The following is a 57,671-nucleotide window of genomic DNA, read 5'->3' as shown; positions in this document are numbered from 1 at the left end:
CATAACATTCGACAACTTCTCGAAAGTACCGGAGACTGGTTCTGTCAATCTCAACGCCGATATCGCCAGTTTTTTTCCACACAAAAGGCCTGTTCGGCGGCATAGCTGTCGACTTTTAACTCAAAGACCCTGTTTGTCAAGTCGCAAGGGTTACCTAGAAGAAATAAAGGCCAGGTCATAAGTGGGTGGGCGTTCAAGTTTCATTACTATTTCTGTCAAGCGCCGCTCATTTTTCCATCGGGTCTTGAGACTTTTCGTTTCCTATTTTTTCGTTGTATTTGGCCTTGATATCTCCGCGAGTTACTTTCTTTAATGTAGCGACCATGGGACGGATATGCCTGATGGTCGCTGATTGCTTAAAAAGGTGGTTGTCCGGAGAGAGAAAGGTAGTGAGTATGATTACCAAAACGGAAACGACAATGCATCCTTTCAGAAAACCGAGGACCGCCCCCCCCGTTCTGTCAATGAACCCTAGGTTCGCATCGGAAACAAATTTTCCCATAACTCGCCCCATGAGAATGGCAACGATAACGCAGGTGAGGAAGATGGCGACGAAACTTATTGTTTTGGCAGGGCCCGAATGGATATTTGCCAAGAACTTCGAGGTCGGCTGGTAATACTTCATGGCCAGCATGAACCCCCCAATCATACCGGCGAGGCCGAAAAGCTGCTTTACCAGACCTTTCCACCATCCGATTATGGTGAGTATCCCAAAAGTTGCAAGGACGATAATGTCAAACATATCCGTGGCCACCTCCGGTTATGACTTTTCCGCTGTAAGTGCCTTTGGCACTTTGCGTCTAACTGGTAGTCTAACGCAGGCCATGGCAAGGATGCAAGAAATGAGGATGTCGTTTTTCCGCCTTTTCCTCGCAATCATCGACATGGGTAATCCGCAGATCGGGGGCCATATAATTCTTCGGCAGGTATTCCTCCGGGATGGCCACATGTTTACTGTCCCTCAAGCGGGTACCATGAGTAGATAATTTCCATCTCCGCTTCTTGAACCGACTATCCTGAATGTTCCCTCGCAGTCCCGCATATATGAGGGGCATCCGAGCGAGAGTCGGTATACATTATGTGCATTCAGCTCATAGATGACGGAAGACGCATCAGGCGCGTCTTGAACAAAAAAAGAGGAGAGTTTTTCAGTACCAAGAAAATCACCACTCTTAATCTTATAGCTCCTATATTTGAAAACACTCAGACAGAACGAGATCGAAAGATGAAGTAAACAGGGTGCCTCGGGAGAACAGGCAGTTGTCTATGGAGTAAGTTCCTGTTTGCACCGCAATAATACCAGCTGGTCGGTACTTACGCTCGCTGATCACCCACTCCTGGAATCTGTGTTACTTCCTTGGTCCCGCCATATTCCGTCGCCCTTTGATGGTATTGCTTATCGCAACTCATCTTTTTAGTTTGAACTCTTGTTGATGATTGTCAAGAGCGATGGCTATGTTATGTAAGGAAGAGATGTGTCAGGTTGGGCATGGGGAAGGGAGGTAAGGTATAGCAATCGGTCCGGAAAAAGTGGTAAAATAATGCGAATAGGCTCTATGCAAAATAAAATCTAAAAGAGGTTTCCATGAAGATCGACTTTACTAAGGAGCAGTTCGAACTTTTATTGAAGGCTGTATATCTTGGAAACTGGATGGTGAGATTCACGGAGGAGTCCACGGAGACAGATTTTGACACTATTGAGGGATATGTCTTTTCACTGGCAAAAAAGTTTGGCCTTGAGCATTACGTCAATTATTATGATGAGGAGGGGAAATGCTCTCCCTCTAAAAAATTTGAAGAGAGTCCAGAGATAGAAGGTCTGATTCAACGCTATGACGATTTTACCTTCTGGGAGAAACTCATCTACAACCTAGCCAGAAGGGATATGGACCATAAATACAGCGAGCGGGGTATCGCCCGCATGTCTCCCGAAGAGCATCTTGCCAAGGAACAACCCTTCATTGAAAAATATGAAAAGGAGTTTGAAACCCACGGCCTGAAAAACCTCGTAATCAAGCCACCAAAACAACCTCCCTACTCCCTAACCTAATCTATCATTCCCCCATACATACAATATATGAGGAATAATTATAGATAGCCATATGGGAAAAAGTGATCAGGAATTAATAAAGCAAGGGTTTTCACGATTGAGTATAAGAAGGCAGTTTCTTATTGAGGCGAACTGGGGCGATTGTAAGGATACAAGTCCCTTTGAAAAAGCCCGCTTGGGAGTCAACCCTGTAAGGTGTTTATTCCCAGTTCGTGGCTACACCATGTTCTTTCAAGATCCAAGAGTAAGGAAGGAAACACAAGATTGAAACTTAAGTGTATACGTTTTATATCGGTAATTTTACGGCCACGTTTTATGATAGAAAGAATAGCCTATTTTGGTCCATAGATTACAATGCTGTCCATTGCCTCACCTCCTTTCTATCATGCTGGACGAAATTCCTTGAAATGATGCTCGAAAGCGTCTATGGTATTATCCGTATGAACGGTATCAAGAGTTCAGACCATCACTCTTTCTTGGTCTTCGCTCTTTTCTGGATATACGAACTTGCCGACACGATGGGTTTCTGCTCCTTGAATTATGTGAACCTACCCTTCCATGAATTCAGCCACATTTTTTTCGGTCTCTTTGGTGGAACCTTGGGCGTGTGGGGTGGCGCTCTGGCGTAGCTTCTGATACTGGTAATTGTGTTTGTAAATTTTTGACGCAGAGACGAGACCTTGAGTATAGTTTTTACGGTTTTCTGGTTCGGGGAGAATTTTCTCAATGTAGGCGTCTATGCCGCCGGTGCGAAGGAGGTGACACTGTCCCTTGTCGGTGGTGGAGGACACGACTGGAATTATTCTCTCGCGCCCCTTATCGTCGATTATTGCAAGTCGGTAGGTATGGTGTTCAGGACTGCAGGATGACTTATTATGATGGCATCCACCCTCTAGCTTGCGGCATTGATTTTTTAAGGAACTGGAAAGAGAAGAAAAGGGTAGAGTATTAGGGTCGCCATTTTTCTTTCAAAAGAGTTAACTATAAGAATTGACAAGGAAAAGATAAAAATGGTAATAATATCTCCTGATTTAATTCCAAGGACCCGGTATCTCAATTGCTTGCGTAGTTCCGGGAGAAAGAGCTTATATGGAAAAAGACCTTCAAATATTGCGGCATAGCACTTCTCATCTCATGGCCCAGGCTGTGAGAGAACTGTTTCCTGAAACTAAGGTGGCGATCGGTCCGTCCATTGAGATGGGTTTTTATTATGATTTTGATTACGAACCGGGTTTTACCGAGGAAGACCTCCCCAGAATTGAAGAACGAATGAAGGAGATTGTGAAGAGAGATCTTCCTATAGTCCGGAAAGTCGTAAAGAAGGCAGAAGCGCGTGACATATTTAAAAAGATGGGCGAAGCCTTCAAGCTTGAGCTTCTTGATGCCATAGAAGATGAAGAAGTGAGTATTTATGAACAGGAGGGGTTTGTCGATCTTTGCAGAGGGCCTCACCTTTCCTCAACAGGGAAGATTAGGGCGTTCAAGCTTCTGAGCCTTGCCGGTGCATACTGGAGGGGTGATGAAAAGAACAAAATGCTCACAAGGATTTATGGGACTGCGTTTCATGACGAGATGGCCCTTAAGGAATACCTCAATTTCATAGAGGAAGTGAAGACGAGGGACCACAGGAGGCTTGGTAAGGAGCTGGAATTGTTCAGCTTATCAGATGAAGTGGGCGCAGGTCTCGTTATCTATCATCCAAACGGTGCCTTGCTGAGATACTTGCTTGAAGATTTCGAAAGGAAGGAGCATCTGAAACGAGGGTATCAGTTCGTCGTAGGACCCCAGATACTAAAAGTGGACCTGTGGAAGAAGTCGGGCCACTACGAGAACTATAGAGAGAACATGTATTTTACCAAGGTGGATGAGGTGGAATACGGCATCAAACCGATGAACTGTGTCTCCCACATCATGGTCTATAAATCGAAGATAAGGAGTTACCGCGACCTGCCGCTGAGATACTTTGAGCTTGGCACGGTATGCAGGCATGAAAAATCGGGTGTGCTCCACGGACTTCTCAGGGTGAGAGAGTTTACCCAAGACGATGCCCACATATTTTTAAGGCAGGACCAACTCCATTCCGAGATTGTGGCCATTATCGAATTTGTCCAGGACGTGATGAGGATCTTCAATTTTGAGTTCGAGATGGAGATATCGACGAGGCCGGAGGAAAAATTCATCGGAACAATTGAGGACTGGGATAAAGCCGAAAAAGTCCTCAAGGATGTCCTCGACGACCAGGGATTGCCTTATGACATTAATGCAGGCGACGGGGCATTTTATGGCCCGAAGATTGACATAAAACTGAAGGACGCCATAGGTAGGAAGTGGCAGTGTGCCACCATCCAGTGTGATTTTGCCCTTCCTGAGCGGTTTGATCTACATTACGTGGATAGTGACGGCAAACGCAAGAGGCCTGTGATGCTCCACAGGGTCATACTTGGAGCCCTAGAGAGGTTCATCGGGGTATTGATTGAGCATTACCGCGGCCGTTTTCCTGTTTGGCTTTCCCCTGTCCAAGTAATTATACTGAATATTACAGACGAGCAGGAGGAGTACGTAAAAGGTATCTATGGGCGTCTGATCGACGAAGGCATAAGGGCAGAGCTTGATATGCGCAACGAGAAGCTCGGTATGAAGATAAGGGAGAGCGCGGTACGGAAGATTCCGTATACCATAGTAGTCGGCAACAAGGAAAAAGAAGCCAACGTGGTTTCCGTCCGCATAAGAGACGGCGGCGAGCTTAAGAACATTGAACTAAAGGATTTCATAGCCAGAGTAAAAGAAGAAAATATATCCAGGAGGTGAGCTCCATAGCAAAGGACAGTAAAGAAGCTAACATTAACGAGAAGATCAGAGCAAGAGAAGTGAGATTGATTGATGCAGGCGGAACTCAGTTAGGGATTGTTGCTACGTCGGACGCATTTAGGATGGCGAGGGAACAGGAACTGGACCTTGTGGAGGTGTCACCGAATGCGGCACCGCCGGTATGCAAAATAATGGATTATGGGAAGTTCAAGTACCAGGTTGCCAAGAAGACGGCGGAGGCCAAGAAAAAACAGACTATAATCCAGCTCAAGGAAATGAAACTGGGCCTTAAGATAGAGGAACATGATCTCCAGTTCAAAATAAGGCACATACGGGATTTTCTTGAAGAGGGCGACAAGGTCAAGATAATTATAATGTTTAAGGGCAGGGAGGTCCTTCATGTCGATATGGGGGAAAAGATGGCCCAAAAGATAATAGAGTCTTTGAGAGATATAGGCGACCTGGAACAGAAACCAAAATTTGACGGAAGAAACATCGTTATGGTTTTCGCTCCGGTATAAGGAGGGAAAGATGCCTAAAGTAAAAACGCACCGGGGATTAGCGAAGCGGGTCAAAATGACCGCAAAGGGAAAGATTAAGAGGTCCAAAGCTTTTCACAGCCACCTCCTTTCTTCCAAATCACCAAAAGAGAAAGGGAGGCTGTCACGGTCCGACACCGTCCATCCGACCGATGCAAAAAGGATCAAATCGCTGATACCCTATTTATAACAATGTGAGGAGTTTAAGATGCCAAGGGCGAAAAGAGGAGTAAAGGCAAGAAGAAGAAGGAAAAAGATATTAAAGCTGGCAAGAGGTATGTATGAGAGCAGGAGAACTACATACAGTGTTGCCAAGCGCGCGGTCTTCAAAGCGCTGAAATATGCGTATGCCGGAAGAAAGCAGAGAAAGAGAGAATTCAGATCCTTATGGATCGTCAGGATAAATGCGGCATGTAGGTCCTACGGCATATCGTACAGCCGGTTCATAAACGGATTGAAGTCTGCCAATATAGAACTTAACCGCAAGTCTCTCGCCGATATGGCCGTGAACGATCCGACAGGATTTGAACACGTGATTAAGAAGATCAAAGACGTGGTGGTGGCGCAGTCATCAGCATAAGGAATCCGGAGGGCGGACCCTTTGCTTGGCGGATCCGATTGGTTTCCGGTATTTTTATCATGAGCAGGCAGGGCCCACCTGTTTATCCCATAGGTGCATTTTGAATATCGAAGAACTGAGACAGAAGGTAGAGACCGGAATATTGTCGATAAGGACTGCCGAGGACCTAAAAACCATGAAATTGTCACTCCTCGGGAGAAAAGGGTTCTTCGCCGAGTATCTTGAAGGCATGAGGTCTCTGGACAAGGAAGCGAGAAAGACCTTTGGTAAGGAGATAAACAACCTCAAAACGGCTGCCGAGGTGCGCCTTGGCGAGATTGAGGAAAAGTTTGCCCTGGAGGAGAAAGAGAGGGAACAGGCGCGATCATGGATAGATATTACCATGCCTGGAAAGCGACCTGTTATGGGCAGGAAGCACCCTATCACGCAGACCTTTGATGAAATAATAAGGATTTTTTCCTCCCTTGGCTTCTCCGTGGCCGAAGGACCGAATATTGAGACAGAGCATTACAACTTTGAGGCGCTCAACATCCCTTCCGACCATCCCGCGCGAGACATGCAGGACACATTTTATATCAAGCCGGGGGTCGTGCTTCGTACCCACACATCGCCTATGCAGGTGAGAGTGATGGAGTCTCAACCTCCGCCAGTGAGGATTATATCTCCCGGGTCAGTCTACCGATGCGATCAGGACGTGTCCCATACGCCTATGTTCCACCAGACGGAAGGACTTATGGTGGACAAGGGGGTCAGGTTTTCAGACCTGAAAGGAATGCTTACGGTTTTCATTCATGAGATGTTCGGGGGTAACATGCCCATCAGGTTCAGGCCGAGCTACTTTCCTTTTACCGAGCCATCAGCAGAAATAGACATCAGGTGTGTCATATGCATGGGGGAAGGTTGCCGGCTTTGCAAGGAGACGGGTTGGCTTGAGATCCTCGGATCTGGCATAGTGCATCCGGAGGTGTTGCGCGGCGTGGGATATGATCCAGAAGAGGTGAGTGGGTTTGCCTTCGGCATGGGTGTCGAAAGGATCGCCATGCTCAAATACGGAATAGATGATATAAGGCAGTTTTACTATAGCGATACAAGATTTCTTAGCCAGTTCTGAGGTACTATCGTGAGAATCCCATTTGAGTGGTTGAAAGAGTTCGTGGTAATTGAGATGGAACCCCACGAATTGGCGTCGAACCTTACCATGAGAGGGCTTGAAGTTGAATCAGTTGAGAACATTGAACCTTCCTTTGATGATGTGGTGATAGGCCGGATTGTCGAGATTGAGAAACACCCGAAAGCAGACAAACTCTCGTTGTGCAAAGTGGATACTGGATCCGAAGCGCTCCTTATCGTCTGTGGCGCTACGAATATTGCCGTAGGAGACAAGGTGCCCCTGGCAAAGGTGGGCGCGACGCTTGAAGGCGGTTTTGTGATTGAGAAAAGGCCTGTAAGAGGCGTCGAGTCTCTGGGGATGCTATGCTCTGAGAAGGAACTCGGAATATCGGACGACCATACCGGTATATTTATTCTTCCCGAAGAGTTTGTCGTGGGGACGATGCTTGCTGATGTACCGGGTATGAGGGATGTAGTCTATGACATCAACGTGCCACCGAACCGGGGCGATTGCCTTTCAATGTACGGAATTGCGAGGGAAGTGGGTAGCATACTGAAGCAGAAGGCGAAACTTCCCGACTTCAAACTTGCTCCGGGAGAGGGAAACGTAAAGGATTATATATCCCTCGAAATATTCGACACTGCCTCATGCCCCAGGTACGTGCTCCGCATGATTAACGGTATCTCCATTGTGCCCTCACCTTTCTGGATGAGGCACAGGATACTGAAGTCCGGGATGAGACCCATAAACTCCATTGTCGATGTGACCAATTACATCATGATGGAGCTCGGCCAACCACTCCATTCTTTTGACTATGAGAAAATACGAGGCAGGAAGATTGAGGTAAAGGTTGCGGACAGAGCGATGAAGTTCAGAACCCTTGACGGACAAGACCGCAGTCTTGCCACGGGGGATATTCTTATTTGCGACGGCGACGGCCCTGTTGCAGTGGCGGGTATTATGGGCGGAGAAAATTCCGAGATCAGCGAGGATACGAAAAATGTAGCGCTGGAAAGTGCTTTTTTTAATCCCATGCATATACGGAAGACGGCGAGACGATTGGGGATACGCTCGGAAGCGTCCCTCAGGTTCGAAAAGGGCATCGATATTGATAACACAGGCTTTGCCGCTGAGAGGGCGATCTATCTTATGAACACTATCTCGGGTGGCACGGTTGTAAGAGGGAAACAGGAGATATACGAGAGAGCGGAGAAAAGGACAATCTCCGTGAGCTTCTCCAAGATCAACGAGATTATAGGGATACCGATAAAACAGGAGGAAGTGGTCAGCTCCCTCCAATCCATCGATATCTTCGTCACTACAGAAGAGGACGGAAAGGCGACGCTTTCCATTCCGCCATTCAGACACGATATCGTCGAGTATATGGACCTCATTGAAGAAGTGGCGCGCATGCACGGTTATGATAACATACCGGCGACCATGCCAGTGATCACGGTGCAGCCTCAGAAGCGGACTGAACGGGATACTCCCGTGGCAGCGGCGAAGGATTACCTTATTTCGGCGGGTTTTTTCGAACTCCTGAATTTCAGTTTTTGCGGCGTCAACGATGTGGAGAGCTTACTCCTCCCGACCGAAGACGAAAGGTCCTCCTTTGTAACCATAATGAACCCCTTGGCAAAAGACTATGCGATCATGCGAACCATTATGACCCCGGGGATTTTGCGGGCCGTTTCATATAACATCAACAGAGGTCGGAAGAATTTGAGGTTCTTCGAAATGGGCAAGGTATTTATTCCGGACAACGAAAACGAACTACCCCATGAATACTCCTCGGTCGCCTTCCTGATGACGGGCAAGGAGCGGGAGTATTTCTGGAGGGAGCCGGTGCCGGAATATGATTTCTTCGATATTAAAGGTGTTCTGGAAGGTTTCATGGAGCGTTTCGGTGTTGTATTTTCCCTTGAGAGGAGCAATGAGCCCTTCCTCAACGTGAGCCGTGCAGGAGACGTGATCCTTGAAGGCGGCGTGAAAGCGGGTTGGATCGGGGAATTGCAAGACGACGTGCTCAAGTCTTACGACATCGAACAAAAAGTTTATTGCGCTGAACTGAGATTTGATATACTTCTTGAAAGAGGCGCACTGAAAGTACAATGCAAACCGATACCGCGCTATCCTCAGGCAACAAGGGATTTCTCGTTCTACGTGGAGGATGCTGTTCCGGTAACGAGTCTCATGGGGATCATCAGAGACGTATCGCCTCTCATCCGCGATGTGGGAGTATTTGATATGTTCAGGAAAGAGACGAGGAGCATCGCCCTCAGAGTAGTGTTCCAATCTTATGAAGATACGCTGAAGGATGAGACGGTAAACAATTTGCAGGAGACTATCATTAAGGAACTCACAAATATAAAAGGCGTAACGTTGAGAACCTAAGGAGGATGCATGACAAAACTGGAAATAGTGACGAATCTGTATGAAAAACTCGGCTTTTCAAGACGGGAATGTGCAAATATAGTCGATTCGTTCTTCGAGTCTATCAAAAAAACCCTTGCCCAAGGAGAAAATGTAAAAATTTCTGGTTTCGGCAATTTTATCGTAAAAGAGAAGAAGGCCCGTAGAGGGAGGAATCCGCAGACAGGGGAAGAGATTGAGATTTCCGAGCGCAAAGTGTTGAATTTCAGGCTGAGCCAAGTATTGAAGGATGAAATAAACCACAAAAACAGAAAATGACTGAGAATATCCATGACAGGATGTTTTATCGGATCAAGGAAGTCTGCGCCATAACTGGTTTGAAACCTCATGTGCTTCGATACTGGGAGCAAGAATTCAAGGATATAAAACCAGTAAAAAGCTCCGCTGGACAGCGGTTGTACAAAAGAAAAGATCTCGACACTATAATAGCTATCAAGAAACTTCTATATGAAAAACGGTTCACCATCGACGGAGCTAAAAAATATCTGACGGGGCACCGGAGTCTCATCGACGAGATCAGGGCTGAGCTAACCCAGATAGCGGAAATACTAAAGAAAGGAGAATGACTATGAGAAGATGCATTATTATTCTGGCTGTGCTTTTTCTTTTTTCGTGCGCCGTGGGACCCGTACATATGGCGAAAACCGAGCAGGAGAGTATAAAGACCTCCTACAACGAGTCACGGCTGAATGCCCTCTATGACAAAAACAAGATGTTGCTCCACGATATCTATCTGAGGCTGAAAGCCGACCATATGAACATTTACAAAGATGGGATAGGATTCACTACCCTCCGCGACGAGAAAGACAGCAAACACTACTATCTCATGGTGAATCTCAGGCCGCCGGAGATCGTGTTCGACGAGAACACGTCGAAAGGGGAACAAAGGTTTTCGAAGGTGATGGGTACATACTTCGAGAAGTACGTGAAAATGGTGAAGAGGAGTGACATAGAGGCAAGCAGAACGGAGGGACTCTCCTTAGGCGTCTACTGGCCGGTGAGAGATTATTCCCAGTGTAAGGAGAACGGGGGGTTCATAGAATACATCATAGTGTACATCTCGAAATATAACTTGGACCAGATGTATGCTGGTAACAAGACATTTGCTGAGATGGTGAGCGACACTGAGGTTATAGCGAGCCTTGATCTGAAGCCGCCTGTTCATATGAGACCTGTCTACCAGTGAGATAGGCGAGCGGAGGAGATGAAGGACTCGTGAGAATAATATATCTTCAGTCGGTCGCCTGCGATAGCCCGGTGGACCACGCCATGCTACGATCCAGCGCACCCGGTATCAACTATTGTGTTTATTTATTGTGTTTATTAAAACCGATGCTGGGAATGGTGCATCCGAACGCAATCCAAGTCTCAGTCCTAAGTGGCTAATATTGACTTTTACGATCGCTGTTCCATGGCTGACTTGATGGTATGCTGATAATCGGAATTTGGGCCGTGTAATACAGATCGTTGGTGAATCGTACCTCAGAGGCCAGATGGATTATCGTGCAGACGGGTTTTATTTTCAAGCGGTTTTTTGCTTCCCTTGCTTTATCGTGGCCCTCCTTCAGAGTGATGGGGTGTATCCACGAGGAACTTTACCGATACCAGGCCCGTAATGGAATATCGGGCATATCGGTCCGCCAAACCCCACCGGTGGCCCGTACTCAAAATCCTCTCTTTTGTGGCGCAGAATAGGTGCGCAATAACGATAAGCGGCAGACAGATGGTATGGCGGCTCGGGAGCGAGTCGTAAACTTGGATGGCCCATCAAAAAACTGTCTGACAATTTCACAGATTCGGTAAGGTGGGGGGAGGAACGCTGACGACCACAGAGTTTCTAACCTAGACAAACGTGAAGGAAGCCCCACGTTTTACAAGACAATCGAGATAACACAAGCCGATGAAAGCAAGATAAGAGACTGCCAAAAGTAGGCCTTTTGATAATAGTCCACCGGCAGAGAGTGGAACAGATTGACAGTTGGAGATGCCATGGCATTCGTAAATTCAAGGTTTGACTGGCCATACGAGAGCGTTTATTATATAGAGCATAGAAAATTGCACATGGACACATACCAGGTATTCACGGCGTGACAGTTGGGTTACCGCTTAAAAAGCGGACTAGACAGCACTTATGAGGGAATTCAGGTGAGCCGCCGTTATCTGTGACAGGAAGCCATAGTCCTCCTTGAGAGAATGCTCTTCAAGGATAAAAACCGTTCATATGCGTAACGAGCGCCAGTTCGCGCGGATGAAAACCAACCGGAACCGCTTTGGACTTCGCATTTGAATTCTAATTTGAAGCCGCCAAGCATGAAAGATTGGATCAGAATAAGCATGCTGAAGTGGCGATACGGGTTGCGGCTAATGGAGGATATACAGAAACTTCGGCATGCGCCGCAGAGGAGCGACGTTGTCCTTGAGTTCCTGAAGTTTTTCTCATTAGTGCATTTGGATATTGGCGTAAAGAGAGACTTTTTAACGGCGGTAGCGATAAGCTAGGCCTGCAAATCAGGATAAAACGATGAAATACGATTTTGACCGGATTGTTGAGAGAAAAAATACGGACAGTATTAAATGGCAAAGGTATGGCAATGACGTTATTCCTGCGTGGGTGGCCGACATGGATTTTGTTTCCCCTGAGCCGATTATCCGTGCCCTGCATGAACGAGTGGATCACAGGATCTTCGGATATTCGAAGCCTCGAGATGAACTTGTAAACGTTATCCTGGAACGCCTCAAAAGACTCTATGAGTGGGATGTGCTTGCGGAGCAGATCATATTTGTGCCCGGTGTGGTGACCGGTCTCAATTTCGTATTTCAGCTTTTCGCAGGTCCCGGGAATGGCGTATTGGTCCAGCCGCCAGTTTATTCACATTTTATTACCGATCCGGTGCTTCGGGGCCAGACACTGATTGACCCTCCGTTGATAAAAAAAGGGGATACGTACGAAATTGATTTTGATGCGTTTGAAAAGGCGATAACCTCCCGGACTAAAATTTATGTGCTCAGCAATCCGCACAACCCTGTGGGCCGTGTTTTTCTAAGGGATGAATTGGAGCGACTTGCTGAGATTTGCTTTCGCCACAATATTCTTATCTGCGCTGACGAGATCCACTGCGACCTTATTTATAAGGGCTTCCGGCACCTTCCAATCGCCACTCTAGGCCAGGAGGTGGCCGACAGGACCATTACCTTTATGTCGCCGAGCAAGACGTTCAACCTGGCCGGGTTGAGCTGCTCCTTTGCAATTATCGCGAATCCTTGTCTGCGTGAGGCTTGGGTCAGAGGCAGCCAGGGGCTAATGCCGTTTGTCAATGTCATGGGCCTCACCGCAGCCATGGCGGGTTACAAGGACGGACAGGAGTGGCTGGATCAGTGCCTCTCATACCTGCAGGGCAACAGGGATTTTTTGGCTGCCTATGTGCGCAAAAGACTTCCCTCTCTAAGTATGACACGCATGGAAGGTACCTATCTTGCATGGCTCGACTGTAGGCAATCAGGAATACCAGGTAATCCTTTTCATTTTTTTCTCAAAAACGCCGGTGTGGCGCTTAATAGCGGTGTTGAATGCGGCCGCGGCGGAGAAGGTTTCGTGAGGCTTAACTTTGCATGTCCCAGAAAGACCCTGGCCGATATCCTTGAGCGTATGGCCAGTGCATTAAATGGGTTGTAACCGCGAAATAATAGCGATAAAAGTGAAAAATGTACCGTGTATTCCTCATCCCTCAATAAAAATATAGACTCTTTTCCAGGAAGCTTTTTAAATTTTTCTTGCCTTTCAGCCCGATAATTGATAAAAAATGACAAAAGATAGCAAGGAAAACAATTTTAACAAAAAGGTGTCAAAAATGGCAAAATATGCGAAAGTTCCGGAGGCTACCATACGGAGGCTTTCGAGCTACCTGAAATGCTTGGAGGATCTTGAGTCGAGAAATGAAAAAGTCTCCTCAAGCGCACTTCTTGCAAGCATGTGTAACGTGAACGCCGCCCAGGTAAGGAAGGACTTTGCTTATTTCGGGGAATTCGGTGTCCGGGGTATGGGATATAACGTGAAGGAACTGAAGTTCAACATTAAGGAGGTATTGGGCGTAAACAGGGAATGGAAAATAGGTGTCATAGGTATCGGCAATATGGGTAGCGCCCTTCTCGTGTACAAGGACTTTCTGAAACAGAATTACAAGATAGTGGCAGCCTTTGATATCGACCCTGTAAAAGTGGTAGGCCATATTTCAGAGAGAATGGGGAGGCCTGTGGAGATACTGCATGTAGACAGGCTGAAAGAAGTAGTGAAGACGAGAGGTGTGGAGATAGGCATCATCACGACTCCTCCAGGCGAGGCCCAGAAAGTTGCGAATCTGCTTGTGGATGCCAATGTGAAAGGCATTCTCAACTTTTCACCTTCCTCTGTTACCGTCCCCAAGAATGTGAAGCTGAGAAATCTTTTTTTTACGTCGGCCCTCGACAATCTCGTCTATTATCTTTGCAACTGAGAGTTTGCTGCGTGGAGACGGTTTGCAATGTAATCGAGATGTTTGTATATTTTGCAGCCTACATGATTATCGTGTTTGTAGCGGTAAAGATGTGCGACTTCCTTTTTTACAGATTTTAAAAAAAAGATCGCAAACGAAAGCAATATCACTTTCTCTATCGTTTGCGGGTCAATCGTTATAGGTGTAATTGTTTTGACTTCCGTCATAAGGTAATCGAATATGAGAACTTTTTTTGTAACAGGAACGGACACCGGGACAGGCAAGACACTTGTATCCGCCAGTCTGGCCGCGTTTTTCTCACTCAGGACAGGCTTGCGCGTGGGTGTCATGAAGCCCTTTGAGACAGGGTTGCCTTCAGACCGGACAGAACTGTTCCCGTGCGACGCAAAATCTCTCAAGGATGCCTCGGGGAGTACCGATAACCTTGCCCTCATAAACCCCTGCACTTTCGAACTACCGCTTGCTCCGGAAACGGCCGCTCAACTTAACGGAAAGACCATAGACCTTGCGGTTATTGACCGGGCGTACGAGAAAATTGTCAGGACCCATGACATAACCATTGTTGAGGGGGCGGGAGGGATCCTCGTACCCATTCTGGAAGGGTTCTTCTTCGCAGACCTTATCGCGAGATGGGCATTAGCCACAGTTGTGGTCGGGAGGCTTGGCTTGGGATCAATAAACCATACGCTTTTGACGTGCCGTGTCCTTCAGGCCCGGGGGATCAGGATTATCGGGGTGATTCTGAATGATACAGAAGGAACGGATGATGTGGCCTCACGAACGAACCCGGACATAATAAGGAAATACCTGAATGTTCCAATCCTCGGGGTGGTTCCGTACTTCAAGACTTCGGAACGGGAGGGTCTAGACAGGGAAACGCTCGCTGCTATCCCGGCCTCCCATTTAGATACCAAAGCTATTTACGACGGAGCGACGCTCCAATCTCCTTAAAACATTTCCGGGAGCCCTCTATTACCTCCATATCCACACAGTAGGCCAATCTGAAGTAGCCGCCTTTACCGAAGCCTGTTCCCGGGACGCCTAACACGCGGTGCTTCTGCATGGTCTTCACAAACTCTATGTCATCGGGTATGGGAGACTTAGGGAAGGCGTAGAAGGCTCCCATTGGCTTTATTATTTCGAATCCCGCTTCTACGAGGATTTCATAAATTGCGTCACGCTTTTTCTGGTAGTCCATAATATCCACGCTGTTCTTCTGGAACCTGCCCACGAGACGCTGCATTATAGCGGGGGCGTTGATGAACCCGAGGATGCGATTGGAAAATATCGCTGCATCAATGAAGGTTTTTGCATTCCTCAGCAAGGGCGATATGGCGATGTAGCCGATCCTCTCTCCAGGCAGGGCGAGGTCTTTAGAATGGGATGTCACAGTGACGACGTCGTCATAGATTTTGAAGAAGTCGGGGAAGGTGATATTGTCATAAATGATCTTCCTGTACGCTTCGTCCGATATGACTGTAATGCGCTGTCCTTTGCGCCTTCTTTCCATCAGTAGGGCTGCCAGTTCTTTAAGCTCTTTCTCATCGTATACTACTCCCGTGGGATTGTGAGGGGAGTTTACTATGATTGCCTTTGTTTTATCGGTGATTGTTTCCCTGATCTTCTCTATGTCGAGGTGGAAATCATCCTTCACATCCACCAGTTTTACAATGCCGCCGTGGTTTGTTATATAGAACCTGAACTCTACAAAATAGGGGCACAGCACGATTACCTCGTCCCCTGGGTCAAGGAGGGTTTTAAAGGCAACATTGATTCCTCCAGCCGCGCCCATGGTCATAATAATATGACTTGCCGTGAAGTCGAGACCGGTCTTTTCGCGATGGAATTCCGCTATCTCCTCTCGTACCTCTTCGTATCCGCTGTTGGCCATGTACCGGTGCATGCCGATCGTGGCGGGTGAGCAGATCCTCGCAAGTTCTTCCTTGAGCGCTTTAGGAGGCTCGGCGATAGGGTTGCCGAGGGTAAAATCAAAAACATTCTCGGGGCCGAACTCTTTTTTTAATCTCTCGCTCTCCTCAAACATAGCCCTGATCCAAGAGGAGCTTTTCATTGATTCAGCGATGCTTTTTGATATAGCCGTATTTCACCTCTTTTTATAAATATCGTTTTCCAATCCGGGTGAATCCATTGATGGAACCAAGAATCTTTTCAAGCGGAACACAGTAGGCAATCCTGAAATAGCCAGCCCTGCCGAAACCCCTTCCGGGGACAACCATTATTCTTTCCTCCTGTTGGAGAGCCCTCACGAATTCAAGTTCATCTGGTATGGGCGACTTGGGAAACATGTAGAAGGCGCCGGTAGGTTTTACGCACTCGAAACCGGCTTCAACGAGGGTATTGTAGAGGACATCTCTCTTTTTCTCGTAATCAGCTATGCTTACGGAGTATTGTTGGAATTTGCCCACAATTCTCTGAAAGAGGGCTGGGGCGTTGACAAATCCGAGTGTGCGTATAGTGATCGTAAGGGCGGAGACGAAGAGCTGGAATTCCTCAATCTTCGGTGAGATCGCAATATATCCGATCCTTTCCCCTGGCAGGGCGAGGTCTTTGGAATGAGAGGTTACGGCCAATACGAGGTCGTATATCGCAAACAGGTTAGGGAGTTTGTTTCCGTCATAGACAATCTTCCTGTAAGCGTCGTCGCTGACGATGAATATGTCTTGACCCTGCTCTCTCTTCTCGTTGAGCAGAGCTGCCAGTTCTTTCAAGCTTTCCTCATTATATACGGCTCCCGTGGGGTTGTTCGGACTGTTAATTAGTATCGCCCTTGTCTTTGGGGTGATGGCCTCCTCAATCTTGCCAATATCAAGCTGAAAGTCTTCCTTGGTCTCGACGAACCGCGAAATGCCCTCTGCGTTTTTGATGTAGTTCTTGAATTCCCAGAAAAAAGGACTGGGTATGATCACCTCATCGCCCTGGTCCAATATACTCCTTAAAATCATGTTAAGACCACCGGCGCATCCTGCGGTCATGAAGACGTGGGCGGATGTGAAAGGAAGTCCACGCTCTTCGCGAAGGTAATTCGCTATATCCGTCCTCACTTCCTCATAGCCGCTGTTTGGCATATATCGGTGCATCCCTGCCGTGGGATGGGTGACGGCATCTATCAAGGCCTTGCTTAATACTTCCGGAGGCTCCGTATCGGGGTTGCCCAGAGAGAAATCATACACGCTGTCTTCCCCGTAGAGTTTCTTTATCCTGATACCCTCCTCAAACATCCTTCTGGTCCAACCCTCTTGGTCCTCTATCAGTCTTTGAATCTCTTTGGAAATGATCATCTGTCCTCCTTTAAATAACAAAAAAAGCCATGGGCCTTTGCACCCATGGCTTTTTGCTTATCAAAGCAAAAATATGCCTGGGTGCGAGTTCCTAAAGTAGTAATAAAAGCCAAAAACTACGATTTTTTTATTCATGGGTATCATAATAGAAGGAATTAAGATCATTGTCAAGGAAATAGCGAATAGCATTGAGCGAATCGGGAAAAACTCAAATTTAATGTATGCAGAGCGGATGGTGCAGAGGTGTAAAAATGGAGGGAAAAGCGAATGGTATAGGAAGTTTGACACAAGGCTGCCAAGACTGCAATGACCATCATGACGGGCAGTTAGCGCGAGGTTGGTATGCCTCTATACGGTATCATTCCGCGTTTGCCGCCAAGACATCGGATTTTTTCCGCCGCGCTCAATGCTCCCAAGTCAACCGTTTTGCGCTTCTTTCCCACAAAATGGTTGACAGAACTGCGGTTGATTGCTATACAGTGAGTGTCGGTTTTATATTGGCGAATCAAGTCAGATCTAAAGTAGCGGTATCTGGAAAGGGTGCATTAAAAAGAGGACTGGGGATGTTTATGATAAATTGGCAGGCGGTAGCGAATCATGGTGACGAAACTTCCTTACTATCCGGCGGAGGGAGGCAGGATGATTGAGATCTATATAGGGATCATGACCTTTGTTGTGGTGGTATTGGCGGTTATTGTGACCCTGGTCCTCTTGGAACTCCGTCGAGACCTCGGCATGATAATGCGTACGATTAAGCAAATAGAAGAATCTCTGCTGCCTGTGCTTCAGGAGTTACAGAAATCACTGGAGAGTGTACGGCATGTCACCGACAACGTAGGTATTGTAACGGAAGACATGAAAACTCTTTCGGGTTCCATGAAGCGGTTCGGAGAGAATGTAAGACAGATAAGCGATATCATGAAGGGTGTTACGGGATCTGGGGCGATAAGTGTGGCCGGACTCAAGATGGGTGTGAAAGCAGCTTTTATCTATTTCTTGAAAAATTTTCTCAAAGTCAGAAAAATTAATTAAGGAGGTTTCTCATGGCACAAAATGAAAATAATGGTTTCTCGGCAGGTTCAGTTCTCCTGTCATTTTTTGTGGGTGGTTTGCTTGGGGCAGGAGTTGCGCTCCTTCTGGCTCCAAAATCAGGAAAGGAGACGAGACAGCAGCTTAAAGACTTGGCGGAGGACGTAAAAACGAAAGCGGATTGTTATATGGAGCAGATGAAGGAACAAGCCTCTTCCGTGATGGAGAAGGGAAAGGACCTTCTAAAAGAACAGAAGTCCATTATTGCCTCCGCAGTTGAAGCAGGAAAAGAGGCCTATACAAAAGAAAAGGACAAGCTTACAAAAGAATAGACAACATATGCTACCGACCAATAGGAACAGGTTTCATAACCTCGCGCTCATCCTTGTGGCGGTTCTTCTCGGGTATCTGACCTATAAGATTATGAGACCCTTTATATTGCCCATCGTATGGGCAATAGTGCTGACGATAGTTTTTTACCCTCTCTACGTGCTTATCAGGAAGGTCGTGAAACTGAAGTCTGTGGCGGTGTTATGCTGTATAGTCGCCATTTTGGTTGTTCTCCTGGGGCCGTTTGCCTATTTTTCGTACGTTCTTACACAGGAGGTAATGACCCTCTCTGCCTATTTTCAAACCGACTCGACTAATCTCGTGAGCAGCATGTTCCATAATCCCTTGGTGAACAGGATCGCGCACAAGGTCCTTGCCATATTTCATATGACCGAGAAAGACTTCACGCGGACAATCGTCGACAATATATCGGAGATCGGGAAACAGTCAATGGGCATAATCAGCACCGGACTGGGCAATGCCGTCGTCACTCTCGCCAATTTTATATTTATGATGCTCTCCGTCTTCTTTTTCCTCATGGAGGGACCGGAACTGGTCGAACAGTTAAACAGGTTCATGCCGTTTTCCAAGAGGCAAAGGGAAAGGCTTATTGACCAGACTAGGGACATAGTTATATCCACGATTTACGGGGGTGTAACCATTGCGGTGATACAGGGCCTGATGGGGGGTGTAGCATTCTCTCTCCTGGGAATATCGTCTCCCGTTATGTGGGGGCTTGCCACGTGCATTTCCTCTTTTATACCTTTGGTCGGTACTTTTATTGTGTGGGGTCCGGCTGTTATATATCTCGCCTTTCAGGGATTTTACGGTAATGCGATAATTCTCTTTATCGTGGGTTTTGCCGGGATAAGCGCTGTGGACAGTTTTTTGAGACCCCTCCTTATTCGGGGGAGAATAAAACTGCCCACCCTTGTCATATTCTTCAGCATTCTGGGTGGTGTCAAATTGTTCGGATTTGTCGGTTTCATAATGGGCCCCCTGGTCTTCGCCCTCTTTATCTCCGTGATTGAAATGCTGCGGTACACTGAGAAAGATGTGTTCAAGATGAGGCAGCAGGCTGTGAGCGAGGAATAGGGCTTCCGGTAATGCGAAAGGAATTAGGCCAGTGACCGTTTTCCCGAGACAATGTCCTCCAGGGTGGGTCTGTCCAGTACCGTTATTTTTCTTCCTTGAACCGTTATGAGGTTTTCAGACGCCATTTTTGCAAGAATGCGGGAAAGTGTCTCGGGTATGGTACCAAGAAGACTGGCCAGTTGGCCTTTCGTGATGTTGAGCTGGATATGTGTCTTTTCAGTCTCCTCGTTTCCGTAAAGAAGATATGAAGCGAACCTCTGGGGTACTTCTTTTAAAGAGAGGTCTTCGATGAGGCGTGTAAAATACTTGAGCCTCTGGGAGAATACAGCAAGCATGTTCATGGCGAGGTACGGATCTTTCGTAATCAGCCTCACAAAGGCAGTCCTTGGAAAAAATACGGTTTTACTCTCTTCCAGGGCCTCCGCATATGCCGGGAAAGAGGCGCCTAAGAATACGGCTACCTCGCCGAAAGGCTCGCCGGGTCCGATAATATGAAGGATCTGTTCTTTTCCTTCCATGGAGAGTTTGTATACCTTTACCAGCCCGGTAAAAAGTATATAGAGGCCATCTGCCGAATCACCTTCCGAAAATATACCTTCTCCCTTTTTATAGGTACTGGTTTCCGCAATCTTGGACAGTTCGCCTATTTGTGACTCAGGCAATCCACTGAAGAGAGTAACGTTTGAAATGAAATGAGCTATCTTATCCATACATATGATCTGCCTTTATTTTAAAAGAAATTTTGTGGAAATGAAAGTATGGATTTGCATGGCGCCCTTAAATAACTTGCCTCTCATCACTTTGGCAAATTCAATGACAGGGAACGGAGTGAGCCCTATGTATTGAGTTTGTAGAAATAATGGACTTTTTCATGTATTATAAAGGACAATTAGCGTATCTTATGCCAAGGAGCTCATATGACGATACCCAAAGTCCTCATCCTCATAGGCAGCGAAAGCGACCTCTCTGTCGTTGAAGAAGCAGCGAAACTGCTGAAAGAGGTTGGGGTGGACGTGAAACTCGATATATCTTCCGCTCACAGAAATCCGGAAAAGACCGTCGATTATGCAAAGAATGCGCGTTCCGACGGCTTTGAAGTGATTATCGCCGCAGCTGGCTTGGCGGCCCACCTGCCGGGTGTAGTTGCCTCCCACACCACGTTGCCCGTTATCGGAATTCCCATGGCTGGAGGCGCCTTAAACGGCGTGGACGCAGTTCTCTCCATTCTGCAGATGCCCAAAGGCGTACCTGTGGCTACCGTGGGTATCAATGCGGCGCGAAATGCGGCAATTCTTGCATCCGAGATACTCTCCATAAAATATGAGGCGGTGCGTCACAATCTTGAAAAACTCAGAGTGGCGATGAGGAAAGAAAGTGACGAAAAATCCGCCCAGCTCAGGAATTACCTGAAAGATTGACAACCTTTTGGGTATCTGGTAAGGTCATAGCATGTTGAATGCCATTACAGATATACCGGGCATAAAGGTGGGGCATGCCTCCGATTTTGCAGGTTACACGGGATGTTCCGTAATCCTTTTGGGTTCGGGCGCTGTATGCGGGATTGACATCCGGGGGAGCGCTGCGGGAACCAGACAGGTAGACGCCCTGAGTGTGAACCATATTGTCGAAGAGATGCACGCGATTTTTTTGTGCGGCGGCAGTTCATTCGGTCTTGATGCCGCAGGCGGTGTCTCGCGGTTCCTGGAAGAAAACGGAGTTGGGTTTAATGTTGGAGTAGCTATGATCCCTATTGTGCCCACAGCTGTTATCTTTGATCTTCTCTTCGGCGATCCGAAAGCGAGGCCAACCGAAGAGATGGGGTACCAGGCATGCCTCGCGGCGTCCGAGACGGTAGAAGAGGGAAGTGTTGGCGCTGGAACCGGCGCCACGGTGGGCAAACTTTTTGAACCAGCCAGAGCTATGAAAGGGGGTGTGGGAACCAGCAGTCTCGTAATGCCCGATGGGCTTGTGGTGGGTGCTTTTGTGGTTGTTAACGCCTTCGGAGACGTCATAGATAATGTGACGGGAAAGACTATCGTGGGTGCGAGAAAAGTGGTGGATAGCCTGGAATTTGCGAATACTGTTGATTCCATGTGGTCCGGTGAAGTGAAAAAGCAGTTTGGTCTTGCCAACACAACCCTCGGCGTTGTAGCCACAAACGCCCGATTCCGAAAACGTGAGATTACGAAGGTTGCCCAGATGGCCCAGGCAGGACTCATCAAAACCATAAACCCTGTGCATACGACCTTTGACGGCGATCTCCTGTTCGCCGTTTCAAAAGGGGAAATGGAGGCTGATGTCAACAAAGTGGGGGTCTTGAGCGGATTCGTAGTTGCCGAGGCTATTAAGAGAGCGGTAAGGAAAGCTGACGGATTCGGAAAAATACCTGCTTTCAAGGATATCGCCAAAGGCTGGAAGACCGGCAAGTAAACGTCCTACCGCTTTACCCCGGTGTTCCTTATTTTGACAAAGGAGGAACAGCAAGTGGAGAAGCTCAGGGAGATAGCTGATCTGATCAGGGATAAGGAGTATGTTGTTGCCTTTACCGGAGCAGGTATCTCCGTGGATAGTGGCATACCGGCTTTCAGGGGTGGACAAGGGCTCTGGGAAAAATACGATCCAATGGATTATGCCCATATCAGCGCGTTCATGTCGAACCCTGAGCGGGTTTGGACTATGCTCAGGGAGATGTCAGAGGTGATACTTGAGGCTCAGCCGAGCCCGGCGCACATGGCGCTCGGCGGCCTCGAAAAAAAAGGCTTTCTCAAGGGGGTCATAACACAGAATGTCGACGGTCTCCACCAGATTGCGGGCAACAACAATGTCATAGAGTATCACGGCAATCACAGATGGCTTGTATGTATGAACTGCTCCATGAAGTATGCCCTCTTGCCGGAGCTTGTTTCTATTATGCCTTATCCAGTCTGCGAGAAATGCAAAACGGCGCTGAAACCATCCGTGGTTTTTTTTGGAGAAGGCATCCCTGCAATGGAAATGAGAAGGGCGAACGACGAGGCACACAGATGTAAGGTACTCCTTATTATGGGGACATCGGGCGTTGTGTACCCAGCCGCCGAGATACCCTATGCGTCCAAATTGCAGGGAGCCGTCATAGTTGAGATCAACGTTTCGGCTACGCCTTTTACCTCTTCCATTACGGATCATTTCTTGAAGGGGAACGTGTCCGAGATAATGCCGAAAATCGTCGAGCTTCTTTGATGAAGGGTCAAGCCGCGCATGAGTGATAACCCGATTGATCACGCGTTTTGCGTAATAATGGCAGGAGGCAAGGGAGAGAGGTTTTGGCCCTTGAGTACAGAACTAGCGCCCAAGCCTTTCCTGAAACTGATAGGCGAGAAATCAATGATCCAGCTTACGGTGGAGAGAGCTGTCAAGATAGTACCTGAGGAAAGAGTGTTCATTATCCTCGGCGAGCCCCACCTCCCCATTGCAAGAGAGCAGCTACCCCAACTGCCGGACAGGAATTTCATCGTTGAACCCGACGGGAGAGATACGGCCCCATGCGTTGGTTTCGCAGCCATCTCGCTCATGTCGATTGATGAGAAAGCCTTTATGATTACCCTGCCCGCCGACCACTATGTCCCTGATGTTCAAGGGTTTGTTGATACGGTCTTAAATGGTCTCAAGTGTGCCGCTTCTGGAGATTACCTTGTGACCATCGGCATTACACCCACGAGGCCTGAGACTGGTTATGGGTACATCAATGCGTACGAGGACTGCGAGTTGCCAGGTGTTAGTTGTTGGAAGGTAAACAACATTGTCGAGAAACCAGATGAAAAGAAGGCGAGGGCGTACTTGGCGGAAGGCGGCTATTATTGGAATGCCGGGATTTTCATCTGGCGCACCTCAGTGGTACTCACCGGACTCGAACGCCATATGCCTGATCTTGCGGCTGGTCTTATGGAGATAAGATCCATAAGAGAGAGGGACTCTCGTGGTGATATCCTTGCTATTTTCATGGGACTTCCGAAGAAGTCGATAGATTATGGTCTTATGGAAAAGGCGGACAATGTGCTCATGGTCCCGGCACGGTTTGCATGGGACGATGTGGGGACATGGACATCCCTTGCGAGAGTTCACGATCTCGATGAGGACGGCAATTTGAGGGTCGGCAAAACCGTCTGTGTGGATACAAAAGACTGTGTCGTGTATGGCAATGGCATCACGGTGGCAACCCTTGGTGTGGCCGATCTTGTGATCGTTGGATCTGAAGACGGCGTGCTTGTGTGCAGCGGGAACAGGGCGCAGGAAGTGAAGAAGATTGTCGGTCAACTGGAATGATGCTGCTGATGCGGAGGTAAGGTTGCCAGACAAGAGGGAGGGTACATGATTTCCAAGATTTTCACAGCCACCTTATTTGGAATCGACGGGCTAAAGGTGGAGGTGGAAGTTGATATCACGTTTGGACTTCCTTCATTCAACATTGTGGGTTTACCAGAGACATCCGTTAAGGAGAGCAAAGAGAGGGTACGGTCTGCAATAAGGAATGCCGGTTTTGAGTTTCCGGGTGACAGAATCACCATCAATCTTGCTCCGGCGGATCTGAGGAAAGAGGGCTCTTCGTTCGACCTGCCAATCGCAATAGGAATTCTGGCATCCATGGGTGTGGTGAAAAGCGACATGGTTCAGCGCTTTATCATTGCGGGAGAACTCTCTCTTGATGGCAGGATCAAAGGGGTGCGGGGCGTCCTCCCTATTGCTATTCTTGCCGACAGGGAAGATGTTTCCGGTATTATCGTCCCCCTGGAAAACGCCAGAGAGGCCTCGATAGTTAAAGGGGTAACCGTCTATGGTGCCGCCCATCTCCTTGATATTGTCCACTTTTTTCGCGGAGATGGAGAGATTGAGAAGTTTGAGGCATCCCACAGTGTGGCGCGTGACGGGGCAGCGCGCGACGAGACGCTCAATTTTGCGGACATAAAAGGGCAGAGTCAGGCTAAACGTGCCCTTGAGATAGGAGCCAGCGGAAGTCACAATGTTCTTATGATCGGTCCCCCTGGATCGGGGAAGACGATGCTTGCAAGGCGTATCCCCACTATTTTGCCGCCCCTAATTTACGAAGAGGCCATTGAGACGACTAAAATCCACAGCATTGCTGGCCTTCTCAACCGAGACATATACCTCGTGGAAGAGCGTCCGTTCAGAGCCCCCCATCACACCATTTCCGACGCTGGTTTGATCGGTGGCGGACATATCCCCAAACCAGGAGAGGTAAGCCTGGCTCATAACGGGGTCCTCTTTCTTGATGAATTCCCCGAGTTCAGGAGGAATACGCTTGATGCATTGCGACAACCTCTCGAGGACGGGAACATCACGATTTCAAGAGTTAATCATTCGGTCAGTTACCCGGCGCGGTTCATGCTGATCGCGGCAATGAATCCTTGTCCCTGCGGGTACTGGGGGGATTCGAGAAGAGCGTGCGTCTGCAACGGAGGACAGATCAGAAAATACAGGTCCAGAATTTCAGGGCCTCTTCTAGATAGAATGGATATCCATATCGAAGTGCCGCCGGTGACGATAAGGGAATTGTCCACAGACAGCATCGCGGAAGAACCGTCGGACAAGATCAGAGGAAGAGTAACTCTGGCACGACGTATCCAGGAAGAGAGATTCAAGGGAAAGAAGATCCATGCCAATGCCCAGATGACGGTGAAGATGGTGAAGAAACATTGTGTCCCCAGCGACGAGGGACGGCAACTCCTCGAAAAGGCTGTAGAGAAGTTCAGTCTTTCCCCCCGTGCCTACCACAGGGTTCTGAAAGTAGCTAGGACTATCGCTGATCTCGAACAGATGGAGCATATCGAAGATACCCACATAGCGGAAGCTATTCAGTACAGGGCGTTAGACAAGAGGATGGCTCTGTGAGTGCAAAGTGAAGATCTGATATCGTAACGAAAAAAACCTGCTATTCTCTTAAAGGATCCCCTTTCTCTTATTCTCTCACCAAACACTCCATATTCTCTCGTGTACAATAACTGTTACTTCGTTTTAACGTATCTTACGGAAATAGTGCTGTGCCTTTTAGGCTGGCAAAGGTGACATGTATGAGCAGATACAAGGCCGATTAGTGTTCGTTGTTTATTTTTAAAGGCCGACATGAAAAATACCGAAATGGCGGTATGAAGGAGTGCAGTTGCGTCGCGACCTGCGGTGAATTATTATCAATAGTAAGGACTTTCGATGATCAGGTATTTCTCATTCGTTATCGTTCCTTATTCGACTCGTGGTCTTTGTGCATTAGAGGTGGCGGTTGACCCAGTCTGGTGCCTGACACTGAACAGGTAAAAATTTGGACAAACGATGCAGAAAGCGTCATACCGTATGTCCCCCACCCCCCCCCACAGCATGGTCATTTCCGGCAATACACCAGCAAAACTTATTCTGGGCAAAACTTCTTCTTGAAGAATTCTTTCAAAACCATTACTATATGTTCGGTTGAGCTTGTTGCAGACTGTTGTGGCAGGCGGTGTTCAATGAGAATTGAGGAGGTGCATCCGTGAGTATAAATCTATTACTGAGAAGAGTGGTTTTGTCGGTTCTTCTGCTGTTCTTTTTTGCCGGTTGCTCCACGACCACACAGGTTGTTCCATCCTCTTTGCCGCTCAGAATCGGGGTTTGTGACTTACCGCCTCTTGTCTACAGAGTGGGCGGGGAATATCTGGGAGCGGAAGCGGACATGGCTCGGCTTCTGGGGAAGTCACTGGACAGGCCTGTTCAGTTTATACACAGAAGATTCGACGATCTGATCCCTTCCATACTTGCTGGAGAAATAGATATTATCATGGCGGGCATGACCGTTACGGAGGAGAAGCAGGTTAGAATAGATTTTTCCGACCATTACCTCAAGACGGGGCTGGCTATGGCGATACGGTCCGACAATATACGGGAATTCGATTCTCTGCCGAAAATATTAGATAATGCGAGAGCTGTGGGCGTGGTGAAAGGAAGTGTGGCGGAGGCGTATGTGAGAAGAAATTTTCCGACCAACATGCGTGTCCTTCTCCTTGGAAAACCGTCTGATGCTGTCTTTGAGTTGAAAACCAGGAGGATTGATGTATTCGTGGACGGCGCCCCTTCTATCGCTTGGGTAGTTTCCTCCAATGCGGCTGGAGTCCATGGATTCTTTGAGCCTATGACGGTCGACTATTACGGATGGGGAATTAACAAGAGAAATCTTGAGTTTCTGAGCCAGGTCAACGCTGTTCTTGCGCAGTGGAAAAAAGATGGTACTCTGGAAGGTATCTTACGAAGGTGGTTGCCTTACTTAAAAAATTACAAATGAGAGCGAGGTGGAGTGAGCAGGTTTAAGAGACCTCAAAGCGCCAGTTTTTTGAGTTTAAGGACATCTCGACCCGTTTGAGCGTGAAAGCTGATGCTGGTGGTGATATAGGATTTACACCAAACATACAAAACCAAAGGCTTTAGGTATCCATCCAGCAGTATGTGCTCTTTGAAGCGCCTTGGAACGAGGCGCTTATATCAACGAGAACTGACATGCAGCGAGCGTGTCGGTATCCATAAACTGGTGGTAGGCATTTACACACCCACTGCTTGTCGGTTCGATAAAACAATCGGAAAGACTTATTCCATGTAGTCAAGGATTTGTCCATTAAGCGTTGATTTACCTCCAGTCACATCGGTATATACTTATCCGTACAACAAACCCGCTTGCTATGGGTCTTTTCAACAAGATGAACGAATTCATGCAGAACAACGTATTCAAACACCCCAGTGTTTTCTTTGCAAGCTGCAAGTTTAACCATATCTTGCCTGTTTTCGTATTATAAATTCCTGAACGGGTTGTCATATATTTAGTCTGCCAACTTTTAGGGTGTAAGCCTGTCGTTTTCTCACACTTAAGAAATAATCGTGCTATCTATATTTTGAGCAGTTTCCTGTACCACTCGCGGACGAAATTTTCCCGTTGCTCGGCAGTGCTTTCTTTGCGGACAGTCAGCATAGTTTTATAACCGGATAGTACGAGTGAATTTTTGTTGCCGTATTCAGTTTGGAGATGATACTGCTTGTCCCAAATATACAGTGTTTCACCAGATGCATATTCCCGCTCCGACTGTCGCGGCTGGTTATTGAACTTGTTGACGATCTGGTTTCTTTGTCTAACTGGATTTTGCCCGCACAAACCGTTCTATCGCTTCATCGCTCATAGAGAGCGGGGCGTGGATACCGTTCTTATTCGGCAGCGTGCTGTATAGGTGCATATTCTTTTTGAATACCTCAATCGGGTATACCTGAAGTGTTTATCATAAGCTAGCATTCAGCATATTCCACAACAATGTTGTATATTCTTGTTAACCGTTAGTATTTTTTATAAATTCCATATTTCTTGGATTCTTCCGCTCCTTTTGTTTCGTATGTGGAGGCTGTTGTCAAGAGAGTCAAAGGATATGATAATTGCATATTATCTGAAATCATGCGATTGAAAAATTTTGCAATGCTTGCAAGCGGAGAGTAAATCGAATCCGCTACGAACATATCGTTCCTGTCGGCGATGGCCTCGTCATAAAGCGATATTGAATCTGCCCGGTCGCGGGTTCTTAATGGCTGCCGTACGTATCCTCCCCATTGTTCCCTTTGCAGGGCGTCGTTTCACCTTGATTCGCGGCCATATTGCTGCTATGTTTTACCATATGATGGAATGTGCTTGTCAGGTTATCCCTTCGTGAAAAAAGACTGGTTTTCTAACGAAGGGTCGCCGTCTCCCCAGGGAGTCACCTGGGTAGAAGAGGTGAGGGCTTTCAATTTTGCCCTTTACACCGAAAACGCCACAGGCGTTACGTTGCTTCTTTACAGAGAGGACGACGTGGTCCGACCTTCCAGAGAACTGAGGCTTGACTACCTCGTGAACCGGTCGGGGAGAGTATGGCATTGCCGGGTGCCCCTGACTGAACTCGGAAGCGCGAAATATTATGCCTATAGAGTGGAAGGCCCTCATGATTCTCATCTGGGCCATCGTTTCGATCCGGAAAAAGTCATTCTTGATCCCTACGCAAAAGCTGTCTATTTTCCTCCTTGGTTCAGCAGAGAGGAGGCAAAAAGGCCAGGGCCAAACGATGGAAAGGCACCTCTCGGCTTCATCGACATGAAAGGGAAAGATTTTGACTGGGGAGATGATGCTAGGCCGAGACATACGTCCGATAAAGTCATTTATGAATTGCATGTGAGGGGTTTTACCATGAGACCAAGTTCCGGGGTCACCCCAGACAAACGGGGTACTTACGCAGGGTTGACCGAAAAGATACCTTACCTTAAAGAACTTGGCGTTACCACCGTGGAATTGCAGCCTGTTTTTCAAAACGATCCGCAAGAAGGCAGTTGCTGGGGCTATATGCCTCTCAATTTTTTTTCTCTACACCAGGAGTATGCATGCTCCGGGATTCCCTGTGATCAGGTCAACGAATTCAAGGCCATGGTGAAAGCATTCCATGAGGCTGATATCGAGGTCATGCTTGATGTGGTTTACAATCACACCGCAGAAGGTGACGAAGACGGTCCCACGTATTCTTTCCGTGGGATTGATAACACAGTCTACTATCTTCTCAAGAAAGACAAGCGTTACTACCGCAACGACACTGGGGTTGGAAACGTATTGCAGACCGCCCATCCGTGCGTGAGATTGATGATTACGAACAGCCTGAGTTTCTGGGCACGGGAGATGCATATAGACGGATTCCGCTTCGACCTTGCGTCTATTTTTACAAGAGACAGCGAAGGCAGGATCAACCTTACGGACCCGCCCATTGTGACTGAGATCGGGGTCCACCCGGATCTCATCGATATCGACCTCGTGGCTGAGGCGTGGGACCTCGCAGCCTACCAGCTCGGCCAGAGCTTCCCCGGCCTTTTCTGGCGCCAGTGGAACGGGCAGTTCCGCGATGATGTCCGCTCTTTCGTAAGGGGTGATCCCGGCAAAGTCGCAAATCTAATGACCCGTATTTACGGGAGCGATGATCTCTTTCCGGATTGGCTGGATAATGTATACCATCCTTACCAGAGCATCAACTTCGTCACAGCCCATGACGGTTTCTGTCTCTACGATCTTGTATCTTACAACGTAAAATATAACGAGGCTAATGGCCACGAGAACAAAGATGGGGCAGATTATAACTTGAGCTGGAACTGCGGGTGGGAAGGAGATGATGGAACTCCGGCAGAGGTTATGGAATTAAGGAAACGGCAGGTCAGGAATTTTTGCTGCATCCTTTTTTTGTCCAATGGGACCCCGATGATGCGCGCAGGCGACGAGTTCATGAATACCCAGAAAGGGAACAACAACCCCTATAATCAAGATAACGAGACCACTTGGCTTGACTGGGATCTTTTCACGAGGAATCGGGACATATTTAGGTTCTTCAAGCTCATGATTGAGTTCCGGAAGACCCATCCGACTCTCGGAAGGTCCCGCTTCTGGAGGAACGACGTGGGTTGGTATGGGACGAATGGTAAAGCGGACATAAGCTACGATTCCCGCAGTCTTGCGTTTTTCCTTGATGGCTCCAGCGAGAGAGATGGCGACATTTATGTAATGATCAATGCCGACAAGAAAAATCTAGAATTTATCATACAGAAAGGAGAGGCGTACGAATGGCTGAGGGTGATCGATACGAGCCTCCCAACCCCCCATGATATACGGGGACCCGGTGAGGAAGATGGAGTGTCTGGTCTTATTTATGCGGTGAAAGCGAGGTCCGTTGTTGTCCTGTTCCGCCCGCGGGTCCGGGTTTAATTTATCCGTTTAATCATTTTAATTGAAGATACGCGCTCCCTCTGTGCCTATTTCCCCACTCCTCTCTGCTATTTGACAACCTTTGACCATTACAGAGCTAATAAAGCGATGAAGGCTACAAGCCCTCTTGGGACGTAAGTAATCCCGAAAATCTCCATTGACAGCCTTCTGTCATCAAAAAGCAACCCAGGGCGATCATGGCTGGCATGGATCATTGGGTGAAATGGTTCATTTTATCGTACTTTGTGCCTTGTTCACCAATTATCTGATCCGGTTGAACACGAGTATCTCTGTATAGGTGTAATGGCCGCTCAAAAAAGAATGCCGCAGTGGAGAGGTATGCAGACATTTTTTTATCCGTATGAGCCAAATCTCCCTTCAACCAAATTGAATTTTAGTGATCCACGAATCCTCTCTATTAGTCTGGGACTCATGGCCTCCGTTTTCTTTCCGTGGCGATTCTTTTTCTTACTTTAGACCAGCTTTCTGTTGAGAGGAAGCTCTCTTGCATGTTTTCCACCATAGCGGTAAACTTCTCCATAGGTACCGCGAAGGTGAGGACGCCTGGGCGAACGCAGGGGCGGGCGGAGACATCCAGCATGCCGAGTACACCTCTCGGTGTGTCAGCGTCCTTCTCGAAATACGGATACTGGACAATGGTGGCGCACCCGGCCCCAAAGGGCGAAAAGACTCCGTCAACCCCGCTTTGGTCGTAGTTTGCTAGGGTGAAGAGTCCTGAAAGCACATCGGGAGTATCGAAAAAGATCACTACTTCAGGTGTGTCTCCATCAACGAGCCTGTCCCATCGCTTAAACACAATATATCTCGCTGGGGCTTTGAAGGCAGGTAGCGAGTCCATATAGGTCTTAACGAGCTCCGGAGTTTTCTTGTAGCGCTCCCCTTCGACGGTTCCTGGCAGGCCTGTGGAAAGAAAGTGCTCGAAATCTGGAGCCCAGTTTTGGGCGAAGCCTAAATAGTGCCTTCCACCGAAGCATCCGAGGGAATAGAAGTCAAAAAGAAGATTTCTCCCGGCGGCAACCCTTGCGAGATCGGCTATAACGCACCGGTGGCCCACCGGCGTCTTTACCCTCCCAGCCGCCTGTCCGTTATCGGTGTAGTAAAAGACAACTGGGAGGGCCGCACCGTCGAAGTATTCCTCCCAGAGGTTTAAGAATTTTGCCTTCAGCATCATATCCATGGGATGTCCTCCTTCTAAAATCTTACACGCACACGGTAGGACAACTTCACCTCTCCGTCTTTTTTTGCAGGTACGTCGAAAAAGATCGTGTTAGCATCTTCCTTTTTGTACGGAAGTGACGATTCGAGCACCTTCCAATCTCCTGGGAGCGGTTCTACGACCTTCACCGTTATGTCCTCCTTCTTATGATTTTTAAGGGTGATCTCGAAGGCCACTTCATAGGTATCTTTAGATATTTTTTCCCACTGTGTCTGCTTCCTTGTGGCGCCTATATCAAAGGCATATCCAAGCCTTGCTCGTACCTTTTCGTCCTTGCGGGTATGTTCTACCCTGTCCTCTCCCACGAACTGGGAACTGCCGTCGCTATCGAGTTTGTAAACCCTTATCGTCCCCTTGGGCAGGGGAGTGCCTAAATTGTCCTCCTTTCTGTTCGAGATCTCTATAAATACTGCCACCTTATCTTTCGATTGTAGTTCTTCATGGCGGTCCTGAAAATAGTACTGGGCACCCCTGTAGATGAATTCTTTTCGCACCGGAACATTTTCTGCCTCAAGGAAGTTGATCTGCTTCGTCTGATTTTCCTTGATGGTTGCCTTCCTTTCAAGTTTATAGATATGGTATTCGAAGAAGGCATCCTCTTTGAATTGGGACTGGAGTGTTGTGACTGCCAAGCTAGTGGCCCTAAACCTCTCTGCAGGGTAGTACTCTTCAACCCTGTGGATATCCCCCGCCACCAGTTTTAGCCTTGCGTCCCTGTAAGCGGCACCGCTTTTGTTGTCGATTGTCACCCAACCAGAGAGGCCGGCCATCGTCTCTTTTGCATTGAGGAGAAGGACATAGTCGGCCTGCCAGTTTATCCCGTTGGTCAGGTATAAGGCTTCTATATCTTGAGTTGCGTCTGTCGTGCTGTTCAGGAGCCATACCAAGGTCGGTTTGGGAATAAGGTTCTCCGGAAGTCCAGGGAATAGTATCCTTCCAGGGTGGCTGAAGGTAATCTCGTTATTGATCCTATAGATGGGCACCCCGTTATCATTGGAGAGTACCATTGCCGTTACGGTCTCCTCCTTATCCGTATAGAGGTTTTTCGTGACGAGTTTCACCTCTTTACCGACGTACTTGTCGAGCAACTTACCTGGGTTCAGGAGATCGTATTCATAGTTCTGCTCCAAGACGGACAATGAGTCCGGCCGTGAAAGGGACTTTATGCTCACGCTGGACGGTATTACCTGTGAGGCCACATCCATGAACCGGAGTTCCTGAGTGCCCTTTCCGAGGCTGATCTTCCGGTGGTCCTTTACGAGTCCGATATTGCTATTGTAAATAGTAATTTCTACTGCGGACTGGTCCTTCCCATCGGTGAGGCGCGTGTCAGCCGCCAGCATGAGCCCAGGGACCCAAAGGAAAAAAGTAATTAGCAGACCGCCAAGCAGGAAAAATCTTTTCACGATAGATACCCCCTATTATTTTTGTTCATGAATTTATCTATTTTACCATAAACCATGCTACACATGGCAGAGGAGATTGAACCGGCATGTGGAGCACGAGAGGTTGTCAAAGGGCTTGAAAGGTTTAGAAGGATCAAGGATGTCGGCTATCACTCTCCTGACGCCCTCCATGCACCTCTCCTGAATAGCTTCCCTTTCGTCTCTTGCAGCGGCCCTGAACAGAACCTCCTCTTTGTTCGTCTTCAAGAATATAAGCTTCGCGCTTATGTTATCCTCATCGCATACATGGGTCTGCTGGAACAGATAGACATAGAGGGGAAGCTGGAAAGTGAGGAAATGACGGTGTATATCTTCCATGGAACTGAAATTGATCTCGGACAGGGCGCGGCGGGGATATTCCTTCGACCCTCCTGTCTTGTAGTCAATGACAGTATACTCGTCGTTGTCGGGTGAATAATCAATACGGTCAATGCGACCTCTTAGTCTGATGGAGTGGTCGCTCGTGGTCAGGTCCGCGTCAAGAGTTTGCTCAAGATATTTCACAATGAACGGCTTCGGGGCCTCTTTCACGTTTCTTTTCAGGAAAGATTCGAGTTTGAAAGCGGCAAGTTTTTTGAAAAGGTAGAATTTACCGGTAATAACCCGGTGTCTGAACTCTTTCTCTAGCGCATCCGTCATTGTGTATAGTAATTGATCATACATGAAAGGCCCTATTTCGGTATCCTTGTAGGGTAGAAAGGTATTGAAGAGTATGCGATGGATGATCTTGCCCCTGTCCAACACATCAATATCGCCGGAGACTTCTTTTTTTTCTTCAAATCCGAGAATACTCCCGAAGTAGAAGGAGACCGGACACCGAATATAGTCGTTGATATGGGACGAGGAATATGTCTTCTGTAGGAGTATGCTATATACCTCGTCCGATTTTTCTATCTCAGGCAGTGGCCCCCGAGGTGCAAGTTTGATTCTTAAGGAAGTACTGTCGACCTGTACTGTGTCTAGACTCTTATCTTCTTTCTCTATTCCCCAGATGAGTTGCTCCACATACCTGCTCCTGGGTTTATCTTCAGCATCAATATAAATGAGATGCACATCTTTCGCCGATTCGACGAGGCGGTAGAAATAGTATCTGTATATCTCTTCATTATGCTCCGGTGAGGGCATGCCAAGCTTATCGTAAATACCTACAGGTATGAGAGGATCAATCTTCTTGGACTCAGGCAAGACCCCTTCGTTTACATCGAAGATAATGACAGTGTCGAACCGTATGTTTCTCGACTCAAGGACCCCAAGGATCTCGAGAGCTTCTACAGGTCTTGTTTCAAAGGGCAATGTGGCCAATTTGAGAAACTGGAGGAGGAAGTCGCAGAGGGTACGCCTGTTCTCCCGCTCGTTCTTCCGGAATACCTCTCGGCTGAATCTTGTCTCTCGTGCCTTTGCGAGAAGCTCAAAGGTGTGGATGAATATCTCCCCGGAAAGGACATAGGAGCGGACAGGTGTGTTTCTTAATATGAAGTCGAGGATCTTTTCAAGCCTGTCCGCATAGTCCCAAATGGTCTCTGCATCTTCAAAGGACCTAAAAAGAAGATCGTGTATCCGGCGGAGCGCATTTGCCGCTCCTTTTTCTAGACCTTCATTTTGTTCTTTATTACCAGCCATCAGGTGCACAGCCCGTTCCATTTCGTCTGGTGTTATGAACGCTCTGCCTGCAATGACGCTTCCTCTCACCTCTCCGGTCAGCAGCCCTTTGAGGTTAAGGAGAAGGAAGCGCAGGTTTCCATGCAGCGTAAGGTTCTTGACGAAGGGATGGAGCATGACCCTGAGGTAGGCCTCAACCGGATAAGAGTAGCGATCCCTCCTCATGGTCTGGCTGTCGATGATTGCGGAGATTAGATCGAAAACAGGTGTCCTCTGAAGTGGGTAGCCGAGAGATATGTTATAGCGCGTATCAACCCCGTCAACCGCAAAAGTGAGAAGAGGAAACAGGGCTTCCGAGAGGGGGAGTACCACTGCGGTTTTTCCCGGTACCACGCCTGCCAGAATGCCGGATGCCTTGAGGACTTCGGCGTGGGTGTCGAAGCCCGAATAGAATTTTATCTGCTCCGGATGTCTTACCTGGGAAGGGATTTTCACTACTTCCGCGCCGTAATAGGAGACGAGCCGGGAGAGGATTGTCCAATCTTCCACGTCCCCTTCAATGATTATATCTCCTATACCTCGTTCCCAGAAGTATTTTGTGATCTTCTTTTCTGTTCCCGTCAGTCCGAAAAGGCCGGCAAAATAGATGCGCCTGAATTCTTCGAGGTTGAAACGATCGAGAACATTGCAGGCGCAAAGATATTTGTAACCTCTTGTAAAAAGGCGCTCATCGTTGAGTATGGCATGGAACCTGTTCCTCAGGAGACTGATATTACTTAGGAGGTCGTTGATGCTGACAGGAACGTCGTAGCCTAATTCCGCGTTCTTTTCAAAGGAGTGGAGTCTCACATCAGAGACGTTTTCCGCGTCTATCTGGTTGATAAACGAAAATAGATACCGACCCCAATAATAGAATCCGTCAAACCCTTTTTTCTTGAACGGGTGAGAGCGAAACTGATCCATAGATCCGACCGCCTGGTAGAGAATCCAGATCGCATCATTATACTCAAGGTCCACAAAATCATGATGTGATGGTTTTACGAGATAATCAATGAAACTTTCAATGGAAAAAAACCCAGGAGCATAAAAAGGCCGACCTAATTTTTCAGCCAGCCGTCTTCTTAAGTAGAGCGCAGGTCTTTTGCCTGGGAAAACTACAGCCGTTTCGTCGAGCTGACCGCCGTTCTCAAGGATAGTATCCGCTAGCGCATCAATAAAGTCGGCGCCTATGGGAATGGAGTATATCGGCCTCATACTGTTTCCAGCCTGTTCTCGTCCACATAAAGGAGATACTTCCTCACCTCCATGCTGGGGTGAAGCTGTTCAAGGATACGTCCATAATTTCTTATCTGTTCCACGTGATCCTCGCTTTTGGTCTCTCCTGTTTTGAAGTCTATCACGTCTATGAAATCATAGCGGACTATGATCCGGTCTGGTTTATAGACATCACCTCTCCCGTCCACAATCTCTTTTTCCGTGTAAATCACGCTGCCATCTTCATCAGAGGGAAAGAACTTTCTGAATGAGGCGCTGGAAAAGAAGCGAGCTATTATACCCCTCAACTCTCCTTCTTCGGCGCGAAGTCCGAAGCGGGCCGCTGCCTGACTGACAGACTTATTGAGAAGGGACTCATAATCGTCGGGTAGAAAACCGATCAGGGACAGGATGTAATGGATCGCATCCCCCCTCTTCTTCGCTTGGGCCTGTTCCCTTGAACAGTCTTCCGGCGGTTCGAACTTTCCGTGAACCTTATCCATCCATCGTAGATCTTCCCCTGTGGACTGAAGATGGAGATCATCTCCGGTACGGGTAGTAGCATCGGTGTACAAGGGCTCTGTTCCAGAGGCTTCGCTCTTTAGGCCCATCTCCATCGTCCCTTCTGTCACATTATTCTGAAATGCCTCGATGTTGTAAAGGTAATCTATGAGATAATTCTTTTTCTTGGAATCGGCGAGGAGTATGTAAAGCTCTTTTTCAGCCCTGGTGCACGCCACGTAAATATTGTTGATCTCGTCGATCAGATATTCGGTCTCATTTTCAAAATAGACGTTCTTCAGGTGCGCCGAACAATCAACGTAGCCCTTCTTGATACTGAGGAGCCGCAGTCCTTTGTTGCCGGACACAAGGAATTTGCCTTTGTCCCTCTTGTTTAAATTGCCAAAATCTGTCAGTTTAAGAAAAGGAAGGATTACGACAGGGAACTGTAGCCCCTTCGCTTTGTGGATCGTCAGTACTTTTACGGCATCCGCCCCCTCGGTGGCTTTAAGCAGGAAAGGGGCGTCATCTTCCTTGGCATTACCAAATGCAGTATCTGCGCCTTTTTCCCAGAAGTCGAGAAAACCGGTTAGGTTATTGCTCCCCATCCCTTCTCTTTTTTTTATCAATTCACATACATGGAGAAAATAAGGGGTGTCTTCCGGGAACTGGTCAAATATTCGCCATCGCTTCAGGATGAGGACGAACAACTCGTAAAGCGGCAGGTATCCGGCACTTTTGAAGAAATCGGCGAAGAATCGGTCCCATAGGGTGGCATAAGAACCCTGAAACGCCTTGTAAAGAGATCTGCGGATGGGGGTCAACCGCTCTTCCGTAATATACCGTGTGATCTCATCTCGGCTGGCCTTGGTCACCCTAGCAAAAATGGTCCCTGTGAGAAAACCCACTAAAGCCATATCATCGTCGGGAGCACTCAGGAATTTAAGAAAGCCGATCATCTCCTTTATAAGGGGATTATTTTTTACATTGACGGTGAATTCAGAATCAACTGCGATTCCCGCTTCCAGGAGCCTTTTCACAATCAACCGAGCTTCTTCCCTTCGCCTGACAAGTATGGCGATATCTCGGTCGTGGTATACCTGTCTCTCCCTAATCTCTTTGACGAGGGATTCTATTTTATCAGCAGTAATGCACTCTTTTTTTTCTTTTGAGAGTTTCTCTCCCGTATCTTCCTTGTCTCCTTGAGAGAGTTTTTCCACGTATACGTATCCTTCCCCTTTCTTCCGTTCCACACATTGCTGACTTGAGCCGTAGTACGTATCTGCTATCCGGATCCATGCCTCAGGCACTTCGTGTCCGGCTATGGCTCTCAAGAGGCTCATGATGTTTTCCGGATCAAAGACCGCATTGTTGAACGAGACGATATATTCGCCGCTCCTGTAATTGATGTCCAAAAATACCGGATATATCTTGTACGCCGGGTAAGATAAAGATAGTTCGTCCACGAGTTCGGCCTTCCCGCCTCGCCATCGGTAAATGGCCTGCTTCTTGTCGCCAACAAGAAACAGAGTACCCCCCCTGCTCAGGGCCTCATCGGCCAATACGCAGATGTTCTTCCACTGCAGATGATTCGTATCCTGAAACTCATCTATGAGAAAATGGGAATAACGCTCTGCAAGGGCATAGTAGATCTCGGGAATGAACTGTTCGTCTGAGATCACGCGCTGGAGGAGCTTATTCAACTCTTCAATTAATATGAGTCTGTGACGGTTGGTAACTTCTTGCCGGAGGCGCTCCTTGAAAAACCTGTAGATCTCCAGATAAGAAGAGAATTTTGATTCGGCGAGAGCCTCGGTGTAGAGTGAGATAAGGGTCCTTACTTCCTGCCAGGTCAACTCATTGACCTCGTCGACAGGGGCACTTCCCTTGTTCAGGGACTCGGAGATCGTTTCCCGCCTGAAGTAGGCACTTTCTTTGAAGTCAGACCTGTCGAGGACCGCGAGGTTCTTGAGAAATCCAAGAAAGCCTTTGTTCACTTTCATGTTATCCCCGCTCTCAAGTGAAAAAAGCAGTTCACTTGATTTTCTCACAAGTTTCATCTTCAGTTCTTTAAGGCGCTCAGGTCCGGGACCGAGAACGAAATCCTTGTTCTCTTTTGCCTCCTCTTTCCAAAAGCGATAGAAAATGTCGATGAGAAATCTTTTTGGGACCCACGCAGTGTCCTTTTCTTCCAACTTGATGTACGCCTTGAGAAATGAGTCGAATCTTTGCCGTACATCGTTCATCTCCAATATCTCCTGAAGGCATTCTTCAAGAACTATATCAATATAGAGCTCCGATTCTGTGGAAATGTCGAAATCTGGCGGCAGCCCTAATTTGAACGCCGATGCCTTGAGCGTGAGATTCACGAAGCTGTCGATGGTACTTACTTTGAAATCATGGAAGTCTTTTATGAGGTTCTCAAAATCGACTTCTATGATTTTGACGAGGTCCGTCCGTGCCAAGGAATCCGAGACATTGTTGATAATCTCGTCGGTGGGCCTCAAGGAGGACCCCTTGAAAGGGAGGTCAAGGATGATTCTCTTCATCCAGTCGATGATTCGGTTCCTCATCTCGGAGGCTGCCTTGTTGGTGAAGGTTATGGCCACGATGTTGGAGATGCTGTTTTTAGCGGCAGACTGACTGTCTGTTTTGCCAAGGGCCAGCAATTGAAGGTAGCGCAGGGCGAGATTGTAGGTTTTGCCTGCACCAGCCGAAGATTTCACGGTGATAATGTGTGGGAGTTCCTTATTAGGGTTCATCAGTAGCCTGCCGTTTTCTCATTAAGAGAAGATACCATGGAGGCATTGCTTTGGCGATATTTTTTTGTCCCGTAGAGTGTCGACGTCGCAGATGGGTCGCATCGGTAGTGTATGCTTTCAGTATGAGCGTCGCGTGTGTTATGTGTTTAGTCCCACATTGAAGTGGTTTGGGTCATCAGTAAATCTTTCAGGCTCAAGCGTCCATATATGTCTGATGAAATCATAAGGAGATTTTCCTTTAAACTTGTATTTGTCCAATTTTTTTCTCCGGAATCCACTTGTAAAGGGTCGGCAATACGAGAAGCGTCATAACGGTTGAGGTAAACAGTCCGCCTATCACGACTGCGGCGAGGGGCCGCTGTACCTCCGAGCCAGGTCCGGTGGCAAAAAGAAGAGGTACAAGGCCCATGATGGCAACCATGGCTGTCATAAGCACAGGCCTGAGCCTCCGCTCGCACCCGGTCATAATGGCTTCCTCTCCTTCCATTCCTTCCTGTCTCAGGCGATTGATATATGAGACAAGTACCATACGTTCAAGACAGCCACCCCGAAGAGCGCTATGAACCCCACAGACGCTGGCACGCTCAGATATTGCCCTGAAACGAGCAATGTGAGGATTCCACCTGTAAGCGCAAAAGGAATTGTCATTAGAATGAGGAACGCATATCTGAAAGACCCGAAGGCAGTAAAGAGAAGAAAAAGAATGATCGCCATGGTCACAGGCACTATCAGCATAAGCCTCTTCATGGCCCGCTGCTGGCTCTCGAAGGTCCCTCCCCATGTAAGATAATAACCCGTCGGAAGCTTCACTTCTTTTTCAATCCTTTCTTTCGCCTCAGCCACAAATCCGGCTACATCTCGATCCTCTATATTGCACTCTACTACGACACGTCGTTTGTTGTGTTCCCTGCTGATCTGTGCCGGTCCGTTTGTCACCGTAATATTGGCTAATTGGGCAAGGGGGACCCACGCGCCAGCCGGAGTTCTCACGAGGATGGCCCCGATGGTCTCTGCGCTGTTTCTTCTGCCTTCTGGGAACCTTAGAACAATCTCGAATCGCCTGTCACCCTCAAGCATTTCCGTGGCGGCTTTGCCGCCTATGGCAGTCTCGACGATCTCGTTGATGTCCTGAGCATTTATGCCGTAACGTGCGATGGCATTTCTATCGATGGTAACGGTGAGGTAAGGTTGCCCTGATACCTGTTCCACCCTGAGGTCAGTTACTCCCCGGACTTTACCTACTACCTTTGCGATTTCTTCAGACTTGTCTTTAAGGAGATTCATATCTTCTCCAAAGAGTTTGATTGCAAGCTGACTTTTTACACCAGAGACAAGTTCATCAACCCTGAGGGCGATCGGCTGTGTCATGTTGAGACCTATGCCGGGAATCTTCTCCAGTTCGTGCCTCATCTTATAGATCAATTTGTCCTTTGACCCCGCCGTTTTCCACTGGCCTTTAGGTTTAAGTACCACGATTGGGTCGCTCAGGTTCGGCCCCATCGGATCCAGTGCAATCTCGGGCGCCCCTATCTTTGATACAATGGTTGTGACCTCCGGGAATTTCAAGAGTACCTGATGAGCCTTCTTTTCTATCTCCATTGATTCCGTCAGAGAGACGCTCGGGAGCCGTATGATCTGCGGGGTCAGGGTTCCTTCATCCATGCTTGGTATAAACTCCTTGCCGAGAAAAGGAAACAGGCCAAGGCAGATTACCAGGAATAGAGTTGATCCGCCAATAATCATCTTGCCATGGCCCGCCGACCATTTAAGCGCGGGAATGTAGAACCTCTTAACCCAGCGTAGCAGGAGCTTTCCTTTTCCAGTTGTGCTTTGAGAAAGGAAGAACAGAATACTGGTGTGACGAATATGGAGAGTACCAGAGAAGAAAGAATGGCTATAACAACCGTGAACGCCAACGGGGTGAACATCTTCCCCTCCATACCCTGGAGGGTCATTATAGGAATGAAGGTAATAGCAATAATTAACTCGCCGAAAAGACTAGGCTTCATTACTTCCAGGACCGCGTCAAGAACCGTGTGGATTTTATGCTTTTCGGCCGATGTTTCCGAAAGGTGGCGTTGAACATTGTCGACCTGGATAATGGCTGCATCAACGATCATTCCGAGGGATATGGCGAGTCCTCCGAGGGACATGAGATTGGCTGACAACCCCAATCTTCCCATAATGATGAAAGTGGCAAGCACAGCAAGAGGAAGGGTCGCGGCAACCACGAAGGCACCTCTCACGTTCCGGAGAAAGAGGTAAAGAATTATCACCAGGAGAATCATGCCTTCCAAGAGGGCCTTGGCTACGGTGTTCACGCTCTTTTCCACGAGGTCAGTCCGGTCGTAGAAAGGCTTTATTTTGAGACCTCCTGGAAGAATATTGTTTCTGTTGATCTCTTCCACTTTCTTTTTAATACCCGCAACGGTGTCCTTTCCGCTTTCTCCTCTCAACATCAATACGATTCCTGCTACAGCCTCGCCTTTGCCGTCCTTCACGATAGCTCCCTGCCTTAAGGCGTGTCCGAGCTTGACTTCGGCGATGTCTCTCAGGAATACAGGGGTACCGTGCTCGGCAGTGACGACGATATTCGAGAGATCCCTTACGGATCCGATGAGTCCTACTGATCGGATAATGTACTGTTCCGACGCATGTTCTAGGACGTTTCCTCCGGCATTGGCATTGTTCTTTGCGACGGCCTCAAATACATCATGAAGTGCGACCCCATATTTTTTGAGATGGTCCGGATCGACTATGACTTGATACTGTCTGGCTAATCCGCCAAAGGAACTGACATCAGTGACCCCCTGTACCGTCTTGAGGAGGGGTCTTACGATCCAGCCCTGCACCGTCCTTTGTTCTATCAATTCTTCTGTGCTTGGAACATCGCCTCCCGGTTTCTCCAAGGTATACTGATATATCTCGCCGAGTCCGGTTGATATGGGGCCCATAACGGGATCAATGTCAGTAGGCAGTCTGTCTTTTGCCTCAATCAGTCTTTCAAGCACAAGCTGCCGGGCAAGGTAGATGTCGACACTATCCTCAAACACCACAGTAATATAAGATAGACCGAATTTCGAGATGGATCGGATGTCCGTCACTTTGGGGAGGCCTGTCATCTGGGTCTCTATAGGATAGGTAACGAATTTCTCCACTTCCTCGGGAGACCTTCCTGATGTTTTGGTGATAATCTGCACTTGAATGTTGGTTACGTCCGGGAACGCGTCGATAGGGAGGTTCGTATAGGAATAGACTCCGAATACCACGAGGGCAACGACACCGACGATGATCAGGAGCCGATGCCTTAAAGATAAGAGAATGAGGCGGCCTATCATGTCATTCCTCCACGAGAGCCTTCTTGTTTATCTCGGACTTGAGGATAAAGCCTCCTTTTACAACTATCTCGTCGCCCTCCTTTAATCCGCCCGTTATCTCGACGATCTTCCCCAGTGTCTTCCCCACAGTCACATCAATTTTCTTGAATTTACCGTCCCCCAGCGCCATAAACGCGTAACGGGCCGGGCCTTCCCCTTGGATCGCTTCCTCTGGAACAGCAAGGAGCTTTATTTCCTGAGCGTCTTTCAACGACTCTATCGAAACGGTAGCAAACATGCCAGGTTTGAGAAACCCTTTTGTATTGTCTACTGTAACTCTGGCCTTTACTGTACGCGTCTTTTCGTCCATAGTGTCGCCTATATATGACACGCGGCCCCAAAAAGGTACATCCGGGTATGCTGCTATGAGGAGTTTTGCATCCATCCCAGTTCTAAGCCGTCTTATATCTTTCTCATATTGAGAGGTCGGACACGGTAAACAGTACCTTATCCGGGCTTACCATCTCTCCCTGGGTGACGGTTTTTTCAATCATCACGCCGCGGATAGGAGATGGAATGACCACGGTATGGCGGCTCTCATCTGATCCATCGGACTGACCTTCTGCTTTTGCTCCTTCCACGCCTAAGAGTTTCAGACGCCTCACGCTTAATTTCAGGTCCGCTTCGGTTTCCTTGAATTCCTGCCTTGCCCTCAGGACGTCTTTTTCCGGGGCTATCTTTTTTGCGAAGAGGGCCTCTTCTCTTTTGAAATTTGCTGCGGCAAGCGCATGTTTTCCTTTTGCTTTTGTGTAGTCTGACCATGCCTGATCCAGATCCACGCTTTCAAGATACGCCAGAGGCTGTCCTGTGCTCACCCGGTCGCCCTGCCTGCCTGCGACTTTTGTTATCCGTCCGGACACTTTGGACCCTATCTTCGATATCCTGTCGCTATTCGACTCGATGATAGCCGTGGTCGTGAGAGGAATGTCAAAAGAACCTGCAATTGCCTTCCGTATCTCTATTCCAGCGATCTTCATCTGTTCAGACGTAAGAACCACGAGATCATGCTCTTCGGTTTTTTCTCCAGTTTCATTTCCTTTCTTTCCCAACTCCATTTTCACTTCGGGTTGTTTCTGGTCCTCTTGCCTGCGGCAGCCCAGCGGGATGGATAGAAGTGACAGAATAATTAGCGGAATAGAGAGGATAAGGAACATTCTCTTTATTTGTTGTAGGGTCATCTGAGGTTACCTCCGATAGTTCGTTCCATCCCGTAGATTGCCTGCTGAGCCCTGAGTAAAGTATCGAGATGTGCAATTCTGAGATCTATGGCATCCCGTTGCGCAAGGCGTACGTCAAAAAAACTGATCTTTCCTTCTTTGAAGGCGAGGTTAAGGAGGTCGAGATTCTCAAGGGACTTTGCGAGAATCTCTTTCTTGTAGATGGAAAGCTGGAGAAGAGAGGAAGCGAGATTCATGTACTCCTGCTCGAATTCCTTTTCAACCGCGAGCCCGAGGCCCGCCCGCCTGATACGGGCCTGTTCCATTCGGGCCCTGGCCTCTCTCTTCTGGGCCTGCTTTCTGTCAAAGATGGGTATAGAGACGGAAAGGATTACACCCACCTCACCTCTTTGCTCATCGCGGGTATAAAATCCACCGAGACTGGGATTAGGTATGGCTTCCCTCCAAACAAGCGCATCGACCCGGTTTGTTCTGTCAATTTCCACCACAGCCGCTTTTATATCCGGTCTGTCCTCAAGCACTGCTTTCAAATAATCTTTGTCCGGGATGACGGCGATCTCGGGTGCGAGCTGTCCCTCAATCGTGGGCAAGACCTTGGTTCCTGCCCCCATGGTCTCCTGCAGAGAGAGCCTTGATTCTCCGAAGCTCCGTTCCACAGTTATGAGATCACTCTTTACCTTGCTTGCCTCTACCTCGGCTAGATTTACTTCCAGAGTGGACACATCTCCGGCCTCATACTTTATTTTAGTGAGTTCAAGCAATTCTTCCTTGAGCCTCACTACTTCTCTCATGAGAGCGGCTCTCTCTTTAAAGGCAAGGACCGTTGCAAAAGTATTCCTTACCTCGTATTGGAGTATTCTTTCCCTGTCTTTGATCTCGAGACTGATTTTTGCCAGATTCTTCTACGCTACCTCAATTCTGATACCTCTCTGACCTGCTACCTCAAATTCCTGGAGAAGTCTTACTCCATAGTTGGCCATTGATCCAGACCTCTCCTCGGGAAGCGTCTGTTTTCTTGATATGTAGTTTTCTATGACCGGATTTGAGAGAAAAGGCAGCTCCGCTTTTTGAAGTTGTCCCCGGGCGACTTCTTCTTCAAACCTGAGAGAGCTGAGTTCTGGGTTTTGTATCACAGCGGTCCGTACTGCATCGTCAATCGTCAACCCTTCTGCAGTATTTGCGAACAGGAAAATGACGAACATATGGATAAAAATTTTCAAGTATCTCATACACTCCACTCTAAAAAATAATAATTTTAATGTAAATTTGATCTGCAACTATCCGTTTGATCTGAAAACTATTTTAGATCTAACGGACGAGCGGTGTCGCAAAGGAGAGTTTGGACGGTCTAAAGACCGAAGATGTTATTCCAGGTACGATATTGTAGCTGGTTTCGGGGCGGATAAATATTACGGAATGGTACGGTGCGTACCCCATAGGCAAAGAAAAAGCTGGAGGATTCTTGCACACAGGACAATATTCTACCCCATCAATGTAGGAGTCCAAACTCCCATCTTGGGATGAAAGTAGCTGTGTGGTCTGCATCATCAAAACTTGACGCGAAGAGGCCAAGTACCCGGTTTTCGAGAACGGACAGACAGCCTTGACAATTCATAGCATCGGCAATCAAGACCCATACATGGAGGATGAGAACAATAAGCAGAAAAAATCGACAAATCGACATTCTATGGTGAAGCATGAAAAAATATAACTGTCCCGTAATTCGAAAGTCAAGGCGAATCGGTATGTCTCTCCTACATCCATGCCGATTCGATGTATTAGCTATTACGAATAATACCATATTTGAGACATCGCGGCACTGTTTGATCCGATGTCGCCATAACATCGTCCATGGTTGCAAATGGCTTTGTGCCGCCCCCTTAACCTGCCCCCATGCCCTGGTAGTTTGTACTTAACCAAGATAGACGGAGTCCAGCAGAGGGCATTGCGTCAGTACAGAGGAGAAGGCATTTTTCGGTAAATAAGAAGCACGCCCTGGTGGAGGAATGAGGGCTCCTGATCAACTCTCGTCGGTTACAAGGAACGCATAGATCCATTATAACCAGCTCTCCATCTCTTATTGTCGCTGGTTCCGAAGAATCCGCAGCTTAAGGTCAAGCTCTCCCATAGACAAGATATATTGCCCATGACTGATATGGCTACCCATCTTTCACGAAGCAAGGACGACCAGCACAGGAAACATATTCCTCTGCAAAGGTACGGGAACAGCTATGGACCGAATGCGAATCTTTCTCCACATCTGACGTAGTTTTTCTTGCTTTGATAAGCACCTCCTCTTGATACTGCTCTAACTCCGCTTTTTGCCGATGCGGATCATGGTGCTATCACTATGTATGTAAATTTCAAATGAGCAGCGGGATCTGCCGTGGTCAGATATCTCCTCCCCCCCCTTTTTTTTTGGGGGGGGGGATAGACCTATGGTGATAACGGAGACAAAAGATGCTTTCTTGACGCCACCTTTCCCTATCACGAAAATGGTCTTTTTACCTGTAGCGTAAAAATCATCAATGACAATATCAAGCTTCGGCAAATCTGGCGCATTGAGTGTTTCAATGTTTCCGACAAAGTTGCTTTTCACAAACAGATTACGCATGTTCTCCAAGCTTGTGATGTTGCATACACGAAGCGGCATAAGGGAAGTGGTAACACTTTTTTTAATCCTGCCGGTAGCTCGGCGAATACCTTTTTCTGCTTTGGCACATATTTTTGGAAATATGGTCGTCAAAGGCTGGCATTACACCGTTGAATATCAGAGTTAGGTTGTGAAAGCCCAACCAAGAAAGTTCCTTTGACGCCCTCTCCGCTTTCATTGTGGGCATATTTTAAGGTCAGGCGAAGAGGATTGCGTGGATTCATTTCGTTGTTTTTAAATCTCATATTTCAATGCACGAGAGCACGACCGTTCTGCTTGATTTGACCGGTTTTTGTCCGGGAGCGGAAGAATCTCAAGCTGCCGTCAGCCGGTAAAACAACCGATGGAGTGGACTCGCGATGACCACATCCTTCACCCCTGTTTCTTTGAGTATTTTCTTTGCCATCTCCACAGCCTTGCGCTTTTCTCTCAGCACATCATACTTATTGAGGATGACGGTACATTTTGCCGGTTCCACATTTTTCATGAGAATGGAGCGAGAGAAAAAGCCCGAAAAAATGTCGACGGAAATGGCGGTGTCCCGGGAGATGTCTGCGGAGCGGCGGGTTGACTTCCATCGGAAGACAGATTCGCGCACGGTCCGGTGCAAGGCGTCAAGACCTGCTACCACGAAGACTCGGTCGGAAAAGGGAACAATCACGGGCTCATGCGCGGCATGGCGTTTGAGAGGATACTGTTTTGCTCCATCGGCCTCAATGAGCACAAGATCAAAGAGACTGCCCACGATCTGCAAGTCAGAGAAAGATAGGCCGGTCAGCTTTCCTTCTTCGAGGGTTTTTCCGATCCTAAGGAATCCCTCCCGAGTTTTGTTGTCAAAGGAGTTGGGTGAAAATAGATCCTCAAAAAGCACATAAGGTTCGGTCGCGTATATCTTGGTGGTAGTTGTCACGGCGACACTTCTGCCATCCAGTACAGCCCCTCGGGCGCTGTACTCCATAAGGGTAGTTTTGCCTCCTGCTCCCACTATGGAGACGTATTTTGAATTCGACAGGAGTTCTGACGGATCAGTCTTGCGAAAAAGCCACATAGGGAAGTGATTTTATCCGAGCTACAATCTTTTCGACCTGCTCTTCATCCTTATTTTCTTTTACGAATAGGCCGGCTATGCCGTATTCTTGAGTATTCCTTCATGCGATATTCGACCTCCACTTTTTCGAGAGCGTCTTTGAGGCTTACATGATCAAAGACGCTCTCGATCGCGGAATTTTCACTTGCCTGTCATTGCACTTTTGCGGGTCCGTCATGTCTCTGTAGATTTCCTCTGTCGAAAGAAGCCGCTGGCCCAACCCAAATTTCTACTTCGGTCGTGAAGGGTGTCCTGGAGACTTTCAGGGCGACCGTCTTTTCATCTTTTGTGAAGTTAGCGGATATATCCCCTCTGAACTTAAAACTGTTCACGAACCTCCAGCCATTCTTTGCCATATTGACCTTGAAGTAGTCTTCTACTGACTGAGGCTCCACATTGCCCGAGAGCACCAATATGCCCACCCTCATCGTTTGAGTCTCGTAAATGAAGCTCTTGTCCGTTTCGTATGTCAACTCTGTGGGAATAGGTATGTCGGGGAATCCGTAAAATACCTGGTTCGGCAGGTCACTCTTGGATTTTGAGGTGTCGTCCCTCCCTGACCACCTGTCGATGGTTGCGCACCCTGAAATTACTGAAATGACGATCAACAAGGCAAAACAGGCTACGATGATTCTTCTCATGGACTTCCTCCTTCTTTTTTCCTCTCAAGATACGCATATGCGCTATGGTTGTGGATACTTTCGAAATTTTCCGCTTCTATTGCAAACCACGTAATATTGGAATCCTTTGCCAGTGCTTCCGCAATATCTCTTACCAGATCCTCCACGAATTTTGGATTCTCGAAGGCCTTCTCGGTGACGTACTTTTCATCTTCCCTTTTTAGTATAGAATAGATGCCGATGCTCGCGCACGCCTCTATCATGGAGATAAGGTCTTCAATCCAGAAAAATTTCCTGAACCGCACATCGACTCTTGCAATGCCACGCTGGTTATGAGCCCCGTGTTCACTGATCTCTTTCGAACAGGGACAGAGAGTACTGACGGGAACGAGCACGGTGACTGTAAATTCCTTCATCCTGCCGGACTCGTCCATGGACCCTAGAAAACCGCATTTGTATTCGAGGTAACTTGGGATCTTGCTTACTGGTGCTTCCTTTTTTAGGAAGTAGGGGAATCTTACTTCAAGGTGCGCTGATTCCGCATTCAGCCTTTCCTTCATTTGTCTCAGGATGTTCGGCAGATTCTTCATGTTGATCATACTCTGGTTTTCGTGGAGAATTTCAACGAACCTGCTCATGTGGGTACCTTTATAGTCGTGGGGCAGGTTCACATACATATCAATGGTAGCCACGGTATGTTGAAAGCCGTTTTTTTTGTCGAGAACGACAATTGGATATTTGACTCCTTTTACACCCACCTTGTCGATCTCTATCTTTCTATGGTCTGGCATGTTTTGCGTATCAATTAAGGGAGTTCGCGTCGCCCCCCTCTCCGACGGCAGAACTATCGGAGTCTCCTTATCCCGCGTACCGTGCGCGCCAAATGACGCTTGGGCCATGAGGTTCACTTTTACTTTTTTATTGTTCATGATATGAAACACCCGCCTTATCCGATTCCCATACCTTTACTTCCTTTACGGAAACGGCGGTCCCTTGTGTCAGTTCGGAGAGGCAATGGAAAAGAAACATGGCGATATATTCGGAGGAACTTGTCCTCTCGCTGAAAAAAGGTATATCGTTCAAATATTTGTGGTCAAGGGTATTCAGTATCTGTTTCAAATAATCCTTGAGTATCTTGAAATCTATGACCATTCCTTCAGGGTTCAATTCCGTGCCGGAAAAAAAGGCTTCAACCTGAAAATTATGCCCATGGAGTTCCTCACACTTCCCGTGGTATGCCTCAAGTCTGTGAGCAGCCGCGAATGAATCCTTTATGCACAGAGTAAACACAATCATAATCTATATTGACTGAATTGCCAAGTCAATAGATTATACCCCCGTCTAATTGCTTTACGAGAATGGAACGGAAGGGATTTTTAGGCGTCAGAAGCCATTGCAATTCCCTTTTTTTCTTCTTCATCGGCAGATCTCTATGTTGTAAGAGGTAAACTGCAGGGCTCCGAAGAGACCTTATAGGAGTATAATATGCTGTAATTAAACAATATATTATATATTTTGACGCATCACGACGCTCAATTAATGACGAGTAACCGATAGCGCTGCCCCCAACAGGCATTGTTTTCTTTAAAGAAATTACAAAAAATACTTGATTTATAAAGAAATTGTGATAATAATCTTCGTAGATGGTTGTTCTTACAGGGATTACTATAACAGGTGAAGCAAATTTGCCTGATAATTATATATCCACATAAACCAAGGAGGTAAGAATGACCAAGGCAGATATCGTTGCGAAAATGGCAGAAGAGATTAAGATTACAAAAGTGGCCGCAGCAAAAGCTCTATCAGTAGTCACGGACTCAATTGAGCAGGCGATAAAGAAAGGCGAAAAACTAACGCTCGTAGGGTTCGGGACTTTCTCCGTAGCCGACAGAAAAGCTAGGAAGGGTAGAAATCCGAAGACAGGAAAAGAGATCAAGATTGCTGCAAAGAAAGTGCCTAAGTTCACTGCGGGAGCAGCATTAAAGGCAGCCGCAAACGGTAAGGCCGTTGCCGCAAAACCCAAAGCAAAGAAAGCTCCAGCCAAACAGGCTGCAAAAGCAAAAAAGAAATAAAGATGATCCGGGCGGGCCTATGGCCCGCTTTCTTTTTTTAGACTTCTCGGCAGATTACGTTTTCATTATGAGTGGTACGAGAGCGACCAGACCGTCACGTTCTGTAATATCTGGAGAATATTGAAGGGGCCGCATCATGTCCTTCAGGCGGCGAAGCATCATCTATCCCTGGCGGATTGCTGGGGGGGGAAGCAAGCAGGCCGGGGTCGGGCATCGCGCTAAAGCGGAGTTGAAATTCTTGGGGCAGACATCGCTCTTATAGACAAAAGAAGACCATAATTTCAGGTAGGCGTGTCACAAGGGAGGCTATTTGGACTGCTCAATTAAACTGGGCGGTGAGGCAGGGCAGGGCATCAATACCATGCATGGGACATGCTAGACAGACTGTTTTCTCGGGCAGGTTATGATGCCTTTGTCTGTCAAGATTATAAATCCCACTTAAGGGGAGACCATAATTGCTACCGGATGCGTCTCTCCGGCAAGCTGCTCGGCGCTTTCTGGAATATCATCAATATTCTCGTTACCATCAATAAAATAAGCATCCCGGTCCACCGAAAAGAAATCTCCGCAGACGTAGCCGATAGCCTGGGACGTTGCGTTGCTGAAAAAGCATGCAGTGAGTCCATATTTCGCGATATACTCTTCATCGACTTAAGCCATGAAACACAAATAGAACGGAATCATAGCCAATATCGTCGATACTGGGGCGATGAGGATTGAGCTACCCTCTAACATAATAGAGTACTTTGCAGAAAAAGGCGACACAACCGTAACTGCCAATAACCAACAGCGCCAAGGCAGGATGAGGTTATACGTTGAGAGTGCCGAGATACGGTTTTACGGTGGCGCCAGAAGTTGCAGGGAAAATATTCATATTGGAAAATGATGACACACTGGTCTAGGGACCATTGCACCAGACTGCTAGATTCTACTCGGTCCATCCCATGACGCTTTCCATGGGAATCCTCAACTTCGTGGCCGGCAAGGAACTGAAGCGTAGCTATAATTATTGAACAGGCAGACCTTTTATTCATCCTAATGTGTGGACCATGTGAGGAGATATCGCCTCTCTTGTTGCATGGAAGTCTGGAGCCTGATATTTTGCAGTCAGTTGGGGGGGTGACATGTGGGGCAATCTAAGGAGGCGGTCAACCGTATGTATTACAATGTTATATCGGTAGCATTTGGAAATGACGACGGAGATTTTGTTGTGTTGGATGCATTGCGCATTACAGGTCTCCTGGCGAAGCAGCATATTGGTTTACAGATGATCTCAACGGTCCGAGAGAGTTACTGGGGGACCCATAGGAGTGGAAAACCTTCTTCTCTTTAAAAAGACCAATAATTGTACTTTATTGAATGTGGTATGACATTTTTTGAAAGCAGAAGATATACCGCTTGTGAGGATTCCTGTACGTCGGTGTATATTATGCATCAGGGCCATGGAAGACCTATATATCGCGCTTTCACTCAATGCCATACTCTGTAGCAATACATCGAAACAATCTTTTCCTCCTTAACCGCTTGAGAAAGCCAATTGACACGGCCCTGATTGAAATGATACCTTTAACCGGTTTCTAACTATGAAGATTGCTATTTCTGGAAAAGGCGGTGTGGGGAAGACGACACTGGCAGGTGTGATGGCCCGCTGTTTTGCCGACGCGGGCCAAAGGATCCTTGCCATTGATGCCGATCCCGACTCGAATCTCGCATCCGCCATCGGCATCGACGAGACCCAATTGGAAAAGGTCAGGCCCCTTGCCCAGATGACTGAATTCATTGAGGAGCGGACTGCCTCAAAGCAGGGCGAACTCGGTTCATTCTTCCGGCTCAACCCCAAGGTGGATGATATCCCTGAGAGATTCGCCATTCAAAAGAACGGCATAAAGCTGGTGATCTTAGGTAGCATTCCCCAAGGCGGCGGCGGTTGCTTCTGCGCGGAGAACGTGATGCTGAAGAACCTGCTCGCTCATGTATTCATAGAGCGAGACGAATATGTGATCGTGGACATGGAGGCAGGACTTGAACATTTGGGCCGGGGTTCTACGGCTTATATTGACGCCATCATCGTGGTTGTTGAGCCGGGCCAGCGAAGCTTTCGGACCGCAGAGCAGGTAAAGAGACTCGCCTCAGACCTGGGTATCTCCCGCGTCTATGTCGTGGGGAATAAAGTTGTAGACGAAAGGGATATCGCGCTCATAGATGACCATCTGAGTGGCCTTCCGTACCTTGGTTCCATGAGCTACAACGAGAACGTGATGGAGGCAGACAGGAGAAACTTGTCACCCTATGACATTGATACGAAGATAAGGACAGAGGTAAGAAAGATCATCAATAACCTGAGAAAAGACGTGAAATGAGGAAAATCATTTCCTTCATCCATCTCGTCGTCTCTACTCTCGCTTTCTCTATTCTTGCTCTCATTGTCTCCCTTTTTGACCCGAAAAGAAAAACCATGCACCGTTTATCCCGCTTATGGGCGACGAACCATGTAAAACTGGCAGGCATAAGCGTCTCGGTCCGGGGGATTGAACATGTGCCGCACCCACCCTTCATACTCATGTGTAACCATCAGAGCGCCCTCGACATTTACACCCTCCTTGCTGGCCTTCCCATGACCTTCAAGTGGCTGGCAAAAAAAGAGCTTTTCTCTATTCCTTTCGTGGGATGGGTTATGATGAGAGCAGGAGATGTAAGTATTGACCGTGAAAACCCGAGAGAGGCACTCCGGGCCATCGACGAAGCAGGCCGTAAGATCAGGGAAGGTATGAATCTGCTCATTTTCCCTGAAGGTACGAGGAGCGAAGATGGTGCTCTCCTCCCTTTCAAGCAGGGTGTTTTTAATCTTGCCGTCAGGGCTGGAGTGCCCATAGTGCCGGTAGGTATAAACGGGACGAACCGTCTCCAGCCAAAAGGCAGTTTTATTCCCAAGCAAAAAGGGGTAGTATATATAACAATCGGAAAGCCTGTGGAAGTAGAGGGGAAGGGTAGTTCCGCAAAGGCCGGGGTCATGAATGAGGTGAAAGACCGCATCAAGGTGTTGGTGACATGTCAGGAGACCTAAAGAAAGAGATCTTGGGCATCTGTCTGGCAGGTATCTTCATATTCCTTTTCGTGAGCCTCCTTTCTTATCATCACTTTGATCCTTCTCTCAGCACGGTTACCGGGGATGCGGCAAAGAACCTCTGTGGCAAGGCAGGGTCTTACATCTCGGACATCTTCATACAAATGTTCGGCATGATGAGCTATCTTCTCTGCTTCTTTGCCCTTCTTTTCTCCTTTTTCTATCTTAGAAAAAAGGAACCCCCACATCCTCTTATACTTGCGGCCGGACTTACCCTCTTTTTTTTCTCTTCCTCTTCACTTTTTCAGATCCTGATAGGCAAGATAAAGATATCGGGCATATCTATACCCTTTGCCGGCTTTCTCGGCTCCCTGCTTGAGAAGGTCCTTATGAGCCTTTTCAGCTTTTTCGGGAGCATCCTCATATTGGCGATCCTGTTCTTAATTTCCCTTTTCCTCATCATACAGGCCCCTATTCTTACGGTCATTGAGGAGAACCTGGCTAGGAGAAAGCCTCTGGAGCGGAGAAAGGAGATAAAGGTAACAGAAGAGAAGACACTTGACCCACCACTGAAGGTGGAAAAGAAACCGGCCGTTGTCCAGGAATCGTTCGAGTTTTTTGACCAGGTGGGTCCCTACAAACTCCCCGCCATATCTCTCCTTGACCCGGTGGAGCGCAAAGAAGTAAAGGTAGACAAGGAAAGTATCCAGTATAACGCCCAGATACTTGAGAAAAAGCTGAAGGATTACGGTATTGAGGGAAAAGTATCGGAGGTGCGCCCCGGACCGGTCATCACCATGTACGAATTCGAGCCAGCCCCTGGCATAAAAGTGAGCAGAATATCGAACCTTGCCGACGACCTCGCCATGGCTCTCTCCGCCGTGTCGATCAGAATTATCGCACCCATACCGGGAAAGGCCGTGGTGGGTGTAGAGGTCCCCAATAAGACGCGACAGACGGTCTATTTCAGGGAGATCATAGAATCACAGACATTTTCTTCCTCGCCTTCGTTTTTGACCCTGACGATCGGCAAATCAATCTCGGGAGATCCTCACGTGGCAGACCTCACGAAAATGCCCCACCTTCTTGTTGCCGGAGCCACCGGCTCGGGCAAGAGCGTCTCGCTCAACAGCATGATATGCAGTATGCTCTACAAGGCGACGCCGATGAACGTAAAATTCCTCATGATTGATCTCAAGATGCTTGAGCTTTCCTTCTACGAGGGTATCCCTCATCTACTTCTCCCTGTGGTGACAAACGCCAAGAACGCGAAGACGGCTCTCAAGTGGATGACGCAGGAAATGGAGAGACGGTATGCCATGATGGCGGAAACAGGGGTAAGGAGCATAGAAAAATACAACCAGAAGATGGCGCGGGAGTTGGAGGCACTTCCCTATATTGTCGTGGTCATAGACGAGCTTGCCGACCTCATGATGGTCTCTCCCAAGGAAGTGGAAGAGCATATCGCCCGCCTTGCCCAGATGGCCCGCGCATCTGGTATCCATCTTATCTTGGCAACCCAGCGGCCATCCGTGGATGTGCTCACCGGTATTATTAAAGCTAACTTCCCTGCAAGGGTGGCATGTAAAGTCTTCTCCAAGGTTGATTCACGGACTATCCTTGATACGAATGGGGCGGAAAGTCTCCTCGGTTACGGAGACATGCTTTTCTTGAGTCCCGGGGTGGGAAGGCTTCAGAGACTCCACGGGCCTTTCGTATCGGAAGGAGAGATAAAAAGGATCGTGGAGTTCCTGAAACAGCAGGGTTCGCCCTCTTACCAGAGCGAGATCCTGGAGGAGAAGGAAGAAGAGGAAAACGGAGAAGAGATCAATGATGAGAAGTACAATGAGGCGGTCGAGTTTGTCATGGATAAGGGGGAGGCATCTATCAGTATGGTCCAGAGACGGTTTAGGATAGGCTACAATAGGGCTGCGAGGATCATCGAGAGAATGGAGAGAGACGAGATCGTAGGCCCATCCGATGGGGTAAAGCCTAGAGAAGTATTGAAAAAAAAATGAGATTGAGAGAACCCGATATGAAAAAATATTCGTCTGTTGTCTGTGCCGTGTTTTTCGCGCTCATCGCATCTGTGTGGATGGGGCAGGTGCGTGCCCAAGAGCCCAGTTCTCCGGTGGCCAATTCCGCCTTTTTATCCCCTTTTGAAGGGATCAAGAAGACATACTTTGCGATTATGACCTTGGAAGCCAGTTTTCATCAGAAGATCTTCATTGCAAGTCTCAAAAAAGAAAGAGAGTCAGATGGGGAGTTTTCTTACAAAAAGCAGAAAGGTTTTCTCTGGAAATACAAAGTGCCAAAAGCAATGTACTTTCTTTACGACGGCAAGTATATATGGCAGGGAGACGAGGATAAACCTTTTGTGATTAAAGACAAGATCCGCAAAGCGAAGACGGGAGGAACGTTCCTTGATCTTATAGAAGATATAGCCACAATAGATGAGCTTTTTACCCTCACGCAACAGACAAAATCAGGCGACCTTGATGTCCTGGAACTTGCCCCAAAGAAAGAGGGCACAGTCACTGCGGCAAAAATCTGGATCGACAAACAGAACAGGGTAAGGAAGATAGAGATCCATGAATTTACAGGCAATGTCAATGCCATAGAATTTTCATCCATAAAGATAAATCAACCAATTGAAGCCGGAAAGTTCACCTTCAAACCTGAAAAGGACAAACAGATCGTTGAACGATAGAAACGATAATAGCGTACAGCGCGAGGCGAATAGTGAAGAGGAGAGGCAACCACACAGCATTTCCGCCTCACTGCGTGCGGCATGTTCATTTTGGGGTTATCTGTGATTTTTAAGGTGTTCGCCTATACGGATCGTCCTGAAGCGAGTTTGGGAGTACCGGAGGTTATTCCTCCTTGCCCTGACCCCCTCTTCAGGCGCCTGTTTTTGGCTCCCGGGAGGGGCGCGGGAATAGTAACTTCTGACGACTATCCACTATCCATTATTCACTATTCATTGCCGTTCAGAGGTTTCCATGGCGCTCCGTAAAGACGAGGCGATTGTTCTTTTTAAGAGGGCCTACGGAGAATCGGACAGGATCATAAGGCTCTTTACCTTCACCTCGGGCAAGGTTACCGCCATTGCAAAAGGGGCAGGCAAAAGTCAGAAAAGATTTTCCAACACCCTTGAACCCTTCAATCACATACGAGTGGAGTATTTCGAGAAGCAGGAAAAGGGGATGGTGCGTATAGAAAACGCGGACATAGTGGAGACGAATAATGGCATTGAAGCAAGTCTGAAAAGGGCATGCACCGCCTGCTTCTTCACTGAATTCGCGGACAGACTGACAAAAGAGCGGGAAAAGAACATCGACCTTTTTCAGGCATTGAAAGAAATTCTAGTCAGGGTCAAACAAAGGGAATTCGCCTACGCTGATATCCTCCATTATGAGCTTAGAATGCTGGAAGTCCTCGGGTATATGCCGAACTTCAGGAACTGTGTTTATTGTGGGAAAAAAGTTTCCGACGAAATTAACTCCCGTTTCTCAAATGAAAGAGGAGGCGTACTTTGCCCGGCGTGCGCAAGGTCGTTACCTCACAGGACCTATTCGGAGGGTACCATACCGAGTCTTGTATCCGTAGGGAGCACCATTTGCGGATCAATTCATGGAGTCCGAGACAGCGGGATGCCTCCGGAAGCGGGAAAACCATCCGACCAGAAGCGATTCGAACTGGAGGCTCGGCAACTCATGGAGGGTTTCATCTCGTTTCACCTCGCTGTGGAGTTCAAATCCTACAGGATATTGAAAAGCCTTTTGTAAAGGTGGTCTTGGTCGCCGATCGTTAGTTGTTAGCGAACGGCATAAACCGTTTCGAATAAAAAGCAAAGCCTCCGAAGCAAGAAATAGTTTCCGGTGTAAACTTCCCACCCCGTGGTTATTTTACAGTCATGATGCGCCCTTTCATGAGACCCTCATGAGGATGAAAAAGGCTGTATTTGTTGCCCTGTTACTGCTCGCAGCGTGCTTTTTCCACACCGTGTTCCGGGTGGAGAGGTTTTTATACTCACCCCACTTAAAAACAGTCTGCAAGAGCATCGTCAAATGAATCTAATAGATGCAAGATACTACGCAGCCGAGATTTGAGCCAGCCCCAGAAACGTTCAATCAAGTTTAGTTCTGGCGAATAAGGCGGCAGGAAGGAAATTGGAGAATATTTACATAGCGATATATTTATAATACACCTCCTCTTATTGGAGGTGTATTATGCCGAAGTGTAAGAATTACGACTCAGAACGAACTATAAAAAATGGAATAGTAAGGGGTA

46 protein-coding genes and 6 pseudogenes are annotated in these 57,671 nt (G+C 47.8%); 32 read left to right on the top strand and 20 right to left on the bottom strand.

What is annotated here, in order from left to right:
• Positions 1-226 precede the first annotated feature (226 nt).
• A complete protein-coding gene (locus LBQ00_03880) occupies positions 227-742 on the bottom strand; it encodes a CvpA family protein (GenBank protein ID MDR2018000.1) in 516 nt (171 codons plus the stop codon).
• 843 nt (positions 743-1,585) lie between these two features.
• On the opposite strand from LBQ00_03880, the gene LBQ00_03875 reads away from it, so the two are divergent.
• The 15 genes from LBQ00_03875 to bioD all read left to right on the top strand — a co-directional run bounded on the left by LBQ00_03875 (position 1,586) and on the right by bioD (position 14,962).
• Entirely contained in the window at positions 1,586-2,050 is a 465-nt protein-coding gene (locus LBQ00_03875; GenBank protein ID MDR2017999.1) for a hypothetical protein, read from the top strand.
• A gap of 275 nt (positions 2,051-2,325) precedes the next feature.
• A complete protein-coding gene (locus LBQ00_03870) occupies positions 2,326-2,679 on the top strand; it encodes a hypothetical protein (protein ID MDR2017998.1) in 354 nt (117 codons plus the stop codon).
• Positions 2,680-2,730: 51 nt separating this feature from the next.
• Complete coding sequence (locus tag LBQ00_03865) at positions 2,731-2,919, top strand: hypothetical protein (GenBank protein MDR2017997.1); 189 nt, start codon at positions 2,731-2,733, stop codon at positions 2,917-2,919.
• Positions 2,920-3,139: 220 nt separating this feature from the next.
• Entirely contained in the window at positions 3,140-4,858 is a 1,719-nt protein-coding gene (thrS, locus tag LBQ00_03860; GenBank protein ID MDR2017996.1) for a threonine--tRNA ligase, read from the top strand.
• A complete protein-coding gene (infC, locus tag LBQ00_03855; protein MDR2017995.1) occupies positions 4,855-5,379 on the top strand; it encodes a translation initiation factor IF-3 in 525 nt (174 codons plus the stop codon). Before thrS ends, infC begins: the two co-directional genes overlap by 4 nt.
• Before the next feature lie 10 nt (positions 5,380-5,389).
• Entirely contained in the window at positions 5,390-5,587 is a 198-nt protein-coding gene (rpmI, locus tag LBQ00_03850; GenBank protein MDR2017994.1) for a 50S ribosomal protein L35, read from the top strand.
• Positions 5,588-5,605: 18 nt separating this feature from the next.
• Positions 5,606-5,977 carry a 50S ribosomal protein L20 gene (rplT, locus tag LBQ00_03845; protein MDR2017993.1) on the top strand — a complete coding sequence of 124 codons (372 nt, stop codon included), beginning with the start codon at positions 5,606-5,608 and terminating at the stop codon, positions 5,975-5,977.
• A gap of 100 nt (positions 5,978-6,077) precedes the next feature.
• Positions 6,078-7,088, top strand: coding sequence for a phenylalanine--tRNA ligase subunit alpha (gene pheS / locus LBQ00_03840; GenBank protein MDR2017992.1), 1,011 nt, complete (start codon positions 6,078-6,080; stop codon positions 7,086-7,088).
• A gap of 9 nt (positions 7,089-7,097) precedes the next feature.
• Positions 7,098-9,482, top strand: a complete 2,385-nt coding sequence (gene pheT / locus LBQ00_03835; protein MDR2017991.1) for a phenylalanine--tRNA ligase subunit beta — start codon at positions 7,098-7,100, stop codon at positions 9,480-9,482.
• A gap of 9 nt (positions 9,483-9,491) precedes the next feature.
• A complete protein-coding gene (locus LBQ00_03830) occupies positions 9,492-9,779 on the top strand; it encodes an integration host factor subunit alpha (protein MDR2017990.1) in 288 nt (95 codons plus the stop codon).
• On the top strand, positions 9,776-10,087 hold the full coding sequence (locus LBQ00_03825; protein MDR2017989.1) for a MerR family transcriptional regulator: 312 nt from the start codon (positions 9,776-9,778) through the stop codon (positions 10,085-10,087). Before LBQ00_03830 ends, LBQ00_03825 begins: the two co-directional genes overlap by 4 nt.
• A 2-nt stretch (positions 10,088-10,089) precedes the next feature.
• Positions 10,090-10,707, top strand: coding sequence for a hypothetical protein (locus LBQ00_03820; GenBank protein ID MDR2017988.1), 618 nt, complete (start codon positions 10,090-10,092; stop codon positions 10,705-10,707).
• Positions 10,708-12,042: 1,335 nt separating this feature from the next.
• Positions 12,043-13,194, top strand: coding sequence for a pyridoxal phosphate-dependent aminotransferase (locus tag LBQ00_03815; GenBank protein MDR2017987.1), 1,152 nt, complete (start codon positions 12,043-12,045; stop codon positions 13,192-13,194).
• A gap of 127 nt (positions 13,195-13,321) precedes the next feature.
• Positions 13,322-14,011, top strand: a complete 690-nt coding sequence (locus LBQ00_03810; protein MDR2017986.1) for a redox-sensing transcriptional repressor Rex — start codon at positions 13,322-13,324, stop codon at positions 14,009-14,011.
• Positions 14,012-14,230: 219 nt separating this feature from the next.
• Positions 14,231-14,962, top strand: coding sequence for a dethiobiotin synthase (bioD, locus tag LBQ00_03805; GenBank protein ID MDR2017985.1), 732 nt, complete (start codon positions 14,231-14,233; stop codon positions 14,960-14,962).
• Here bioD and LBQ00_03800 read toward each other — a convergent pair.
• Positions 14,928-16,094 carry a pyridoxal phosphate-dependent aminotransferase gene (locus LBQ00_03800; protein MDR2017984.1) on the bottom strand — a complete coding sequence of 389 codons (1,167 nt, stop codon included), beginning with the start codon at positions 16,092-16,094 and terminating at the stop codon, positions 14,928-14,930. The two genes, bioD and LBQ00_03800, sit on opposite strands and share 35 nt — an antisense overlap.
• A gap of 31 nt (positions 16,095-16,125) precedes the next feature.
• Entirely contained in the window at positions 16,126-17,310 is a 1,185-nt protein-coding gene (locus LBQ00_03795; GenBank protein ID MDR2017983.1) for a pyridoxal phosphate-dependent aminotransferase, read from the bottom strand.
• 597 nt (positions 17,311-17,907) lie between these two features.
• Between LBQ00_03795 and LBQ00_03790 the strand changes: the two genes are divergently transcribed.
• From LBQ00_03790 to LBQ00_03780, 3 genes are read left to right on the top strand one after another with little or no spacing between them, the layout of a single operon-like run.
• Positions 17,908-18,342 carry a hypothetical protein gene (locus LBQ00_03790; GenBank protein ID MDR2017982.1) on the top strand — a complete coding sequence of 145 codons (435 nt, stop codon included), beginning with the start codon at positions 17,908-17,910 and terminating at the stop codon, positions 18,340-18,342.
• Positions 18,343-18,353: 11 nt separating this feature from the next.
• Complete coding sequence (locus tag LBQ00_03785) at positions 18,354-18,671, top strand: YtxH domain-containing protein (protein MDR2017981.1); 318 nt, start codon at positions 18,354-18,356, stop codon at positions 18,669-18,671.
• 7 nt (positions 18,672-18,678) lie between these two features.
• Entirely contained in the window at positions 18,679-19,764 is a 1,086-nt protein-coding gene (locus LBQ00_03780; GenBank protein ID MDR2017980.1) for an AI-2E family transporter, read from the top strand.
• 23 nt (positions 19,765-19,787) lie between these two features.
• Here LBQ00_03780 and LBQ00_03775 read toward each other — a convergent pair whose 3' ends face one another.
• On the bottom strand, positions 19,788-20,474 hold the full coding sequence (locus LBQ00_03775) for a Crp/Fnr family transcriptional regulator (protein ID MDR2017979.1): 687 nt from the start codon (positions 20,472-20,474) through the stop codon (positions 19,788-19,790).
• A 207-nt stretch (positions 20,475-20,681) separates the two neighbouring features.
• Between LBQ00_03775 and purE the strand changes: the two genes are divergently transcribed.
• From purE to LBQ00_03745, 6 genes are all read left to right on the top strand, one after another.
• Positions 20,682-21,182 (top strand): 5-(carboxyamino)imidazole ribonucleotide mutase, encoded by a 501-nt coding sequence (gene purE / locus LBQ00_03770; GenBank protein MDR2017978.1) that lies wholly within the window; start codon positions 20,682-20,684, stop codon positions 21,180-21,182.
• Positions 21,183-21,213: 31 nt separating this feature from the next.
• A complete protein-coding gene (locus LBQ00_03765; GenBank protein MDR2017977.1) occupies positions 21,214-22,194 on the top strand; it encodes a P1 family peptidase in 981 nt (326 codons plus the stop codon).
• A gap of 54 nt (positions 22,195-22,248) precedes the next feature.
• Positions 22,249-22,983, top strand: a complete 735-nt coding sequence (locus LBQ00_03760) for an NAD-dependent deacylase (protein ID MDR2017976.1) — start codon at positions 22,249-22,251, stop codon at positions 22,981-22,983.
• A gap of 18 nt (positions 22,984-23,001) precedes the next feature.
• Positions 23,002-24,066, top strand: coding sequence for a mannose-1-phosphate guanylyltransferase (locus LBQ00_03755; GenBank protein MDR2017975.1), 1,065 nt, complete (start codon positions 23,002-23,004; stop codon positions 24,064-24,066).
• Between the two features lie 45 nt (positions 24,067-24,111).
• Entirely contained in the window at positions 24,112-25,650 is a 1,539-nt protein-coding gene (locus LBQ00_03750) for a YifB family Mg chelatase-like AAA ATPase (protein MDR2017974.1), read from the top strand.
• A gap of 631 nt (positions 25,651-26,281) precedes the next feature.
• Complete coding sequence (locus LBQ00_03745; protein ID MDR2017973.1) at positions 26,282-27,067, top strand: transporter substrate-binding domain-containing protein; 786 nt, start codon at positions 26,282-26,284, stop codon at positions 27,065-27,067.
• A 349-nt stretch (positions 27,068-27,416) separates the two neighbouring features.
• On the opposite strand, the pseudogene LBQ00_03740 reads toward LBQ00_03745, so the two are convergent.
• Positions 27,417-27,925: pseudogene (locus LBQ00_03740) on the bottom strand (M48 family metallopeptidase).
• A 540-nt stretch (positions 27,926-28,465) separates the two neighbouring features.
• Here LBQ00_03740 and LBQ00_03735 point away from each other — a divergent pair.
• Positions 28,466-30,529, top strand: coding sequence for an isoamylase (locus LBQ00_03735; GenBank protein ID MDR2017972.1), 2,064 nt, complete (start codon positions 28,466-28,468; stop codon positions 30,527-30,529).
• A gap of 430 nt (positions 30,530-30,959) precedes the next feature.
• On the opposite strand, the gene LBQ00_03730 is transcribed toward LBQ00_03735, so the two are convergent.
• The 14 genes and pseudogenes from LBQ00_03730 to queD all read right to left on the bottom strand — a co-directional run bounded on the left by LBQ00_03730 (position 30,960) and on the right by queD (position 49,538).
• Positions 30,960-31,727: a DUF169 domain-containing protein gene (locus LBQ00_03730; protein MDR2017971.1), complete on the bottom strand. Its 768-nt coding sequence runs from the start codon at positions 31,725-31,727 to the stop codon at positions 30,960-30,962.
• A gap of 14 nt (positions 31,728-31,741) precedes the next feature.
• Positions 31,742-33,172: a DUF4139 domain-containing protein gene (locus LBQ00_03725; protein ID MDR2017970.1), complete on the bottom strand. Its 1,431-nt coding sequence runs from the start codon at positions 33,170-33,172 to the stop codon at positions 31,742-31,744.
• Positions 33,173-33,229: 57 nt separating this feature from the next.
• Entirely contained in the window at positions 33,230-36,064 is a 2,835-nt protein-coding gene (locus tag LBQ00_03720; protein MDR2017969.1) for a PD-(D/E)XK nuclease family protein, read from the bottom strand.
• Entirely contained in the window at positions 36,061-39,327 is a 3,267-nt protein-coding gene (locus LBQ00_03715; protein MDR2017968.1) for a UvrD-helicase domain-containing protein, read from the bottom strand. Before LBQ00_03715 ends, LBQ00_03720 begins: the two co-directional genes overlap by 4 nt.
• A 138-nt stretch (positions 39,328-39,465) precedes the next feature.
• Positions 39,466-39,567 (bottom strand): annotated as a pseudogene (locus tag LBQ00_03710) (IS481 family transposase).
• Positions 39,566-42,665: pseudogene (locus tag LBQ00_03705) on the bottom strand (CusA/CzcA family heavy metal efflux RND transporter). The pseudogenes LBQ00_03710 and LBQ00_03705 overlap by 2 nt, the downstream one beginning before the upstream one ends.
• Before the next feature lies 1 nt (position 42,666).
• Positions 42,667-43,681 (bottom strand): annotated as a pseudogene (locus LBQ00_03700) (efflux RND transporter periplasmic adaptor subunit).
• A gap of 197 nt (positions 43,682-43,878) precedes the next feature.
• Positions 43,879-44,757 carry a TolC family protein gene (locus tag LBQ00_03695; protein MDR2017967.1) on the bottom strand — a complete coding sequence of 293 codons (879 nt, stop codon included), beginning with the start codon at positions 44,755-44,757 and terminating at the stop codon, positions 43,879-43,881.
• Between the two features lie 27 nt (positions 44,758-44,784).
• Positions 44,785-45,111, bottom strand: coding sequence for a hypothetical protein (locus LBQ00_03690; protein ID MDR2017966.1), 327 nt, complete (start codon positions 45,109-45,111; stop codon positions 44,785-44,787).
• 1,079 nt (positions 45,112-46,190) lie between these two features.
• On the bottom strand, positions 46,191-46,496 hold the full coding sequence (locus LBQ00_03685) for a hypothetical protein (GenBank protein MDR2017965.1): 306 nt from the start codon (positions 46,494-46,496) through the stop codon (positions 46,191-46,193).
• Between the two features lie 352 nt (positions 46,497-46,848).
• Positions 46,849-47,583, bottom strand: coding sequence for a putative selenium-dependent hydroxylase accessory protein YqeC (gene yqeC, locus LBQ00_03680; GenBank protein MDR2017964.1), 735 nt, complete (start codon positions 47,581-47,583; stop codon positions 46,849-46,851).
• Positions 47,584-47,774: 191 nt separating this feature from the next.
• A complete protein-coding gene (locus LBQ00_03675) occupies positions 47,775-48,263 on the bottom strand; it encodes a hypothetical protein (GenBank protein ID MDR2017963.1) in 489 nt (162 codons plus the stop codon).
• Positions 48,260-49,171 (bottom strand): GTP cyclohydrolase FolE2, encoded by a 912-nt coding sequence (gene folE2, locus LBQ00_03670; GenBank protein MDR2017962.1) that lies wholly within the window; start codon positions 49,169-49,171, stop codon positions 48,260-48,262. Before folE2 ends, LBQ00_03675 begins: the two co-directional genes overlap by 4 nt.
• The gene (queD, locus tag LBQ00_03665) at positions 49,161-49,538 is read right to left on the bottom strand and encodes a 6-carboxytetrahydropterin synthase QueD (GenBank protein ID MDR2017961.1); all 378 of its coding nucleotides are present in this window, start codon (positions 49,536-49,538) and stop codon (positions 49,161-49,163) included. Before queD ends, folE2 begins: the two co-directional genes overlap by 11 nt.
• Positions 49,539-49,969: 431 nt before the next feature.
• On the opposite strand from queD, the pseudogene LBQ00_03660 reads away from it, so the two are divergent.
• The 7 genes and pseudogenes from LBQ00_03660 (at position 49,970) to recO (ending at position 57,166) form a co-directional block, all read left to right on the top strand.
• Positions 49,970-50,233, top strand: a pseudogene (locus tag LBQ00_03660) (HU family DNA-binding protein).
• A gap of 453 nt (positions 50,234-50,686) precedes the next feature.
• On the top strand, positions 50,687-51,034 hold the full coding sequence (locus LBQ00_03655) for a hypothetical protein (GenBank protein MDR2017960.1): 348 nt from the start codon (positions 50,687-50,689) through the stop codon (positions 51,032-51,034).
• A gap of 863 nt (positions 51,035-51,897) precedes the next feature.
• On the top strand, positions 51,898-52,674 hold the full coding sequence (locus LBQ00_03650; protein MDR2017959.1) for an AAA family ATPase: 777 nt from the start codon (positions 51,898-51,900) through the stop codon (positions 52,672-52,674).
• Positions 52,671-53,378 carry a 1-acyl-sn-glycerol-3-phosphate acyltransferase gene (locus LBQ00_03645; protein MDR2017958.1) on the top strand — a complete coding sequence of 236 codons (708 nt, stop codon included), beginning with the start codon at positions 52,671-52,673 and terminating at the stop codon, positions 53,376-53,378. The genes LBQ00_03650 and LBQ00_03645 overlap by 4 nt, the downstream gene beginning before the upstream one ends.
• Entirely contained in the window at positions 53,363-55,396 is a 2,034-nt protein-coding gene (locus tag LBQ00_03640; protein MDR2017957.1) for a DNA translocase FtsK 4TM domain-containing protein, read from the top strand. The genes LBQ00_03645 and LBQ00_03640 overlap by 16 nt, the downstream gene beginning before the upstream one ends.
• A gap of 17 nt (positions 55,397-55,413) precedes the next feature.
• Positions 55,414-56,088: an outer membrane lipoprotein carrier protein LolA gene (locus tag LBQ00_03635; protein ID MDR2017956.1), complete on the top strand. Its 675-nt coding sequence runs from the start codon at positions 55,414-55,416 to the stop codon at positions 56,086-56,088.
• Between the two features lie 292 nt (positions 56,089-56,380).
• Positions 56,381-57,166 carry a DNA repair protein RecO gene (gene recO / locus LBQ00_03630; protein MDR2017955.1) on the top strand — a complete coding sequence of 262 codons (786 nt, stop codon included), beginning with the start codon at positions 56,381-56,383 and terminating at the stop codon, positions 57,164-57,166.
• A gap of 253 nt (positions 57,167-57,419) precedes the next feature.
• Here the strand turns inward: recO and LBQ00_03625 are convergent.
• Positions 57,420-57,542: pseudogene (locus LBQ00_03625) on the bottom strand (transposase).
• Between the last annotated feature and the right edge of the window lie 129 nt (positions 57,543-57,671).

It is taken from the genome of Syntrophobacterales bacterium, assembly GCA_031274925.1.
Classification (GTDB): Bacteria; Desulfobacterota; Syntrophorhabdia; order Syntrophorhabdales; family Syntrophorhabdaceae; genus PNOM01.
This window is presented reverse-complemented; position numbering and strand designations above follow the sequence as displayed.

Bases quoted from the DNA above. Each gene is read 5' to 3' on its own strand.
- LBQ00_03880 (MDR2018000.1), bottom strand. From the start codon at position 742: ATGTTTGACATTATCGTCCTTGCAACTTTTGGGATACTCACCATAATC.
- LBQ00_03875 (MDR2017999.1), top strand. From the start codon at position 1,586: ATGAAGATCGACTTTACTAAGGAGCAGTTCGAACTTTTATTGAAGGCT.
- thrS (MDR2017996.1), top strand. From the start codon at position 3,140: ATGGAAAAAGACCTTCAAATATTGCGGCATAGCACTTCTCATCTCATG.
- rpmI (MDR2017994.1), top strand. From the start codon at position 5,390: ATGCCTAAAGTAAAAACGCACCGGGGATTAGCGAAGCGGGTCAAAATG.
- rplT (MDR2017993.1), top strand. From the start codon at position 5,606: ATGCCAAGGGCGAAAAGAGGAGTAAAGGCAAGAAGAAGAAGGAAAAAG.
- LBQ00_03830 (MDR2017990.1), top strand. From the start codon at position 9,492: ATGACAAAACTGGAAATAGTGACGAATCTGTATGAAAAACTCGGCTTT.
- LBQ00_03825 (MDR2017989.1), top strand. From the start codon at position 9,776: ATGACTGAGAATATCCATGACAGGATGTTTTATCGGATCAAGGAAGTC.
- LBQ00_03820 (MDR2017988.1), top strand. From the start codon at position 10,090: ATGAGAAGATGCATTATTATTCTGGCTGTGCTTTTTCTTTTTTCGTGC.
- LBQ00_03815 (MDR2017987.1), top strand. From the start codon at position 12,043: ATGAAATACGATTTTGACCGGATTGTTGAGAGAAAAAATACGGACAGT.
- LBQ00_03810 (MDR2017986.1), top strand. From the start codon at position 13,322: ATGACAAAAGATAGCAAGGAAAACAATTTTAACAAAAAGGTGTCAAAA.
- bioD (MDR2017985.1), top strand. From the start codon at position 14,231: ATGAGAACTTTTTTTGTAACAGGAACGGACACCGGGACAGGCAAGACA.
- LBQ00_03795 (MDR2017983.1), bottom strand. From the start codon at position 17,310: ATGATCATTTCCAAAGAGATTCAAAGACTGATAGAGGACCAAGAGGGT.
- LBQ00_03790 (MDR2017982.1), top strand. From the start codon at position 17,908: ATGGTGACGAAACTTCCTTACTATCCGGCGGAGGGAGGCAGGATGATT.
- LBQ00_03785 (MDR2017981.1), top strand. From the start codon at position 18,354: ATGGCACAAAATGAAAATAATGGTTTCTCGGCAGGTTCAGTTCTCCTG.
- LBQ00_03780 (MDR2017980.1), top strand. From the start codon at position 18,679: ATGCTACCGACCAATAGGAACAGGTTTCATAACCTCGCGCTCATCCTT.
- LBQ00_03775 (MDR2017979.1), bottom strand. From the start codon at position 20,474: ATGGATAAGATAGCTCATTTCATTTCAAACGTTACTCTCTTCAGTGGA.
- purE (MDR2017978.1), top strand. From the start codon at position 20,682: ATGACGATACCCAAAGTCCTCATCCTCATAGGCAGCGAAAGCGACCTC.
- LBQ00_03765 (MDR2017977.1), top strand. From the start codon at position 21,214: ATGTTGAATGCCATTACAGATATACCGGGCATAAAGGTGGGGCATGCC.
- LBQ00_03755 (MDR2017975.1), top strand. From the start codon at position 23,002: ATGAGTGATAACCCGATTGATCACGCGTTTTGCGTAATAATGGCAGGA.
- LBQ00_03750 (MDR2017974.1), top strand. From the start codon at position 24,112: ATGATTTCCAAGATTTTCACAGCCACCTTATTTGGAATCGACGGGCTA.
- LBQ00_03730 (MDR2017971.1), bottom strand. From the start codon at position 31,727: ATGGATATGATGCTGAAGGCAAAATTCTTAAACCTCTGGGAGGAATAC.
- LBQ00_03720 (MDR2017969.1), bottom strand. From the start codon at position 36,064: ATGAGGCCGATATACTCCATTCCCATAGGCGCCGACTTTATTGATGCG.
- LBQ00_03715 (MDR2017968.1), bottom strand. From the start codon at position 39,327: ATGAACCCTAATAAGGAACTCCCACACATTATCACCGTGAAATCTTCG.
- LBQ00_03690 (MDR2017966.1), bottom strand. From the start codon at position 45,111: ATGAGATACTTGAAAATTTTTATCCATATGTTCGTCATTTTCCTGTTC.
- LBQ00_03685 (MDR2017965.1), bottom strand. From the start codon at position 46,496: ATGCGTAATCTGTTTGTGAAAAGCAACTTTGTCGGAAACATTGAAACA.
- yqeC (MDR2017964.1), bottom strand. From the start codon at position 47,583: ATGTGGCTTTTTCGCAAGACTGATCCGTCAGAACTCCTGTCGAATTCA.
- LBQ00_03675 (MDR2017963.1), bottom strand. From the start codon at position 48,263: ATGAGAAGAATCATCGTAGCCTGTTTTGCCTTGTTGATCGTCATTTCA.
- folE2 (MDR2017962.1), bottom strand. From the start codon at position 49,171: ATGAACAATAAAAAAGTAAAAGTGAACCTCATGGCCCAAGCGTCATTT.
- queD (MDR2017961.1), bottom strand. From the start codon at position 49,538: ATGATTGTGTTTACTCTGTGCATAAAGGATTCATTCGCGGCTGCTCAC.
- LBQ00_03655 (MDR2017960.1), top strand. From the start codon at position 50,687: ATGCTAGACAGACTGTTTTCTCGGGCAGGTTATGATGCCTTTGTCTGT.
- LBQ00_03650 (MDR2017959.1), top strand. From the start codon at position 51,898: ATGAAGATTGCTATTTCTGGAAAAGGCGGTGTGGGGAAGACGACACTG.
- LBQ00_03645 (MDR2017958.1), top strand. From the start codon at position 52,671: ATGAGGAAAATCATTTCCTTCATCCATCTCGTCGTCTCTACTCTCGCT.
- LBQ00_03640 (MDR2017957.1), top strand. From the start codon at position 53,363: ATGTCAGGAGACCTAAAGAAAGAGATCTTGGGCATCTGTCTGGCAGGT.
- LBQ00_03635 (MDR2017956.1), top strand. From the start codon at position 55,414: ATGAAAAAATATTCGTCTGTTGTCTGTGCCGTGTTTTTCGCGCTCATC.
- recO (MDR2017955.1), top strand. From the start codon at position 56,381: ATGGCGCTCCGTAAAGACGAGGCGATTGTTCTTTTTAAGAGGGCCTAC.